Below are 57,671 nucleotides of genomic sequence, written 5' to 3'. Positions count from 1 at the left end.
CGCGCTGCTTCGGAAAAGCTACCAGCTTCGGCCACGGCGACAAACACAGCCACGCCTTCGAGGATATTTTTCTGTCGCAAGTGATCCACCTTGAAGTTTTGCTTCATACTTCATGTGTGATTTCAGGCCTAATCGCAAGCATCTGCTCGGCGTACGGTTGCGCATGCCTATGATCCAACACCATCCCGTCGAAGGTCCGATCCTGATCGGGCATCCCGACCAACGGTCCATCCCCCTCGTGACCGACGCGGCCGTCCTGGCGGGCGCAGCGGGGGGAATGCTCTCATCAACGCTGGTTTCCCGCACCTTCAGCACGCCCCGTCAGACAACGCATTACATCGAATGCGGGCCGGCCGACGGACCGCTGATGATCTTCCTCCACGGCTGGCCGAGCATAGGTCTGATGTGGTGCGCCCAGATGAACGCCTTCGCCGCCGACGGGTGGCGCTGCATCGCTCCTGATCTTCGCGGCTTTGGCAGCTCTTTCGCACCTGCAGCCAACGATGCCTATACCATCGAGGAAATCGTGGCGGACATGGCGGAGCTCCATGACCACCTTGGCCGCGAGGCTGCAATCTGGGTTGGCCACGACTGGGGCAGCATCGTAGCCGGTGCCTTGGCCGCGCATGAGCCGAAACGCTGCCGTGGCGTCGTACTGATCTCGTGGGCGTATTTTCCCGACGGGAACGCCCTGCCTACGCTCGTTGCGCTGGTCGATCGAACGATTTACCCCGCCGACCAATATCCGGACGGCCAATGGGATTACTATCGGTACTACACGACGCATTTCGATACGGCGGTGGCTGACCTCGACGCGGACGCGGAAGCATCGTTGGCATCGATCTTTCGATCGGGCAGCCCTGCCGCCGTCGGCGAGGTTTCGCCATCCGCGAAAGTCACGCGCAACGGTGGGCGCTTCGGCGCCGCACACCGAGCCCCGCCCACCCGGCCCGACCTGGCACTGTGGCCGCCGGCGGACTTCGAAGAGCTGGTGCACGCGTTCAAGCTTCGCGGCTTCCTCCCTACCTGCGCGTTGTATCTGAACGGTGATGCCAACACCGTCTACGCGCGCGAGGCGCCCAATGGGGGCCGACTGTCGCAGCCGGTGCTGTTCGTTAACGGCGACTTCGATCAGATCTGCAGCATCAACGGAAATCGTCAGGGCGACCCGATGCGTGCAGCCTGCCGAGACCTTACCGTGGCGAGTATGCCCTGCGGGCATTGGCTGCCGTTGGAGCGCAAGGAAGAACTCATTCAGGCCATCCGACACTGGCTCCAGAGCAAAAAACTTTAATGGCGGTATACGAAGCAGCTTGAACGAAGACTCAAGCGAGCAACGGTGCTGTATTCGACAGCCCCGTGGCGGTGCTCCACTTTCTCGCCAATCAAGAATACGACGCCCCAGCTAAACTGAGCGAATCCCGCAGACGATCGCGGTGCGCAAACGGGCCATTACCGCTCCGCTCTTCTTTACGGACTTCAGCCAGGGCAGCATCTCACTCATATGTCGTCGCTCAGGCGCATCTGGGGCCGACCATGCCCAAGGAGCTGTCCCTTCATCGCACTCAAGGCGGCGGCGCGACTGAAGCGCGAAGGATCAACTGGCACTCCATCTTCAGCCTCACTGGTGGCTTCTTCGGCTGCATTACTTTTTCCAAAAGCTCGGAGACCGCCCAACGACCCATATCCTCGTGCGGCAGCTTCAATGTTGTAAGCGGCGGCAGGATTTTTCGGGCAAGACTTTCATCGTCGAAACCGACGACCGAAATGTCGTCGGGAATCCTCAACCCACGCATCCTGATCGCATCATAAGCGCCCATCGCGACCCGGTCGGAAAAGCAGAAAACCGCCGTCGGCGGCAATGGCAGATCGAGGAGCTGCAGCATCTTTTCCCGCCCGAGATCGAGGGACCAGGCTTCTGAAAGGATCAGTTCCGGATCGACGGCGATATCGTAGGTGGTCAGCGCCTGGCGATAGCCGCTCAGGCGATCGCGCGCCGCTTCAAGCCGCTGCCTGCCGGCATCGATCATGGCGATGCGGCGATGGCCGGCCTTGATCAAGACTTCCGTCGCCGCATAACCGCCGGCATGATCGCCTGGAATGATCGAAGAGAACTCGGCCCGCTGCTGGTGGCAATTCAAAAGGACGGCTGGATAGTTGCCAAGGTTGGAAGGCAGGATCGGCGCTAGCTGGGTGATGAGCGTGGCGTAGATTACGCCGACGATCTGGCGCCGTCCGAGATAGTCGAGAATGGATTCGGCGAATTCGACCTGTCCGCCCGTCACGACGGTGAACGCCGCCAAGCCCTGCTCTTCCGCCGCGCTCCGAACACCTTCTATCAGCGGCGCAGCATGCTGCGAGGCCATGAGATCGTCTATCAGCAAAACGATGATGCCGCCGATCGGGTCATTGGCCGGCGCTGTCTTCTGGTAGCCAAGTTCCGCGGCGACAGCCAGCACGCGTTCGCGCACTTTCTCCGAGACCCTCTTGCCGGGAGCCTCGTTCAGCACCAGTGAAACCGTCGCATGCGAAACGCCGACCTGCGAGGCGATATCGGACATGGTCGGTCGTTTCGTCGTCTTGTCGTTCACTCGGTTTCTTTCTCGGACTCAAGGGCAGTCTGCGCGCACGTTAGGAAATCTGACGGACAATGTGAAGCTACGGCCCTTGCGGAAGTTAAGTTTATAAGTTACGAAACTTTCGTGTAACTTATTTTGTGACTTAATCCAACCGAAAAGCTCGTGGCCATGACCATCGCCTCCCGCCGTTTCGCCGATACCCGTTCCGGGCCGCGTGCGCGCCTGTCTCTCGACGGAACCTGGGACTTTCAGCTGGAAGGGCGGACGCCGACTACGATCGCCGTGCCCGCGCCCTGGCAGGCTCATTTTCCGGTTCTGCGTGCCGCGGCCGGCGTGGCAACCTATTCCCGCGCCTTCACCGTGCCGCAGGAATGGCTTGGCCGTCAGGTCATCGTGCATTTCGGCGCCGTGAACTATTTCGCCGAAGTATCGGTCAACGGCCGCGCGCTCGGTTCTCACGAAGGAGGCTATCTGCCCTTCGAATTCGTCATCCCTTTCGATCTGTTGACCGGCGAGTTGCGTCTGGATGTGAAGGTTACGCTGCCAAGCGCCGATGCCCGAGCCTTCCCGGATTTCCCGTTCGACGAGATCCCGCACGGCAAGCAAAGCTGGTACGGAATGCTGGGTGGCATCTGGCAATCGGTCTGGCTGGAATGCCGCAGCGAGGCGCATATCACCCACCAGGCCATTCGCGCCGATCTCGCAACGGGCGATGTCGCTATCGATGTCGAGCTGGCAGCGGCTTTTACCGGCGCCTTGAAGATCACCATTCTGGATCGCAAGGGAGCGGTCGCAGCTTCGAGCGAATTTGGGCTCAACGACAAGGCCCGGATTTCGGCTGCGCTCAAGGTCGCCGATGTCGAAGCGTGGTCGCTCGACGATCCCGCTCTTTATCGGGCCGTTGCCGAGCTATCCGAGGGGGGCAACGTTATCGATGCCGCCGAGGAGAATTTCGGTTTTCGCACCTTCGAGGCAAGGGATGGAAAGTTCTTTCTGAACGGGCACCCCTTCTACATGCGCGGCGCGCTGGATCAGGATTATTATCCCGAGGGCATCTATACGCCGCCGTCGCTGGAATTTCTGGAGGATCAGGCACGCAAGTCGAAGGAACTCGGCCTCAACCTCCTGCGCTGTCATATCAAGGCTCCCGATCCACGCTACTACGATGTGGCGGACCGGTTTGGCCTGCTGGTCTGGACGGAAATTCCAAACATTCAGACCTTCACCGAGAAATCAGCGAAGCGCCTGCTCGATACGATGGAAGGAATCCTGCGACGCGACGGCAATCACCCTTCCATCGTGATCTGGACCATCATCAACGAGGATTGGGGAACACGCCTCGTCGAAAGCGCCGATCAGCGAGCCTGGTTGGAAGGCGCCTATCACTGGCTGAAGAGGATGGACCCGACACGGCTGGTCGTTGACAATTCCGCCTGCATTCCGAACTTCCATGTCGTCTCCGACATAGACGACTATCACTATTACGCCTCGGTTCCGGAAATGGCACGCGAATGGACCGACTGGGTATCGGCTTTCGCCGCGCGGCCCGCGTGGTCCTATTCGCCGAACGGCGATGCGAGACGGCGCGGCGACGAGCCGCTCGTCGTCTCCGAGTTCGGCGTGTGGGGTCTGCCGCATCCCGACAAGCTCAAGCAGGACGGCAAGGAACCTTTCTGGTTCATCAATGGCCTGGAGTGGGACAGCGACGGCGCGACCTATCCGCATGGCGTCGAACAGCGCTTCCGCACCTATCAGTTCGACAAGGTCTTTCCGTCCTTCAGCTCCTTCATCGAAGACACGCAGTGGCATCAGTTCAATGCGCTCAAATTCGAAATCGAGGAGATGCGCCGCCATGCCTCCATTCAGGGCTATGTCATCACCGAGCTGACCGATTTGCACTGGGAAGCCAATGGCCTGATGGACATGCAGCGCAATACGCGCGCCTACCACAATCGCTTCCACGAGATTAACACCGATGTCGTCATCATCCCGCGCATGCAGCATTATGCCGTGTGGGCAGGCGATACGGCGAGCGTGGAGCTCGAAATCTCGACCGGTGGCAAGGCAATCCACGCGGCCGAACTGAGCTGGAGCATCGATGGGACGGACGCTGGAAAAATGGCGATCCCGGCTATTAGCGCGACCTCGGTGCATCATCTACCGGCAATTTCTCTGCCCTTCACCGCCACCATGGCCGGCGGTCAGGTCAGCGTCCAGTTTACGATCACCGCCAGCGGCAAGGAGATTGCGCGCAACAGCTTGGACGTCAGCGTCTATGGCAGCCGCTCCGAGCCGGCTCTTTCCGTCTTCTCGGCCGAACCCGAGATCGCGCACTATCTAGCAGCGCTTGGCTATGCGGTTGTCGAGGCCGGCAAGGCGGACGTGCGGGTTGCGTCTTCTCTCAGTCAGGCCGATATCGACGCCATGGAGCACGGCGCCCATTTTGTGTCGCTTGCCGATGTGCCGCCGCTGCCGTTCGGCAATTTGCGCAACGACCAGCCCAACTGGAATTACCCGGCCGGGGGCGATCGCGGGCAATCCATGCCGCAGATGCGCGTCACCGAACGCAACGGCACCATCTGGAAGGGCAATTGGGTCACCGGCTTCAGCTGGGTGAAGCGTTCGGGAAAATTCGAGCGCCTGCCGGGCGGCCCGTTGACCGATCTCTCCTTCGTCGGCGTCAACCCGAACCGCGTCATCACCGGCTTTCGGCCGATCCATTTCGACGGCTTGGTGCACGCGGGCACGATGGTGGGCTGGATCCACAAGCCATGTGCAACCATCGCCGAGAGGAAGGTTGGTGCCGGCCGTATCGTCGCCACGACCTTCGGCCTGATGCGCGAAGCGGCCGGTGTCGATCCGGTGGCGGCAACCTTGCTTGATTGCATTATCGAGACGGCAGCCGGATAGGTGGCCAAAAGATTGAACCGCCGCATATGACCGGGAGGAGGTCGAGGCGGTCCAGATAGTTGCAAGGGGATATAACGCGGCTCGTTGGCCGCCGCGCGAGGCATAAGGGCCGCTTAGTGAAGAGCGGCCCGGGAGGAAAACAGAAGCAGCCTGGAGGAGAGAGAATGCGTAACCTGTTGAGAACATCGATCGCGGCGTTAGCCCTCATGACTGCCTTTCCGGCATTCGCGGTCGAAAACGTCGTCTGGTGGGACTTTCTGTCCGGAGGCGACGGCGTACGGATGAAGGCGCTGATCCAGCGTTTCAACCAGGAGCACAAGGACAAGATCCAGATCACGGGCACGACGCTCGAATGGGGTATTCCCTACTATACCAAGCTGCAGACATCCGCCGCCGTCGGCCAGGGGCCTGACATCGCCACATACCACCTGTCACGCCTGGCGGCCGCGGTTGCGGCCAAGACCATCTCGCCGATCGATCCGAAAGAGCTCGAGGCCGTCGGCCTGAAGGACAGCGACTATCCACCGAACGCGATCGCCGCCTCGACGGTCGACAATCTGCGCTACGCCGTCCCCTTCGACGTGCATGGGGAAGTGCTCTACTATAACAAGACCATACTGAAAGAGCTGGGCGCATTGGGCAACGACGGCAAGCCTACCGGCATCGACACGCTGGAAGGCTGGCGCGCAGTGCTGGCCAAGGCAAAGGACGCCGGCAAGAACGGCGTCGTCATTTCTTCGTCCAACGGCGATCTGCGCGATATCTACACCCTATTTGGCCAGCAAGGCGGCCAACTGACCGCGGACGGCAAGTTCCTGCAGGGCGACAATTTCGACAAGATGGAAAAAGCCTACAATGAAGTCGCCGATTGGGTGAAACAGGGCTGGGCGCAGCCCTATATCGACACCGAAACCATCACTCCCACCTTCATCGCCGGACAATCCGCCTTCTTCCTGAACGGCAACTGGGAACTGCCGACCATGGAAACCGAAGTCGCCAAGGGCAACGGTTTCGAATACGGCATGGTCAACATCCCGGCCTGGATGGGCAAACCCGCCAATTGGTCGGACTCGCACTCCTTCGTGATCCCCAACAATGTCGGCGTCACCATGACGCCGGAAAAACGCGCCGCGGTTCTCGAGGTCATCCGATGGATGAATGTCAACTCGCTGGAATGGGCTGCCGCCGGCCATATACCGGCCTATCTGCCGGTTAGCACCTCGGCCGCCTACAAGGCGCTCAAGCCGCAGGCGGATTATGCCGCCATGGCGCTCAACGCCTTCTACATGCCAAAGACGCCGCTGACGGGCGCGGCTTCGAAATTCGACGACGATTGGCAAAACATGGCGTCGGGACCGCTCAATGGCGAGGGCGATGTGAAGGAAACGCTCGAGAAGTTTCGCGATCACATGAACTCTCAGTGACGTTTTCTTCCACGGCCCCGGGACGCCTCCCTGCCCCGGGGCTGCATTAGCGAGAGAGGTGGCGGATGGCCGCGGTCAGCAACAGGAAACAGGATCATGTGGTTGCCGCGCTGCTTGTCGCACCGGCGGTCGTCGCGTTTCTAGTGATATTTGCCTACCCGACATGGCGGATGGTGGCGATGAGCCTGACCAATGCACCGCTGATCGGCCCCGGCGAATGGGTTGGCCTCGACAATTATGCGCGCCAGCTCTCCTCACCCCAATTTCAAAAGGCGCTTGTGAACACGCTCTACTTCATCGTCCTGACCGTCGTCCCCGGCACGTTTCTGGCGCTGTTCATTGCCATGGGCATCAATCGCCTGAGCGGCCGCATACAGATGCTGGTTCTCGCCTGTTTTTTCCTGCCCTCGATCCTGCCGGTATCAGTGGTGACGCAGATCTGGACCTGGATTGCAAACATGCAATACGGCGTCATCCAGAATATCATCGGTCTGTTCACCGGAGGGCGGCCGCTTCCGGTGTTGCGTTCGCCAACCTATTTCATGCCGTCGGTTGCCGTGGTCACCATCTGGTGGACGATCGGCTTCAACATCCTTCTGTTTCTTGCGGCGCTGCGCAGCATCTCGCCCGAGGTCTACGAGGCGGCCGCCCTCGACAATGCCAACCGCTGGGGGGTGTTTTCGCGAATAACATGGCCATTGATCTGGCCGGTCACGGCGCTGGTTCTGACACTGCAGCTGATTGCGCAGTTCAAGATCTTCGCGCAACCTTATCTGCTCGGCTATTTCGCCCACACGCCGGCGGACGCGCAGGCCGTTGTCATGACAGTCATCTACGATCTCGCCTTCAAGCAGAACAAGGGTGGCGAAGGTGCCGCCGTCGCCACCATCCTGTTCGCCATCATTCTCATTGCCTCGGTCCTGCAATATCAGTTCCTGCGTGCGCGAGGGGAAAAATGAGCGTTCTCACGACAAGTGCGCGGACAGAGCTGGCCACGGCGAACAGTCGTGTCGCTTCGAGAGGTTGGAGCGGGCGCGCACTGACCGCGCTGACGGCATTCGGTGCCCTTATCTGGTTCTTTCCGCTCTACTGGGCGGTCATGACATCGCTCAAATCCGACACGGAGGTGGTCAGTCGGACACCCGGGCTTTTCCCGAAGGCGCCGACGCTCCAACCCTACCGTTACGTGGTCGAGCACTCCAGCATCGTGCAATGGTATATGAACTCGGTCGGCACCTCGGCGATCATCGCGGTTCTCGTGCTTGTGATGAGCGTCGGCTGCGCCTACGCGCTCAGCCAAATCCAGTTTCCCGGCCGCCGCGTGATTTATGGGGCGTTGATCGCCTCGGTGATGGTGCCGGCGGAGGCGCTCATCATCAACCATTTCGTGCTGATGAACATGTTCGGACTCATCAACAGCTGGGGCGGCATCGTGCTGCCGCAGTTGGTGGTGCCATCGGTCATCATCATCCTCAAGCAATTCTTCGACCAGATTCCAAAGGAATTCCGCGAGGCGGCGATGCTCGACAATGCCGGGCACTTGAGAACGCTCTGGAAGATCTATGTGCCGATGAACTGGGGCGTGATCACCGCGCTCGGCATCACAACCTTCATCGCGGCATGGAATAATTTCCTGTGGCCCTTCCTGGTCGCGACATCGGACGGCACGATCACCATTCCCGTTGGGATTACCCAGGTGAAGGATGTCTTCGGCGTGCGTTTTGCCAAGGACATGGCCGCCGCTGTTCTGGCCGGCCTTCCCGTCGCCATTCTCTACCTTGTCTTTCAGAAGCAGATCACGCGCGCGATCATGCTTTCGGCCGGAATAAAGGGATAGCAACCCGCGCGAAGGCAGAACGGGTTGCTGGAAATTTCTCCGATCATTCGAGGCTATGTGATCAGCGCGATAACGTCAAAACAAGACTGCGGCAGACTCGCCTGAAGTCGCGGGAAGGATCTGCAACCAAGCGTCTTGGCCATGCGCGAGAGAGAAGACGGCGCAGTCTGGCAGACTGTGTTGCGAAACGCCAGGACGCCGAAAGATTATCGACGGCATCGTGTTTGAAATGTGAAGTCGCCGCCTACATGCCGCAGGTCCAGTTCCTGAGACGAGAGCAACAACGTCGCCGAGTTTCGGGAGGGGCGCGAAAAATTGTTGTTGCCCGCGGGCGTTGGCATCACCCCTGCCTGGACATCGGTTCGCAGACTTTCGACAGAAGGTGAGCATCAGCTCACCACAGCGACGGATACCGTGCCGTTGATCGGATTCGAACCGGTGACGCCTCGCTTAGATAGGTACTGCCGCGCCATGACCGGCCTCATCAGACCGAGCCAGCCATCGCGTTCGTACCAATCGCGCGCCAACACAAGCAGTGTGTCCCTTTCTTCCAAGCATACCACCCCTTAGGCGGCACAGTTCGCTCGCCGAAGAGGGCTCGGTGAAGTGGCATGCACCAGGCGCTGCAATAGGCCCAGCAGGATCTATTCGGCGGCCACCACATGCCTGCTCTTTAGCACCGCGATCGAAAGGAGGAGCACGATGGCCGAGCAGATGGCAACGACGGCTACCATCGGTCTCGCCGTGCCATCCATGAACATACCGCTGACGCCAACCACCAGCGCCGACGTCATGAACTGGACCGTTCCCATCATCGCCGAGGCCGTGCCGGCGATACGACCATGATGTTCAAGCGCCAGTACCGCCGCATTCGGCACGATCATTCCAAGAAAAGCATAGCCCGCAAACAGGAAGGCAGCCATGATGTCTAGGCGATCGACTCCGCCGGCCATCAGGACGGCCAGCGCCACCATCGTCAGCGCATAACCAGATACCGCACCGCGAATCACCTTACGCAAACCAATCCGGCGGGCAAGCCAGCCGTTCATCTGCGACATGCCAATGAAGCCAATGGCGTTCACGGAAAAGACCACGCTGTAAAAGCTCGGAGAGAGCCCGTAATGGCCGATGAGCACGAAGGAGGAGTTGGCGACATAAATCATGTAGCTGGACATGCCAAAGGAAGCCATCAGCACCAGACCGAGATAATACGGGTCCCTAACGAGTGTTCCATAGGCCTTCAACGCCCCGCCGAGGCTGCTCTCACTGCGCGCCGCAACCGGACGGGTCTCCTCGAGGAAAAAGCGGCCCGCGACGAAGCCGACAGCGCCGGCGAAGACCATGACCCAAAAGATCAGCCGCCAGTTCCCGAACACCGTCACGATGCTGCCCGCGAGCGGCGCCAGGATGGGTGAGATACTGAAGACCAGCATAAGCCGCGACATCAGTTGCGCGGCGGCCGCTCCCGTATGCAGGTCGCGCACGATGGCGCGGGCAATCACGACGCCGGCACAGGCGCCGGTGCCCTGAATGAAACGGAAGGCGACCAGCCAGCCAATATCGGTGGAGAGCGCGCAGCCGATCGCGCCGAGGATGTAGAGCGCCAGACCGACATAGAGAGGCTGTTTACGGCCAAACATGTCCGACAGCGGACCGTAGATAATCTGCGACACGGCCATGGCGGCGAAGAAGGAGATCAGGCTTGCCTGGACTGCATGGCTGTCGGCGTGAAGATCCAGACTGATCGTCGGCAACGCGGGTAGATACATGTCGAGGGCGAAGAGACCGACGGCTGAAAGAAGGCCCAGGACGATCGCATGGTGGGAGCCGCTAGCCCTGGGGGATGAAACGTAATCCTTGCTCTGCACGGAAAGACCTTTCCCGCACACGACATTCCCCGGACGAAGCAAGGCCTCATACAAAAAGCATGTGACGGGGATTGAGTGGGCGATTATAGATAGGACGGTGGAACGACGGAAATGGTTCAATGCGGAGCCCGTCATTCCTGTAAAATATTTTGGACAGTATTGTCCAATTAGTCAAGTCCTATATGGTGGTGTCATGAAAACTTCGCCCGCAGCGGTTTCTTCCGAGATAGAGAGTCCGCCCGCCACCAGCAAACGTCAGGCAATCCTGAAGGCGGCCGCAGACGTTTTTGCCGAGGAGGGGTTCGCGGCGGCGAGCATCGATGCCATCGCGGCAAGGGCCGGCGTGTCGCGTCAGACGGTGTACAATCAACTCGGCGACAAGGATAATCTGTTCAAGGTTGTAGTCGCGGAGATCACCGAGAAGTCGAGCGCCGACTTCTTTCGAGTGTTGGACACATTTCCCGTGGCGCCTGTCGATCTCGAAAAGGAACTGACCGAATTTTCATCGCTTCTCCTACGCAAGGCGGTCTGTGATCCGAATGGTCGCTGGCTACGCAAGCTCCTGGAGACCGAAGGTAGCAGATTTCCCGAACTGTTCGAGACCTGGAAGGAATACGGACCGGGCAAGAAATACCCCGCCATCGCTGCCCGGCTTGCGCAGCTCGCGCTGGCTGGCCATCTCGACATAGAGGATCCGGCACTTGCCGCGCGGCAGTACATGGCGCTACTCGCGACAGATCTACGGATTAACCAACAGATCGGCCGTCCAACTGCAGAGGAAGAAATCCATCGTATGGCAAGAGAGGCGACAAAGACCTTTCTGCGCGCATTCGGCAAGCGCTAACGGCATCGCGTCGGGAGACCGAACGTCATTCCGTTGAGGCGCGCGCCCGCGGCATTGCCTCGACAATCGCGGTGCAAGATTCTGTTCTCTATCTCTTCGATATTTTGATCATTGCATCATGCTCGGGAACAAGGCAGCATATTCTTTCGTGGCGCAGCAGACCGATAGATTTTTGTAGTTCCTCGAACCGTTACTTATTGCCGGGGATGCACGGCAAAAGGGCTGACACCATAATGGTGACGCGTGCGCAGCAAATTGGCGTCGTGATCGGCCTGGCCTTCGTCACGGCATTGACGACCCTACGGGCAAGTGATCCTCCCTTGCTAAGGCTCGCGCGCGATTTGACATTCGACCAGTATCAGCGCCTGGTGCCCCGGACGTTCGAGAACCAGCCCGTCCGGGTCGTCGACATAGACGAGGCGTCGCTGCGGGAGTTCGGTCAATGGCCCTGGCCAAGAAACCGGATTGCCGCCCTTGTCGACAGGCTTTCCGATCTGGGCGCGGCCGCTATCGCTTTCGATATCCTCTTCGCCGAGCCGGACCGTCTGTCGCCGCGCAACGTCGTTCGCGATGTCATTGGCATCGATCCGTCACTGCTTGGCAAACTACCGGATAATGATGAGATTTTTTCCCAATCGCTGTCGGGAAGGCCGGTGGTTCTGGGTTTCGGCCTCTCCAACGAGGGAAATTATCTGCCGCCGGTCAAGGCAGGGTTTGCCTATACCGGCGAAGATCCCTCCGGTGCGCCGCCGGCGATCAAGGCCGCCACGCCTGTGCTGCCGCAATTGGAAACCAATGCCGCGGAGCTCGGTCATATCAGCCTCAATCCGGGCGCTTCATCGGCAGTGGTGCGCGCGGTTCCGCTTTTTCTCAGCGACGGCAAGCAGCTTTATCCCAATCTCGCGCTTGAGGCGCTTCGCGTGGCACAGGGAGCCTCCACCTACGTGCTTGACGCCGCGCCGCGCACACCCAATACCCTCACCCGGGTCAAGATCGGCAATTTCGTCGCGCCGGTAACGGCAGCCGGCGAGCTTTGGCTCTATGTCAGCCGCGACACCGCGAAGCGATATATTTCGGCAAGCAAGATACTCGCGACCGAAGGCGCCTCCGCCGATATCAGAACCGCTATTGAAGGCAGTATCGTTTTCGTCGGAACCTCCGCTTCCGGCCTCCAAGATGTCCGCACGACGGCCCTTGACGAGAATGTGCCGGGTGTCTCCATCCACGCGCAGATCGTCGAGCAGATCCTTTCAGGCCGCTTCCTTTCCCGGCCGGACTGGGCGGATGGGCTGGAAATCCTATCCATCGCCCTCTTGGGCAGCCTTCTGGTGATCGTCACCACCTTCGTCAATCCGGCCGCGGCCCTCGCCTGCGGCCTGCTAATTACCTTTTTTGCCCTTGTGGCCTCCTGGGCCGCCTTTCTTTATGGAGGGCTTCTCTTCGACCCGCTGGCACCGATCGTCTCTGGATCGATCACGCACTTCGCTGCGACGGCATTCCGCTTTCTCGTGACGGATCGGGAGCGGCGCGACGTGCGGCGGGCTTTCGGCCACTACCTCTCGCCATCGCTGCTCCATCGCATCGAGCATACGCGCGACGCACTACGCCTCGGGGGAGATGAACGCGAACTGACGGTCATGTTCGTCGACGTGCGAAACTTTACCCAGATCAGCGAGGAGATGAGCCCAAGCGCCGTCGTTGCGTTTCTGAACACGCTGCTCGATGCGCTGAGCCACCATGTCATCGCCAATGACGGCACGCTCGACAAGTTCATCGGAGACTCGATCATGGCCTTCTGGAATGCCCCTGTCGATGTCTACGATCATGCCGGCAAGGCCGTGCGCGCGGCTCTCGGCATGCGGGAAACACTCGCCCACCTCAATGGCGACGATGCCTTCGGTTTCGGAGACGCGCGGCGGGTCGGAATAGGCATCGGCATCCACACAGGGCTTGCATGCGTCGGCAATATGGGGGCCGAGACCCGTTTCAATTACACGGCGGTCGGCGATGCCGTAAACATTGCCGCGCGTATCGAATCCGCCTGCAAGGACGTCAATTTCGATATTCTGGTATCCGAATCGACGGCAGGATTGCTGCCCGATTGCGCTCTGCTCGAAGCGGGAGCGCTGACGCTGAAGGGTAAGAGCATGCGAACCAAACTCTTTGCGGTGGTCGGCGACGAACGCGTGGCGAGATCCGCCGGATTTGTGGAACTACAGGCTGCTCACAGGCAGCTTGTCGATGCCCTTCGGGTACGCTCGACAGGCAGCCGCAAACTTATCAGCGCCGCCAAATTTAAGGCGCGAGCGGCGGCAACAGGACTACTGCAGGATTTTTACGCCCAGATTTCTCGACGAGGCGGACACTTCGTCGACGAGACCGCGCACAAGGCAGCCGATATCTAGCTGATTTTGCGATTCAGCCTTTTCAGGCTCGGAGACGCCCTAACTCGCTATTCTCTCGCAATTCAGGACCTCAGCGATGGTGATGCCCGCCATCGTGATCACCTTGATCATTATGATCGCCGTCATCGCCTTCATTGTCCTCGTCGCCGCGATGATGATCGCCCCATCCGTGCTCGCCCCTGCCATGATGACCGTCGTGATGCTTGCCATCATCATCGTCATGGTTATGCGGTTTGTCGGGTGTACTTGGTGTATTTGGTGTATTTGGGACATTCGGTGTGGTGGGAGTTTCGGTCGGTGCAGTCGGCGACTCCGTATGTGTCGGCTCCCGCGTGTTAGGTACGCTCGGCGTATCAGGCTGTGTCGGGCCGGGATTGTTCGCCGGAGCGCTGCGTGGAGAGATCCCGTTTGGCTGGCTCTTCATCGCCGTCGACAGACCGCAGCCACCGCCACTGACAAAACCCATTCGCCCTGAAAGCTGCTGATCCCCGGACAGAAACGGCAGAGCCCGCTGGTTGCCTAGCGTTTTGAGAACGTCGCGATTGACCCGGCGAGGTTCGCTGATCTGACCGTTGCGCTTCGCAACGACGCAATCACATTGCTGCTTCAGCTGCCTGCAGCCGCCAGCGCCGCAGAATTGCGCAGCGCCGTTCAACAGGACGACTGCCGTCGTGCCGTTGGCTCCGACATAAAAATCAAACGCTGTTCCGCGCACGCCGATCGTTCCCGCCGGCGTCACGATCTGATAGGCTGAGTGGTTCGAATTTCCGCTCATCCAGCGAAAGCTGCCCTTTGCCGCATTCACGGTCAGCTTTTTCACCTCGCCCGAGTCATCGAACACGAATTTGTCGATGGTAACGGACGATCCGGCTCCGACGGCCAGTCTGGTGCCGTCCCGAAATGTGAACTGTCCGAGACCCGAAATCGAGGTGCGAATTTGCTCGTCCCGATGAACGGGATCATCGACCGCGATCGGGCCGCCAGCACCCGTGACCTCGGTTTTGATCAACACCGCCTGACCGACCTTCTCGGCGGCTTTCAAAGACAGTGGCGCGAGCAGCGTGGCACTCAACACAACGGCCACGGCGTGACGAAGATAAAACACCCTCCCCTCCCCAAGCTTATTTATATCTTACCATAATATATTTCTTATTACAAATCACGATCTACGGTTATATTCTCGAATATTTTTCAATTCTGGGGTTAAATATTGGGTTAAACTAGCGTATATTTGCAATAATATTGCATGCATATCTTCTCAGCGGGAGCCCATAGAATAATTTCAATAATATTATCCGGATCAATTCTTCCAGAGCGCTAAAAAAGGTGAGCCTTTTCGAGGTTGCCGAGCTCGAAGGATTTGCGTCAGACCCCTTCTCGACGCAACATTCATCACACGATTGCAGTCCATTGAAGAACCGATCGGCAACGATGGCTCGTTGGCCATGGTCGGTCATCGATTAGTCACCGCTACAGGTCAGTTCCGCATGTCTACAATTCGCTGAAGCAGCGCAGTGCGGGTCGCTGCTGTGTTGATTATTTGAAAGGGACCGATTGCGCCTTTCGCAATGATTCATACGGATACTTTTAATTGTCGGGATATTTTGATTTTCTTCGCTCGCGCGGAAATAGAGACGCAAGCATACGGCTGGCACTGTTTGATCCGCAAATCAGAAAACCTTAATTAAGTAGGCAGCTTAGTTGCTTCCGATGCTGCGGTTCGGTCCATCTCAGGGGTCTTCCATAGCCAGGCGACCGTTCCGATCAGCGGCGGCCGTATGGACAGTACAGGTTGTCAGCACTTGAAAGGCAATAGAGACCCTATCGTTGCCTATTGCCCGCGCAATGCTCCCGTTTGGTGAAGCAGGAAGCTAGCCTGCCGGAGATGGTCCATCTAGAGCTAGTTGTCTGCTTTCCGCTTCTAACCCAACTGGGAATGTGAAAAGATCCCCCAAAAGCCCCTTGGCCATTACGCCCCATGGCTTGCTTAAAACTCTTTCCAATCGGAAACGACTCGACCGCTAACGGCAGCCGATCTACGGGCCGTTTGCGCGACCGGCTCGGCGGAAGCGCGACGCGATGGCTCAGCCATGGCGCGCGCGGTTTGTCGCAAGACTGCCGAGCTGGCGGAGGCCGCGGCGTCGAGGCGGAATTGAGATACGAGTTCACGCAGCTTGCTGGCCTCTGCGGCAAGTGCGGCGGAGGCTGCCGTCGACTGCTCGACCATCGCCGCATTCTGCTGCGTCGTCTGATCCATCGTATTGACTGCCGCATTGACCTCGGCAAGGCCTGTCGACTGCTCCTTGGCGGATGCGGCGATGGCGTTCATGTGCTGGTTTATGCCCGAGATGCGCTCACCGATTTCCTTCAATGCGACACCCGTTTCACGCACCAGCTTCACTCCACCATCGACCTCGGACGAAGAAGCATTGATCAGCGCCTTGATCTCTTTTGCCGCGGCCGCGGAGCGCTGCGCCAATTCCCGCACTTCCTGCGCCACGACGGCAAATCCTTTACCAGCTTCGCCGGCGCGCGCCGCTTCCACACCGGCATTGAGCGCCAATAGGTTAGTCTGGAAGGCAATGTCATCGATCACGCCGATGATATTGGAAATCTGCTGGGAGGAACTCTCTATGCGCTGCATGGCTTCCTCGGCCCTGCTGACGACATCAGCCGACCGGGTTGCGCTATGATCGGCGGCAGTCGCTGCCGCTCGCGCTTCTTCCGTCCGATTGCTCGAGTTGCTTACATTGACCGTGATCTGATCGAGAGCGGCGGCCGTCTCTTCAAGCGATGCCGCCTGCTGCTCGGTGCGGCGGGAAAGATCGTTGGCTCCGGAAGAGATCTCCTGCGTGCCGCTGTCAATCGATATAATACTCTCGGCAATCGCGTGCAATGTGCTGCTCAATTGCTGCAATGACGTATTGAAATCGTGTCGAAGAGCTTCGAAATCCGGAGCGAATGGCTCATCGAGCTGGAAGGAAAGATCCCCGGAAGCCAACCTCTTAAGTCCCATGGCAAGACCGGATGTCGCGACTCGCAAACGGTCCGCGGCATCGGTTTCCGCCTGCCGCTGAGTGGCGATCCTGTCGGCTTCCGCCTGCTGACGGTCCTTTGCCGCGTCCGCTTCGAGCTGGCCCTTGGCGATCGCTGCTTTTCGGAATACTTCAACAGCCTGCGCCATCGTCCCTACTTCGTCGCTTCGACCGATGCCGGTACAAACGATATTGGTGTCACCGCCCGCGAGCTTGGCCATATCGGCGCAAAGCGCCAGGATGGGTTTGGACACGGTCCTGCGGAACAACACGAAGAGCATGATGGAGAACAGCACCGTCAGCCCTAGGAGCCCCTGCATGATGCTGCGTATGGAACCTGCTGTGCGCGCACTTTCTGTCGAGATCGACTCCGATACGTTTTGTATCTGATCGCCCGCCTTCTCCATCGCGGTTTCCAAAGCGGAGAATTGCTTCATGAAATCGGGCAATGCCTTTAACGCGCCTGCCGGATCCTTCTCAGCCGTCGCGACCATTTTGGTTGCGTTGTCGATATAGCTCAGCAACGGAGATTCCACGCCGGCGAGCACCCTTTGAGTTTCCGGATCTGTCGCGAGCGCCTTGTTGGCCTTGATCATCTCGCGAAACGACGTGACATGTTCCGAAAGATCCGAGTTGACCGTTTTAAAGCCGATGCCGGATGCGGGATCGGATGCGAGCAACGCAGCCAGCACATCCGCTCTCAAAGCGTCATGCATCATATCTGCCTGCATGTGATTACGCAGCACCTGAGCCGACCCTGCTATTTTCTCGGCATTCTGCGTCAGGGTCGAGGCGGACCATATGCCAACACCAGTCGCGCCGCCCGCAATTACAAAGATTGCCACGCTTGCAAGGATGATTTTCTGCTGGATCGATGCCATGGAACATATCCCAAGATTTCCTCAAGAGAAGGATGTGGGATTGTGCTTAATTATCCGTCAAAATATGTCGATCCATGGAAATCTATTTCCAAATTATCAAAAAATACAACTACTATTATATTGTCTATCTTGATACACACCGGTAGGCGTTGATCTTCAACGTCAGTGAGAAAGTATACATCAAGCTAGTCCTGATAAGTACTAATATATCGCTCAGCGGATCTTTTAAAGTAACCTTTTGAGAAGTTCGCCACGGAGCGGACCGCTGGATAGGAACTTCGTACTCCTGATAATATGGCGGCAAGGAAGCGATGAGCCGGTCGAAAGGAGCCTTATCGACAAAAAGGATCGTCGTCAGATTCCGGAAGCCAAAGATTGAATGAAGTGGCTGGTCCGTTGCTGCGTGGATTTTCGCGGCAAGGTTCGTCATATCGGCTCGTGATGAAGTGTGAATGCTCTCCGGCCCGATGAGCAGGCAGTTAATTGTTGCTCAAACCCTGAACGTCTCGCTCTTGAAAGGAACCTGACAAGCGCCCATTGCGGGATTCGGTCAGCATGGCGCCTCAAGAGACCGATGTCATTCGCACCGCTGAAGAGCAAGGTCTTGCTCGGACGTCAAGACGGTGGATGGTGTCAAACCATTCGATCATCCCTGCTTCCTTTTCCTGCACCGCGTGGCGCGAGTAGTCGACTGCTCCGTTATTCACCTTGGGCGTTAAGCTTCGCGGCGCGTTGACCGAAATTTGCGTTAAGCTGATCCAATAAGTGGCTGAGAACCCATTGATGAGTTAGAGATATCGGCATCCGCAGAGGTCACGGTGCAATGCAGAGATGGGTGAATCTCGGCACACATGAACACTGAATTGGCCAAACGAAAATGCCCCGTACAAAACGTCCGGGGCAATCCTTGCTTCTTGAACCGCGCTAGAGCCGCGGTGCCTCTCCTCACATCAAACCGATCAGAACTCCGACCATTCCTGCTGAAGATGTTTAAGCGCAGCATTGCCTTGCGTGACAGGAGCGGTGCGCACAGCAAGCCGGCCTGCTGTCGGGGCTGAGGCAGGCCGGGCCGGGGGCCTCGCCCGCGGCTCCATGCGCTCGGTTTCGCCTGTGCGGAATGCGCTCAGAAGCTCGCCAAGACGCTTGCTCTCTTCGGCCAAGCCTGCGCCGGCGGCATTCATCTCTTCGACCATGGCGGCATTCTGCTGCGTCGCCTGGTCCATATGATTGACGGCGCTGTTGATCTCCGACAGGCCCATGGACTGCTCCTGAGCGGCGGTGGCAATGGCATCCATGTGCTGATTGATCTGCAGGACCAAGTCGGCGATAGCTGCGAGGCCCTCGCCAGTGTCGTTGACGAGTTTCACGCCCTCGCCGACGGCAGCTTCGGAATTGCCGATCAGGGCCTTGATCTCTTTGGCGGCATTGGCAGAACGCTGGGCCAGTTCGCGAACTTCCTGGGCTACAACAGCGAAGCCCTTTCCGGCTTCGCCCGCGCGCGCGGCCTCGACACCGGCGTTGAGCGCAAGCAGGTTGGTCTGGAAAGCGATCTCGTCGATCACGCTGATGATCTGGCTGATCTGCTTGGACGAATGCTCAATTCTGCCCATGGCGCTGACGGCATTGCTGACGACCTGGCTGGAGTTTTCCGCTCGCGATCGAGCACCGCGCACCAAGTCACGTGCATCGCCAGCCCGCTTGGAGGTCGATTGAACATTGGCCGTAACCTCTTCCAGCGCAGCTGCCGTCTCTTCCAGCGAGGCGGCCTGCTGCTCCGTGCGCTTGGAAAGATTATCGGAAGCCTGCGAAATCTCGTAACTGCCGCTGTTAACGAGTGATGCAGCCTGGCCGACCTGGGACATGGCAGCGCGCAGCTGGCTGACCGATGAATTAAAGTCGTGACGCAGAGCTTCGAATTGCGCAGCCAACGGCGTTTCGATCTCGCACCGCAGGTCGCCAGATGCCAGATGACGAAGTCCCGTCGCAAGCGAACCCGTAGCCTGCAGCAGCCTCTCTTCCGCTTCTTCTTCGGCTCGGCGCTGCACTTCGAGGCGTTCATTCTCCGATGTAATGCGTGCTTCGGCGGCTTCGGCCTCGAGCGCCTTGTTGCGCAGGGCTGCCTGCTGGAAAACCTGTACGGAACGCGCCATGGCACCAATCTCATCACGCCGTTCAACGCCGCTGATCGAGACCAAGAGGTTGCCTTGGGCAAGTTCGGTCATGGAACGAGTTAGCGCGCCGACGGGCCTCGTGACGCGAAGGAGGATGACGCATATGCCCGTGGCGCTCAGCACCACGGCAACAAGGAAGGTGAGTCCATAGGCGATCAAGCTGACGAATGCATCATTCTGGCTGGCGGATGCCTTGGCGACCATGCCATCCGCGGCTGCCGCCGTGGTGTTCGTGATGGTGAGAAGGGTGGCGTTGCCAAGCGGACGCCAGTCGTCGAGGGGCATGGCCTTCTTCTCACCGGCCGCGAATCTTGCAAGCAATGCATTATGTTTTGCTGCGAAGTCACCGCTGAAATAGGTCGCGCTGCTGACTTTATAGGCGTCCTTGACGACCTGTGGTGTCGACGGATGATTGACCAGAGTGCCGATTTGTCCCCAGGTGAAACTCGCAGCGTAATCGAATTGCTGGATCTTGCTGACGTCCTCGGGCTTCATTGCCTCTCCAGAGGCCAGCGTGTTGACGAACAACAGGTTTGCGGCACCGGCCGTCGCGCGCGTGTACCATGTCAGTGCACGGATCTGAATGAGTGCCGTCATTGAGGGATCACTCGTGCGGATCCGGCTTTCGATGGCGGTCGAACCTGCCTCCAACGCGGTCAAGAGCTGCTGACCGAGGTCCAGCGTCGTAGCCTGCAGTGTCGGATCGCGATCAGCAAGCTTCTTGGCGACTTCGCTGTCGAGCTTTGAGCGGAATTCGACAACCCGATCATAGGCATTCATGACATCGGCAATCGGAGCTTTGAGCGTCTGGTCGTCAATGTTCGCAAAGACTGATTTCGCGTCAGCCATATATTTGTCGACGATGCCCCTATCCGTTCTTAACAAGGCAAGCGTTGCATCTTGCCCGCCAAGCTCAAGTTTGGCGAGCGACGACCCATCGCCTCGCTCGTTGCGGAAGTTCGCAAGCGTTTGGAAGAGAGCCCGATCTAGCATGGTTAACTTCGAGATGTCGGCATACTTACCTGCATCGCGATAGGCATCAAGCGTCGAAGATCCCGTTAGCACGCACAGAGCGACGCTGAGAAAAAGGAAAATTCCAACAAGTATATTGCGAAGAGAAAAAATCATAATTGCTCACCTACGTTCGGGGTGCCGTAACGCTAACCCGCTTCGCCGAAACCCGTATTTCTGGAGCTCTCGAGGTGAAATTTCTAAAAGAAAAGCAGTCCGTGAGCCATCGAGACGCCGCTCGATCACAGGCGCATCATGCCCTGCCCAATCAGGAGAAAAGTTAGCCCGGCTTTGTTGAAACAGGATTAACGCTTTCCCCTAAAAACACAGGGGTTTTTGATCAGCCCTGTTAATGTTGTCCATGGTCTCGATTTAACGCGTTTTGCTTCATCTTTCCTGCGTTAGGAAAGAAAGACAAAGTATTCCGAAAAGTTGAAAGTATCTCTGTGAGTTGACGCAAATGCGCGATTGGTCTTTTTCAGATAGAAATCGGCAATAGCGGCCTAATCGCCAAACGCCAGCCGCTTAACCACATCGGAGGATCAGCCAAATCACGCCCTAAGCATGTTTCAGTGCATGACTACCTGGCGGTCTCGCGGCTGCCTAGACCATCAGCGGGAGTGCTATCGCGGGGAGCGAGACGATGTCCCGCCGAGTCCCAAGCAACGTTTGATGAGATGCCTGGCGACGACCAAGCGGGAAGATTTGTCGCTCAGAGGCAAGCGTCGCCAACCATCATGAAAGAACCGCCGCGGTCAGGTGTTCAAACCGCCATCGACGTTAAGGATCACACCCGTGACCTGCCTTGCCGCGGGACTAGCCAGGAACGCGACGGCCGCCGCGATGTCCGAAAGCACCCCATATCGGCCCAATGGGATGAGGTTACGCTGGAATTCAGAATAGTCTCCATTCGCCGGGTTCATCTCGGTATCCGTCGAACCTGGCTGGATCAGATAGGCCGTGATATCGCGCGGTCCCAGTTCCTGCGCTAAGCCCCGGGTGAAAGACTGCAGCGCCGATTTCGTCATGAAGTAGACCGTGCCCGTCGCGCCGACGATCCGATCCGCACCGGCTGAGCCGATCGTGATCACTCCCCCCGGGCCGAGATGCGGAAGGGCAGCCTGCGTCGAAAGGATCATGCCGCGGATGAGTTGTCATTCCGTTTCGCGACAAGACCCGAGTGGTGAGTGCTTTGCGAAGCGACTGCCCTTTCTCCAGAAGGCAAAATGGCATGGTCGTCGTATTTGCCGCCGAACAATGCGCACAAGGTGCCGCCTTCGAAATTGTCGGCCATGACGATGCCCTTTCCCGCTCGTTGAGAGACGCGAACATGGTTGTCCATGCCGCCCTGAAGGAGGTATTTTCGGGACGCATCGATGATACGCGCCCCGCCTTCAAGGTTTTGACCGATCTGAATGATCTTTCCGCCTTTTCAACATCGTAGACATCAGAGGCCGTTGCCGCCCTGGCGTTCTTGATGACGAGATCAAGCGCGTTCATCGACCACTTCCTATCCTGATTTCATTTGCGGCGCGCGCGGCATCCACTACGGCGGCTCCGGTTTTACGGCTATGATCCAGCATCAAAAGCCCCGCCTGCGACACGTCTCCCCTTATGATGGCATCGAAGATGGCCTGGTGCTCGGCCACGGACTCCTTCCATCGCTGCTCCGAAATCAGTGTTTGGTGTCTGTTGTGCACCGATTGCTTGGTCAGGGTCGTATGCGTAGCTGTCAGCGCCGGGTTGGCCGCCAACTCGACAATCAGCGCATGGAGCTTTTGGTTCGCCTTGAAGTACGCTTTCTGATTACGCTTCGCATAGGCCTCGCCCATCTGATGATGCAAGCGCTCGATCTCCGCGAGCGCCCTTGGCGTCATCCTGGAGACCGCGATCTCGATCGCATGTCGCTCGAGCGCGCCAAGGACGTCAAACATATCCAACAGCTCCTCGGCCGAATACTGCCGGACCCGGGCACCGCGCCCTGGCAGAAGCTCAAGCAGCCCCTCGGACGCGAGCAATTTCACGGCCTCGCGCATGGGAGTTCGAGAAACACCAATCGCCTGAGCAAGAGCGACTTCATTCAATCTCTCGCCGGCAGGCAGGTCGCCACGGCTGACCATCTCACGCAACTTGTCGACTACGTGATGATGCAGCGAGGCGCGCTTTATGGCCACCGCATATGGTGCTTTCGTCGCCGGATCGTCGTCTTCGTCCATGGCCGCTTCCTTGGGCATGATTGTCGCGCCTGCCTCACTGATATCCAACTGAGCAGCAATTAAGCAAGTCACTTTGATGACTAAAATTAAAGCATCCTGACCACATTGAGGGCATGCAGATAATTACATAAATAATGCACTTTGTAAATATATATAATATTTTCAATAATTTATGATTTGGCATATTGCTTGCAAGTCATGTTTGTCCGTCACACCAGCAGAAGGTTTCGCCAACATGGCCAAAAGCAAATCCGCGATCGCTCGCATGCAAGCCTGCCGCTCCCGCACATCCCTTCTGATCGCAGCGACCTTGTCGCTTGGTCTGCTTAATAGCTCCGCCCACGCAGAAACCCCGAAAGACGTCCTGATCGAAGTCGCGGAGCATGGCCCGAACTCGCTCGACGCCATGGCGCCTGCTGCGAATGAATTCAGTCAGATGGCCTCGTGGCAACTCTACGATCGGCTGATAACGCATGGAACGAAGACCCTGCCGGATGGCAAGGTCATGTACGACGCGACCAAGATCGAGCCCGAGCTGGCAAAGAGCTGGGAAATCCAGGACGGTGGCAAAACTCTGATCTTCCATCTGCGTGAAGACGCCACCTTCCACGATGGCTCGCCGGTGACCGCGGAGGACGTCAAATGGTCATTTGACCGCGCCGTCTCTGTCGGCGGCTTTCCGACGGTGCAGATGGCGGCCGGCTCGCTGACCGATCCCAAGCAGTTCTCCGTTATCGACCCCCATACCTTTAAGATCACCCTCGCTGTGGCCGACAAGCTCACACTGCCAGACCTTGCGGTCCCGGTTCCGTATGTCGTCAACAAGAAGCTCGCCCTCCAGCATGCAACGGCTGACGACCCGTGGGCGCTCAAATGGACCTCACTTAACGATGCTGGTGGCGGCCCGTTCAAGATCGGCAGCTGGAAGAGCGGCGACCGCATCGTCTTCGAACGCTTCGACAACTGGAAATCCGGCGCCCTGCCGGCGCTGAAGCGCGTCGTCCTTCGGGAGATCGCCTCGCCAGGAACCCGTCGTGCCCTACTGGAAAAGGGCGATGTCGACGTCTCCGTCGGACTGCCGCCGAAGGACTATGCCGAGCTTGCAGCCGCCGGCAAGGTCAACGTCATCGGCACGCTGATGCAGAACGAGCAGTTCAACGTCGACCTCAATGTCTCGATGAAGCCTTTCGACGACAAGCGCGTCCGCCAGGCGATCGCCTATGCCCTTCCCTATGACAGCATCATGAAGCAGGCGCTCTACGAGCGCGGCGAACCTCTCTTCGGCGCCGATACGGCAACACCCTTCCCACCGAAGTGGCCGGTTGCTTCCAAGTACAATACCGATCTTGACAAGGCCAAGGCGCTTCTGAAGGACGCCGGCTATGCCGACGGTTTCAAGTCCGACCTCTATATCGACATGAGCCAGACGACCGTTCAGGAGCCGATGGCGCTGCTGATCCAGGAACAGCTGAAGAAGATCGGCATCACCATCGAGATCCACAAGGTGCCCGGCTCCGAATGGTTCGCCAAGATGGGTTCGAAGAGCATGCCGATGGACATCAACTATTTCTACGGCTGGCTGGACTATCCGGAATACTTCTATTTCTGGACCTATGACGGCAAGAACAACAGCGTGTTCAACACGGCCAACTACTCGAATCCCGAACTGGACAAGCTGATTGAACAGGCCCGCTTCGAAAGCGATCCCGCGGCCTACGACGCGATCATCACCAGGATGAACACCATCGCCATGGACGACGTGCCGCGCGTGCCCGTTGCCCATTTGTATTCGGACATCGCAATGCAGAAGAACGTCAAAGGCTACGTTTACTGGTTTCACACGCACCTCGACCTGAAGTCGATCTCGAAAGAATAGCGCGGAGGCCGGGGCGTCCTCGACGGCACCTCCCCGGCATCTAACCCGTATCGGCCAATTGCTTAGGAACGTGATGCGCGGAGATTGAGTTCATGAAGATTGCCCTGAATTTTGCAAAGCGGATCGCGACGGCGATCCCCAGCATCATCGGCGTTGTCGTCGTCACGTTTCTGCTGGCGCGGGCGCTGCCCGGCGATGCGGCTGTCTATTATGCCGGATCCTCCGCAACGCCCGAAAGCATTGCCCAGATTCGCAAGGCTCTCGGGCTCGACAAACCACTCTGGTATCAATTCGGCGATTACACCTCGCGCCTTCTTCATGGAGATCTCGGCACTTCGCTCTCCAGCGGCCAGCCGGTGTTTCAGGATCTTGTCACGCGACTGCCGGCATCGATCGAACTAACGCTCTGCGCGCTTATGTTCGCCATGCTGATCGGACTGCCGCTCGGCATCGCGGCCGCGACACGCCCGGGAAAGGCGATCGACCATCTCTGCCGCGTCATCGTCTCTGTCGGAGCAGCCTTCCCTACTTTCTTCGTCGCCCTGGGACTGGTTTATGTCTTCTATTTCAGGCTTGGCATCGCGCCGGAACCGCTCGGTCGCCTGAACGACACATATTTTTCGATACCGCCGACGATTACCGGGCTCTATCTCGTCGACACGTTGCTGGCGGGCGACATCCAGGCATTCTGGGCCTCCCTCTCTCAGCTCTTGCTTCCATCCATTTCGTTAGGGCTGTTCGCGCTAGCACCGATCGCCCGCATCGCCCGCGCCTCCATGCTGGCTTCGCTTTCCAGCGATTTCTGTCGCACCGCGCGCGCCATGGGCCTCTCTCGAACCAGGATCGTCTACGGATACGGCCTACGCAACGCGATGCTGCCCGTCATCAATATTCTCGGCATGGTCTTTTCCTTCCTGCTCGGCGCCAATGTCTTGGTCGAGCAGGTCTTCGCCTGGCCCGGGATCGGCGCCTATGCCGTCAATGCCGTCATCACGTCGGATTATGCCGCCGTCCAGGGTTTCGTGCTGATGATGGCAATCCTCTACATCCTCCTCAACCTCATGGTCGACCTCGCCGCGGCCGTGATCGATCCGAGGGTTCGCTACGATGGCTGAAACCACCTCATCAAACATGCAGGCCAGCACCTTCTGGCGAGATATCAGGCATATGGCCGGCGAAAACAAGCTAACGCTGGCCGCAGCTCTGATCCTGCTGTTCTTCGTCTTCGTTTCGGTATCGGCGCCCTGGCTCGTACCCTATGATCCGCTGGCGGTGGAGCCGGCCGCGGCCCTGAAGGCGCCGAGCCTGGCGCATCCTTTCGGAACCGATGCGCTAGGCCGCGACATCCTCAGCCGGGTTGCCATCGCCACGCGGCTCGACATCGGCATGGCGATCGGCGCCGTCGCGTTGTCGTTCGTCTTCGGGACGGCGACCGGCGCGATCGCCGGCTATTTCGGTGGCTGGACGGATGCCATCATCGGCCGCTTCATGGATACGATCATGGCGTTTCCGCTCTTCGTCCTGGCGATGGGCATCGTTGCCGCCCTTGGCAACAGCGTCGAGAACATCGTGCTGGCGACGGCCATCATCAATCTGCCGTTCTATAGCCGTTTCGCTCGAAGCGAGGTCAATGTCCGCCGCGACATGACCTTCGTCGAGGCGGCGAGAATGGGCGGCAATCGTCCGTTCAGGCTGCTGGCGTTTCACATCGTGCCCAATATCCTGCCGGCCATGATGGTCCAGGGATCCCTTAATCTCGGCTGGGCGATCCTCAACGCGGCCGGTCTTTCCTTCATCGGTCTCGGCGTGCGGCCTCCAACGCCGGAATGGGGCATCATGGTCTCGGAGGGCGCCTCCTACATCTTCTCCGGCGAGTGGTGGACCTTCGTCTTTCCCGGCGCGGCACTGGTCATCACAGTCTTCTGCTTCAACCTGATCGGCGACGGCCTGAGAGACATTATCGACCCAAGGAGGCGCACGTGAGCGTACCTCTGCTTTCAGTAAAAAACCTGAACGTCGATTTCCTGACACGATCGGGCACCGTGAAGGTTCTCAACGATGTCAGCTTCTCCCTTCCAAAGGGAGAGATCCTCGGGATCGTAGGCGAAAGCGGATCGGGCAAATCCGTGCTTTCCTATGCCCTGATGGGGCTGCTCGACGACAATGCCGCGATCAAGGCGGATAGGATAGAATTCGGGGGGATCGATCTGGCCGGCCCGACCTCGCCGCTCGCATCCATTCGTGGTCGCGAGCTGTCGATGATCTTCCAGAGCCCACGCACCGCCCTCAACCCGATCATGCGGGTTGGGCGGCAGATCGAGGATGTGTTGCGGCGGCATGGCCCGGTCTCCCGGGCAAACGCCAAGGCCGCGGCCATTGCCGCCCTTGCCCGCGTCCGCATCCCGGATCCCGAGCGACGCTATGAAGCCTACCCCTTCGAGCTCTCAGGCGGAATGTGCCAGCGCGTGATGATCGCCATGGCGCTGTCTTGCTCTCCGTCATTGCTGATCGCCGATGAGCCGACGACAGGGCTCGACGTCACGACCCAGGCGGTCGTCATGGATCTGATCCGCGACCTTGTCCGGGAGACCAGAATGTCGGCCATCCTGATCACTCATGACCTCGCCCTTGCCGGGGAATATTGCGACCGTATCGTCGTGATGCATGCCGGCCATATAGTGGAAGTCGCACCGGCCGGTGAACTGCAATCACATCTCGCACACCCCTATACGAAAGGGCTTTTCGCCGCGACGCCCACGGCGGAGACGGAGCTTGAGCACCTGGCCTCTATCCCAGGCAGCCTGCCCGATCTGCGAGGCGAGCTTCCGTCGTGCAGATTCCTGCATCGCTGCGACCGGCGACAGCCGGACTGCCAAACCGCACTGATCCCGCTTCGCCCGATCGGTGGTGATCACTCCGTCCGCTGCAGGCACCCGCTATGAGCGCTTTCTCCTCGCCACTCATTGAAATCCACGGTCTGTCGAAACGCTATCCCGTCGGCACCTTCCGCCGGAAAATGCTTCACGCCGTCGACCAGGTCGACCTGACAATAGCTGAGAGCGAATGCATTGGTCTCGTCGGCGAATCCGGTTGCGGAAAATCGACGCTCGCCCGGGTGCTCGCCCGCCTGATCGATCTGACGGAAGGCGGGATAAGGCTCTCCGGCGTCGAAGTCGGAAAGATTCCGGCAAAGGCGTTCGGCGGATCGCCTCTGCGACGGGACATCCAGGTCGTGTTTCAGGATCCGACGGAAAGCCTCAATCCGGGCTTCACTGTGTTTCAGGCGATCGCCGATCCACTGAAGCGTCTCGTTGGCGGCACCGGCAGGGAGATCGCCGACCGGGTGCTTGCAGCGCTGGACGATGTCGGGCTGCCGCGGGAATATGGCAGCCGCTATCCGCACCAGCTGTCGGGCGGCCAGAAAGCCCGCGTCGGCATCGCGCGGGCAATCGCCGTCAATCCGAAGCTTCTCGTTCTCGACGAACCGACATCAGCACTCGATGTCTCCGTTCAGTCGCTCATCCTCAATCTCTTGTCGAAACTGCAGAAGCAGCGAAACATGAGCTATCTCTTCGTATCTCATGATCTCAACGTCGTCCGGCTTCTCTGCGACAAGATCGCGGTTATGTATCTCGGACGAATCGTCGAATTCGGACCCTCAAAGTCCGTCTACTTCAATCCGCGCCATCCCTACACCCGGGCGCTGATCGACGCCATTCCTGATCCAGAACGGAGGAATTCCGAGCGCACGAAGCTCGAAGGTTCAGCCTCCAGTCCGATCGATCCGAACCCGAACGCATGTCGCTTCGCCGGCCGCTGCCCGGTGGAACTCCCGGCCTGCACGCAGTCCATGCCGCCCCTGACACCATGCGGCGACGGCAATCTGGTGGCTTGTCATCGCGCGGCTGAAGGCGATCCATCATGACCCGAATTCTGCTCTTCAACCCCAACATATCGACTGACGTAACGGACCTTCTGGTCCAGGCAGCAAACCCCTTCCTCTCGGCCGGATCGACGCTCATTCCCGTGACCGCGCCCCGCGGCGTTCCCTATATCGCCACACGGGCGGAAGCCGTGATCGCATCGGGCATCGTCCTGGATGTCCTGGCGGAACGGGAAGGCACTTTCGATGTCGCCATCGTCGCCGCATTCGGCGATCCGGGCCTCGCCGGCGCACGGGAATTGATGCCGGTCCCGGTGATCGGCCTTGCCGAAGCCGCCATGCTCAGCGCCTGCATGCTCGGCCAGCGCTTCTCGATCGTGTCCTTTTCGCGCGCGCTCGGACCGTGGTTTCGCGAATGCGTGGCAATGCATGGCCTTCTCGACAGGCTGGCAAGCATCCGGCTTCTGGATGGACCATTCGCATCGCTGGCCAATATACAAGACGAAAAGGAAGGGCTGCTGATCGAACTGGCGCTCAGGGCCATTGAAGACGATGGCGCCGACGCCATCATCCTTGCCGGTGCGCCGCTTGCGGGCCTCGCGGCACGCGTTCGCGACCGAATTCCGGTGCCGGTGGTGGAATCCGTCGTCGCCGCCGTCAAACAGGCCGAGCTTCTCCTTGCCCTCAATCCGAAAAAGGCATCCGCCGGCAGCTTTCGCCGACCGGACCCGAAACCGTCCATCGGCCTTTCGGCAGCGCTCGAACGTTCGCTGCTGGCAAGCGCACGCCCGGCATCGCCACGGCACGAAACGTTCTCATAGCAGGAGGATCCCATGCCTATCGAAGAATACCCGACCCTGTCAGCCCGCACGATCGCGCAGCGCGTGTCGTCCGGCGCGGTTTCGGCCCGCGAGATACTGGAAGCCGCATTCATGGCTCTCGACAGGGTCGAGCCGATCATCCATGCCTTCGCGACACTTGCGCGCGAAGAAGCCTATGCGACCGCCGACGCGCTTGATGGCAGGATCGCCCGTGGCGAACCGGTTGGCCCTCTCGCCGGTGTTCCGGTCGCAATCAAGGATCTGGTTCTGACGAAGGGCATACGAACCACCTTCGGATCCAACCTTTATGCCGACTATGTCCCCGATGCCGATGACATCGTCGTCGAACGGCTGAGAGCGGCCGATGCCATTATTCTCGGAAAGACGAATGTCTCGGAGTTCGGCTTTGGCGCGCATGGCAACAATCTGCTGTTTCCGGCCACCGGCAATCCATGGAACACCGAACGATCTCCAGGCGGCTCCAGCGCGGGCTCGGCGGCAGCCGTGGCGGCCGGTATCTGCCCCATCGCCATCGGCAGCGATGGCGGAGGCTCGGTGCGTCTGCCAGCGGCTCTGTCCGGCCTGGTCGGCATAAAGGCGGCGATGGGCCGCGTACCGCTTTGGCCGGGATGCCGCGACATTTCGCTTCCAGGCGTCTCGGGCTGGGAATCGATCGAACATATCGGCCCCATCGCCCGTGACGTTGCAGACGCAGCGCTCATGCTCTCCGTTATCGCCGGCCCCGATCCTCGCGACCGCTGGTCCATACCCTGTGCCGATCTCGACTGGACCAGCATCGCCCCACTGCCCCCCGGCACGAAGGTGCTCTACTGGCCGACCTGGCATGACCAGGCGATCGAACAGGCACTGAAGGATGCGACGGACAAGGCAGTAGCGCTGGTTGCCGAGGCCTGCGGACTGGAGTTGGTGGTCGGCGTTCCGCCTGAAATCGCCGTGCACGCGACCTTCAAGGCCATGGTCGCTCTCGAAACCGACCTGACCGGCATGCGCAAGCTTCTTACAGAAAAGTCGCTTCCCGTCTCCAAGGCGGTGACAGATCTGCTTGCCGAGTCACGGCCTTTCGAGGATGCCACGAATGCCATCACCGCCCGTAAGGCCTTCGTCGATGAAATAGCAAAGGTGATGAGCGGCTGCGATTTCATCTTGACGCCCACTCTCTCGGTCACTGCCTTCCCCAAGGACCAGGATGGCCCGTCGACAATCGACGGCAAGCCCATTGTCCCTTACGAATGGTGCCCCTTCACCTCGCCCTTCAATCTGACCGGTCAGCCGGCCGCCAGCGTACCGTGCGGCCTCGTCGATGGCCTACCGATCGGCCTGCAGATCATTGGTCCCCATCTCGGTGACGCGCCGGTGCTTTCAGCGGCCGCGGCCTTTGAGACGGTTCTGCCGAAAATTGGCCGCCCGCCCATCCATGCATAATCAACCCTACCATCAGGAAACACCCGTGAAACCGCTTCGCATCGGGATGCTGACTCCATCCTCCAATACCGTCCTTGAACCCGTGACCATGCACATGCTCCGGAAGCTGCCCGACGTGACGGCGCATTTCTCCCGATTCCGGGTCACTGCGATCGGGCTCGACGCCGCACTACTGAGCCAGTTCGACGATCGTCCGATGATGGCGGCTGCCGAATTGCTGGCCGACGCCAAGGTCGATGTCATCGTCTGGAACGGCACCAGTGCCGGCTGGCTCGGCCTCGACAGCGATCGTCATCTATGCGAGCGCATCACCAAGGCAACGGGCGTGAAGGCGTCTACATCGGTGCTTGCCCTCTTTGACGTGATGCGTAAGCGAAATGAGAAAAGGATCGGCTTGGTTTCCCCGTATACCGACGACGTCCAGGTCGCGATCGTGAAGTCCTTCGCCAATGAAGGGGTCGATATCATCTGCGAACGGCATTTAGGCATTCGAGACAATTTTAGCTTCAGTCAGGTGACAGGCGAAAAGATTTCCAAGATGGTCGACGAGCTCGCACCGTCAAAACCTGATTCAATTGCTGTATTTTGTACCAATCTCGCCGGCGCCTCGCTCGTTGATCAACTGGAAGCGGCACATGGGATACCCGTACACGACAGCGTCGCGACGGCAATTTACGGCGGACTATCGGCGGTGGGGTATGATCTGAGCCGTGTGTCCGGCTTCGGAAGGATGTTTTCGTAGACCGGTACATCGGAACACGAAAGTGAGCTCGCGCTATCGCGAGCTCACTTGGTCGGACCAGAGAGCATATCAGACGCGCCGTAACGTCCGACCATCGACTCTATCTATGTGCCGTCGTGTTTAGGAACGATCGGGAAGTTGAGAGCCGGCGCTCACCCGATCGACGGCTTTCAGGAAATCGCCAAGGTGACTGGAATGGCTAAAGGGAAGGCGCGATACTGCCATGACGGAGGTCCGCCGGAAGGCGACGTTCCCACGCCTATTCGCCTCTTGAGCATCGATCACGGCGTTTGCTAGGCGCTGCTTGACACCTGCTTCACTTCGTCGGCGCAGTCCGCGCGGTCAATTTATTTCCGTCCGGGTCGCGAAGATATGCGACGAATGACCCGTTTGGACGCTCCGTGGGCGGGCTCTCGATCGCCATGCCCCCATGTGCCGTACCGGCGGCATGCCACGCAAGGACATGTTCGGGGGTCGCGGCGGCTATGCCGATAGTCCCGCCATTGGCCGCGGTCGCCGGCTTGCCATCGATGGGCTTCGTGATCATGAGCCGGCCGCCCTCATGGGTATAGATCAGCCTGCCTCTCGCGTCCATCTCGCCGGGATTGCCTCCCAGTGCAGCGAATGTGGCGTCGTAGAAGCTTCTCGCTCGCTCCAAATCGTTGCTTCCAATCATGACGTGAGTGAACATCGTTTCATCTCCACTAAGGTGTCCAATCGCCCTATCCTACGCTAGCCTAGCCATGCTGAACGCGCAAACCTCCCAATTGGACAGCCTCTCCCGTTCATTCTGCCCGTATCGGCGATGAAATCCAGATCATTGTCGCTGGCGTATTGCGGCCGCTGATCACGATGCGGGGATAATTTGCAGCTGAATGATGAGCAATTGTTCAAATAGCCGGTTATACCGTCGAGCGGTCTTGTCATCGATCCCGACCTGGCCGATCAATTGGGTAAAATCGGGCAACAGCATTTACGTCGCCGCAGCTTCAAGGCACTACCGCTGCTCGGCGAAAACAACGCTGGCATCGCTGACGATGGCGACATGTGAATAAGCCGCCTGTCTAGCCGCCTGAGCGTCTGCGCGCATGATCGCGGTGACGATGATGTCGTGCTCATCGAAGGACTTGGCGAGACGTCCGGGAAGGCGGAATTGCGCGCGACGGAACGGAGCGAGCCGGGCGCGCGTTTGCGTCACCAGCTCAAGGATATGGTCGTTATGAGCGCCGCGATAGAGCTGGTTGTGAAACTCGACATTGTATGTGGCATAATCCTCCTCGGCCCCGGCGCGCACCAGCCGGGCGGAAGCGCGATGTTGACGCTCGAGGGCGCGACGTTCGTCGATGGTCATTCGCTCCGCCGATAAGCGCGCGCAAATAGCTTCGAGCTCCGCCATTGCCTCAAACATCGAATGCAGATAGGCACCACTAACATTCGTCACGACGGCGCTGCGGTTCGGTTCACGACCAACGAGACCCATCGCGCCAAGTTCGCGCAGCGCTTCGCGAACCGGGGTTCGTGATACCTCGAAACGAGCCGCGAGTGTGATTTCGTCAAGCTTCTCGCCCGGCAGGAGCGCCCCGGTTACGATCATATCGGCCAGAGCCCGCACCATCTGCTCGACGGTCGTTCCTGGCCTCACAACGTCCTTACGCTTGATCTGCTTCAAAGAAATAGGCGAATCCCTCAGTTCGTGCATACAGATGTACGCACGAACAAACTAAAGTCAATCATCAATTTAATATATTGTCTTTAAATGATATTTTTTCAAAAGAAGAACTCGATCCTATTGATTATCGCGGCGCGGCTTTCAAAATAAAGATCAAAAAAAGTGCATTGCTTATTTAAGGGCATTATTCCAAGAAAATCTGCATCCACTTTCGGCGATCAGAACTTCGATGGAATTTTATTACAGTAATATCATTAACTTAATATCTGGCATAGCGATTGCATACACTTTGATGTGATCTTTTTTACGAACCGGGCTCCCGCCCCAAGGAGCATTCCATGACGACACTCCTTCACATGAATCGCCGCAACTTTCTCCGGGCTTCGGCCGCAGGTGCGCTTGCCAGTGTCGCGCCGGGCCTTCTGTCATCTCGCGCCCATGCCCAGACCGCCCTCACCGTCGGCTTCATCTATGTCGGCCCAAAAGATGATTATGGCTACAACCAGGCCCATGCCGAAGGCGCTGCCGTCGTCAAGGCGCTCCCTGGCGTCACCGTGGTCGAGGAAGAAAACGTCCCTGAAACCGTCGATGTTCAAAAGACGATGGAATCGATGATTAATCTTGACGGCGCAACGCTGATCTTCCCGACGTCATTCGGTTATTTCGATCCGCATATGCTGGCCATGGCCGCCAAATATCCCAACATCCAGTTCCGCCATTGCGGCGGCCTCTGGCAGGCCGGCAAGAACCCGGTCAATACGGGCTCCTATTTCGGTTATATCTTCCAGGGCCAATATCTGAACGGCGTGACCGCCGGCTATGCCACGAAGAGCAAGAAGATCGGCTTTGTTGCTGCCAAGCCGATCCCGCAGGTTTTGCAAAACATCAACGCCTTTCTGCTCGGTGCGCGCTCCGTCGATCCGGCCATCACCTGCCAGGTGATCTTCACGGGTGAATGGTCACTGGCCGTAAAGGAAGCCGAAGCGACCAACGCGCTGATCGACCAAGGGGCGGACGTCATCACCTGCCATGTCGACAGCCCGAAGGTCGTCGTCGAAACCGCCGCCGGCCGCGGTGCCTTCGTCTGTGGCTATCACGCCAATCAGAGCCCCCTTGCTCCCGCGAAGTATCTGACTGGCGCGGAGTGGGCCTGGGGGAATGTGTACTCCGACTTCGTCAAGAAGGCACAAGCTGGCGGAACGCTCGGCAATTTCGTTCGCGGTGGACTGAAGGATGGCTTCGTCAAGATGAGCCCGCTCGGCCCTGGCGTTTCGGATGAATCCCGCAAGAAATTCGAGGCGACACTTGCCGAGATGATGGCCGGAAAATTCTCGGTCTTCAAAGGGCCCATCAAGGACAACAAGGGCAATGCCGTCATCACTGCGGACAAGAGCTTCGCCGAGGACGCGATCGAACTCGAAAGCATGAATTATCTCGTCGAAGGCGTCGTTGGCTCCACGGCTTGATTACCGAGGGAGCACCGTCATGACGGTTGAAATCAATGAGCCCGCATTGTCCATCGTTCAGCAGCGGCGGACGCAGCTGCGCCCGGCCATCGAATGGCTCGCGCGGCGGGCCGAGCCTGTGGTGATCACGCTTGGCGCGATCCTGGCAGGCCTCGCGCTGTTCTCCCTATTCATCCTGTCGGTCGGCAAATCGCCGGCCGACCTCTTTCGCTTCATGTACGCCGGCGGCTTCGGCAGCTGGTTTTCCATCCAGAACAGCTTGAGCCGCGCCTCCCCGCTGTTACTCACCGCGCTTTGCGTCGCGCTGCCAGCAAGGCTTGGCCTCGTCATCATTGGCGGCGAAGGCGCCGTCGTTCTCGGCGGCGTGGCGGCCGCGGCGATCGCACTGCCGATCATAGGCCTGTTGCCGCCGATTATCGTTCTTGTCCTCATGGCGCTTGCCGCCATGACAATCGGCGGCATCTGGATCGGTCTTGCCGGCTTCCTTCGCCACTATCGCGGCGTCAACGAAACCATCTCCTCACTGCTGCTCGCCTATATAGCCATCGCATTGATGAACCAGTTCGTTGAAGGCGCGCTGCGCGATCCGGCAAGCCTCAACAAGCCCTCCACCAAGCCGCTGCCTCACGACTATATGCTCGGCAATATTCCAGCCATGGAGGTGCATTGGGGCCTCGTCATCGGCGTTGTCGCCTGTGTAGGCTCGTGGATATTGCTCGAGATGACCAGTTATGGCTTCGCCGCCCGCATCGCCGGCGGCAATGTTCGCGCCGCGCAGATCCAGGGTTTGCCCGTGGGACGGCTGATTGCCGGTTTCACGGCGATTGCCGGCAGCTTCGCCGGCCTTGCCGGCATGATCGAGGTCGCCGCGGTCCAGGGCAGCGCCAATGCCTCGCTTGCCGCCGGGTATGGTTATACCGGCATCCTCGTCGCTTTCCTGGCGCGTCACAATCCGCTTGCGATCATCCCGGTCGCCATCTTTCTCGGCGGCATCGATGCGTCCGGCGGCCTGATCCAGCGCCGCATGGGCCTGCCCGACGCGACCGTGCTCGTTCTGCAGGGCACGCTCTTCATCGTCATCCTCTTTGGCGAAACCTTCTATGGCCGCTTCAAGATCTTCAATCCCGATCTCTGGAAAAGGAGCGCATGATGGACGATGCCGCAATCGGTCTCTGGGGCGTGCCCCTTGCCATTCTGGCCGGCGCGATCCGCGTCTCGACGCCCTTCATATTCGTCAGCCTCGGCGAGACGATCACCGAACGCTCAGGCCGCATCAATCTCGGCCTTGAAGGCACGCTCGTTTTCGGCGCCATGACCGCCTATGCCTTCGCCGTCATGAGCGGCTCCCCCTGGCTCGGCGTGCTCGCCGCGATGGCGAGCGGGGCGATCTTCGGCGCTGTGCACGGCTGGATCTGCAAATGGCCGAAGGTCAACGACATCGCCATCGGCATCGCCATGATGCAGTTCGGTCTTGGCCTTGCCTTCTTTCTCGGCAAGTCCTTCATACAGCCTGTCGCGCCGCGCCTACCGGCGATCCCCTTCGGTTTCTGGTCAAACCTGCAGCCTGTACGGGCAGCCCTGAACATCAATACCCTTTTCATTCTCGGTGCAGTCCTCGCCCTCGTCCTCTGGTGGGCATTCAGGAACACCAAGATCGGGCTCATGCTGCGCGTCGTGGGCGACAGCACGGACGCGGCGCGCGCCATGGGCATAGACCCCGATCGTGTCCGGCTGCTGGCAACCGCTGTCGGCGGTTCGCTGGCTGCGATCGGCGGCGCCTATCTATCGCTCTACTATCCAGGCTCCTGGAACGAGCGCATCTCCTCCGGACAGGGCCTGATGGCCGTGGCGCTGGTGATCTTCGCCCGCTGGAACCCGATCGGCTGCTTCGTCGCCGCGCTTCTCTTCGGCGGCGCCGGCGCGCTTGGCCCAGCTCTGCAGTCCGTCGGCGTGACGCAGGGATATTATCTTTTCTATGCCGCTCCGTACGTGCTGACGCTCGTCATCATGATCATCACATCCTCGCCCACCCGTGCGCTTTGCGGCGCTCCCGGCGCGCTTTCGCTCACCAAATAGGAAGATCAGCCATGAATAGTCTCGCAGCCGCGGCCAACGGGCAGAAACTGACTTATATCGACGCCGATCCCTATCCTTGGCCCTATAACGGCGCCCTCGGACCGGACAACACAGCGCTCATCATTATCGACATGCAGACGGATTTCTGCGGTAGGGGCGGCTATGTCGATCACATGGGCTACGACCTTTCGCTGGTCCAGGCGCCGATCGAGCCGATCAAGGCCGTCCTGGCTGCCATGCGTACAAAGGGCTATCACATAATCCACACGCGGGAGGGTCATCGGCCTGACCTCGCCGACTTGCCGGCTAACAAGCGATGGCGCTCGCAACGCATCGGCGCCGGCATCGGCGACAGCGGCCCCTGCGGCCGTATCCTCGTGCGTGGAGAAGCCGGTTGGGACATCATTCCCGAGCTTTATCCGATCGAAGGCGAGGCAATCATCGACAAGCCGGGCAAAGGCTCCTTCTGCGCGACCGACCTTGAGCTGATTCTCAACCAGAAGCGCATCGAAAACATCATCCTGACCGGGATTACGACCGACGTCTGCGTCTCAACCACCATGCGCGAGGCGAATGACCGGGGCTTCGAATGCCTGTTGCTCGAGGATTGCTGCGGCGCGACCGATTACGGAAATCACCTTGCCGCCATCAAGATGGTGAAGATGCAGGGCGGCGTTTTCGGTTCGGTCTCCAATTCCCAGGCCTTGATCGAGGCATTGCCCTGATGCCTTCACTACGCGCCCATGTCTATCGCGTCGCCGCCCAAGGGCCGGACGATACCTCCGGCGTCGAATCGCTTCTTGCTGACGGCCTGGCGGCCAAGAATGTCGTGGCTATACTCGGCAAGACCGAGGGCAATGGCTGCGTTAACGACTTCAGCCGCGGCTTTGCTACCCGCAGCTTCGAAACACTCTTTCGACATCACGGCGCCGATGGCGTCTCGTTCGTCATGTCCGGAGGGACGGAGGGGGCGCTCTCGCCGCACTGGACGGTGTTCACCCGAGAAGTGGTCGATGCGCCGGCCGAACGCGCGCTGGCGATCGGGGTCGCGCGCACGCCTTCGCTGCCATCCCAACATCTCGGGCGGCGCGAACAGGTTCTGCTTGTGGCTGAAGCTGTGCGCGTAGCGATGCGTGACGCCGGCATCGACGACCCAAGCGACGTCCATTTCGTGCAGATCAAATGCCCGCTCCTCACGCTCAGCCGAATCAGCGCGGCTGAGGCCGAGGGAAAGACACTCGCCACCCGGGACACATTGAAATCGATGAGCCTGTCGCGCGGCGCGTCGGCGCTCGGCGTGGCGGCCGCGCTCGGCGAGGTCGACGAAGGAGCGCTCCGAGACACCGACATCTGTCACAGCCATGAGCTCTTCTCGCGCCGCGCCTCCGCCTCGGCCGGCGTTGAATTGACGGATCACGAAATCATCGTGCTCGGCATGAGCGATCGATGGTCGGGGCCGCTGGCGATCGACCACGCGGTGATGCGTGATGCCATCGATGTAGCCGCGGTGCGCGAGGCATACGAGCGCCTGCCGGCCAAAAGCCGCCTTGCTGCCGTTCTCGCCAAGGCCGAACCGGATCCCACCGGAAAGGTTCGTGGCAAGCGCCATACGATGCTGGACGATTCCGATATCTCAGGCACGCGCCATGCGCGCGCCTTCGTCGGCGGCGTGCTCGCCGGCTTCTTCGGCATCACGGATCTCTACGTCTCCGGCGGCGCCGAACATCAAGGGCCTCCCGGCGGCGGTCCCGTCGCCATCATTGTCGAAAAGGAGCACTGAGGTGAGCATAATTCGCGATACCCCTCTTCCCCAAGCCGGCAAGGCGGTCGGCATCGAGACGCACGACATGACCATGCGTTTCGGTAGCTTCACAGCACTGGACCAGGTATCCGTGAGTATTCCCGCAGGTAGCTTCCACGCGCTGCTCGGTGAAAACGGCGCGGGGAAATCGACGCTCGTCAAATGCATCATGGGTTTCTATCACCAGACCTCAGGTTCCCTGTCCGTGGACGGCCACGAGGTGGCGGTCGCCTCGCCCAAGGATGCCGCCACCTACGGCCTCGGCATGGTTTACCAGCATTTTACGCTGGTGCCGTCGCTGACAGGCGCGGAAAATCTCGTTGTCAGCCGTGCCAAGATACCCCCTATTATCAACTGGGCCAAAGAGCGTAAGGCGCTCGCCGCCTTCATGGAGCGGATGCCCTTCAGGATCCCGCTCGACCGGCAGGTCAGCGAGCTTGCCGCCGGCGAAAAGCAGAAGCTCGAAATCGTCAAGCAGCTTTATCTCGGCCGCAGCTTCCTCGTGCTTGACGAACCAACCTCCGTGCTGACGCCGGCGGAGGCAGATGAGATGCTCGGCCTGGTGAGGGGCATGACCGAACGCGGCGAGCTGACCGTTTTGATGATCAGCCACAAATTCCATGAGGTGACGAAATTCGCCGATGCGGTCTCGATCCTGCGGCGTGGCAAGCTTGTCGGTGGCGGCAAGGTCGGCGAACTCTCAACGGCGGACATGGCGGCGATGATGATCGGCGACATCAAGCTTGCCGAACTCGACACGCGCGTTCCTGTCACTGATACGGCCAAGCCGGTATTGCAGGTGGACCAGGTCAGGGCGCCCGACCGCTCCGGCCTGAAGACGATCGAGATCGACAAGCTGACGGTGCGTTCCGGCGAGATTGTCGGCATCGCTGGCATTTCCGGCAATGGCCAGAAAGAACTCACGGAAATTCTCGCCGGGCAGCGGCCAACCGAGACCGGGGCGATCAGCGTCAACGGCGAGATCTATGGTGCGACGCGGCCCGAGACACGAAAGAACAACGTCCGCTTCATTCCGGAAGAGCCGCTGCAGAATGCCTGTGCGCCGCGCATGACCGTCAGCGAGAATCTCGCTTTCCGCACCTTTGACCTGACGGAGACCGGCGCCGAGGCGATCTGGCTAAACAGAAGCCGGATGAAGAAGCGTGCAACATCGCTGATTGCCGACTTCAAGGTGAAGACGGCATCATCGGCCTCGCCGATTGCGGCGCTTTCCGGCGGCAATGTTCAGCGTGCCGTGCTGGCGCGGGAGCTGACGGGCGACGTCGATCTGTTGATCGTCTCCAATCCCTGCTTCGGCCTCGATTTTTCCGCCGTCGCCGAAATCCGTGCCCGTATCATGCGTGCCCGCAACGCCGGGGCGGCGGTACTGCTTTTGTCGGAGGATCTCGACGAACTTCTGGAAATGTCGGATCGCATCATGGTGATCTCCGAAGGCAGGCTCGTCTACGAAACACCGGCGCCGACCGCCGATATCTCGGTGATTGGCGCTCATATGGCGGGACATCACGGATGACCGACATCAGGGCTCAACCGTTTCCCTTCGCGCTGCGACGCGAGGCCGTGGCATTGATCGTCATCGACATGCAGCGCGATTTTGCCGAGCCCGGCGGCTTCGGCGCCAGTCTCGGCAACGATGTCAGCCGCATCACGAAGATCATCCCCGACGTGAAGCGGCTGATTGCGGGCTTCCGCTCAGCGGGCCTGCCCGTCATCCACACGATGGAGTGCCACAGACCTGACCTTTCCGACCTGCCACCCGCCAAGCGCGACCGCGGCAATCCCTCGCTCAGGATCGGCGATCTAGGACCGATGGGCCGCATCCTGATTGCCGGCGAGCCTGGCACGGCAATTCTTCCCGAACTCGCCCCCATCGACGGCGAGATCGTCATCGAAAAACCTGGCAAGGGCGCCTTTTACGCCACCGGACTCGGCGACATCCTGAAGCGTAAGGGTATCAAGCAGCTCGTCTTCGCCGGCGTCACCACGGAGGTCTGTGTCCAGACCACCATGCGTGAGGCCAACGACCGCGGCTATGAATGCCTGCTAGCCGAAGAAGCAACCGAAAGCTATTTCCCCGAATTCAAGTCTGCCGCGATCGCGATGATCCAGGCGCAGGGTGCCATCGTTGGCTGGACGGCGCATGTCGACGACATTCTGGAGACCATCAACAATGCCTGAAACGACACGCGAACTGCTGACGACGGGTGGCTGGAATGAACTGACTTTCGGTCCGTTTCGGGATGGCGTCACGATCCATTGGATTCAGCATTTCGAGGGCGACCAGCCAGGCGTCGCCCTACTGAAATACGAGGTCGGCGCGTTCGTGCCCCGCCACCGGCATGAGGGGCTGGAGACCATTCTGGTGCTCGAAGGCGTGCAATCGGATGAGGCCGGCGACTATGCCAAGGGCTCCTACGTTGTCAATGCCGCCGGGACGGAGCATTCGGTGTGGAGCGATACAGGCTGCGTCGTCCTGATCCAGTGGGATCGGCCCGTGACAATATTGGAAGAGAAAACGGCGTGACACACCTAAGATCTACCCGCCACTATCGAAGCTAGAGATTATTCACTTTCAATCCAGCCGCCTCGAATGGGTTTGTATCGCGAGTAGATCATCGGTTCCGCAGGTGCCTTCTCGCGACCTTTCCGCGGTGTTTCAACGTCTCGGTCGGAAAGCGCAGCGTCGCGGCCGATAGCCGCTGGTAAAGAGGCAAGCGTAAAGCGTTCAAGGGGACGAACAGCTGCCTCAATAACATCACGGATCCCGGTCTCGGTGCTTCGGCCATGACGAGCACGATGAGATGTCCGTTCTGGACCGCGTCGCTGGAAAGGATCCCAACCAAAGACCCTTTATCGCTCCGTTCTCGCGCCATTGATCTTATTGGCATTACGCGTGCATGCAGGAGTTAGCGGCCGATATCTTGAAGACTTCGCGCGGTATGTAGGTGTCAAGGCGTCGCTATCTTGCGTCGGAAAAGGTTACGAGGGTCATGACATCGGAATGTCTCAACCCTCGCTGGGAGACGCTTAGCTGCCCTTGCGATCCGCAAGCTGCGGAACGAACATATCACTCCACTTGGTAGGCATGGTCTTGATCAAGCCGGCACGGTGCATAAAATCGGCGAAATTCATGATCCCGTTTGGGGTCGTATCGAACTTCGCGTCCTTGTCCTCGATCATCTCCTGCGCATCCGCGGGCTCCACCTTAACCTTGGAGCTCTTGGCGAAGATTTCCGCTGCCCGCTTCTTGTCCTTGGCGATCAGTCCGTTGGCTTCATCGAGTGCATCGATGAAGGCCTGCGTCATCTTGGGGTTGGCATCGACGAACTTCTTCGGTGCGAAGGTGACGTCAAGAGTGATGTTGCCGAGATAATCGGTCGAACTCAGCACCCGGTGAACATTGGGCGATTTGGCTTCGACGTACTGGAACGGCGGGGACGTGAAATGGGCGTTGATTTCGGTTTTTCCGCTCACGAGCGCCGCCAAAGCTTCGGGATGAGGAAGGCTGACCGTGAGGGGGTCAAGTTTCGCGTAGTTCTCTTCGCCGAACTCCTTCGCGACAATCATCTGCAGCACGACGGCGGAAAGCGATGTTTTGATCCCGGGAAGTGCAATCTTGTCGCTGCTCTTGAAGTCTTTGAGCGACTTAATCTCGGGATTGTTCGTGTTGAGCCATAGCGAAGTGGAGCTCATGCCCGAGACGCCAACGACTTCAACGTTGGGGATTCCCTTTGCCTTGGACCACAGAGTCACGAAGCCCGGAGCACCCGTTCCGGCAAAATCCAAGGTACCGGCCATCATTGCGTCGTTGATGACGTTGCCGCCATCAAGCGACAGCCAGGAAACCTTGACGTCGCCAAGACCGGCTTCCCTGGCATGCTTCTCAAGAAGCTTCTGATCTTCCATGACGATCAAGGGCAGATAGAGAATGCCGAAGCCCTTGGAAATCCTGACTTCGTTGACCTCTGCATGCGCGGCGGTCGCAAGCATGCCAGCTGCAAAAAGACCTAAGAATGCCTGTTTCAGTTTCACGTATTCCTCCTCCTTGTGAACATGAACTCTTTGCTTGAAGGTTAGTGTTGCATGCCCCAGCGGCGAACCGTCTTGCGCTCGATGGCTGCAAAAATGATGTTTTCCACGAAAAGGCCGATCAGGATGACGGTGAACAAGCCAGCGAACACATTCGCCGTTTCAAGCTGATTGCGGTTTTCATAAATGAACCAGCCAAGCCCACCCGAGCCGGACGACACACCAAAAACCAGTTCTGCTGCGATCAAGGTGCGCCAGGCAAACGCCCAACCGACCTTCAAGCCCGTCAAAATGGCGGGAAAGGCCGCGGGAATAAGGATGAGTCTTACAAGACTGAGGCGCTTGAGGTGGTAGTTCTGACCAACCATCTTGAGTGTGGGAGAGACCGAGCGGAAGCCGGCATGGGTGTTGAGTGCGATTGCCCACAGAACCGAGTGAACCAGAACGAAGATGACACTGCCAGAACCAAGGCCGAACCAGATAAGTGCCAGTGGTAGAAGTGCAATCGCCGGAAGCGGATTGAACATCGAGGTCAATGTCTCGAGCAGGTCCGCACCCAGCCGTGATCCAATCGCAAGCGTGGTCAGCAGCGAGGCGAGAACGATACCGATCCCGTAACCGATGACCAGCGTCTTGAGCGATACGATCATACGATCGGGAATAACGCCATTGAGGATATTGGCAACAAAGGCTTCAACCGTCTGCCCGAATGTCGGGAAAAGCAGAGGGTTGGCTAGCCAACGGCCATAAATCTCCCATATGAGGGCCAGAACCAAGAGAATGGAGGCTTTCCGCAGAAAACCGACGCGATAGACGCGTTCGAACGCACTCACAGATTTTGCGACAATCGGAGCGTTGCCGGAATTCACGTCGTTTATGACTTCGGATCTGAAGGTAAAAAGATCGGTCATTTTGGTCACCCCGTCAGTGTGATGCGAACAGCATGTCGTTGATGCGGCTCTCGAGCTCCGCCTGTCTGGCAGTCCCGAGTTGATCCGGCGCGATGCTATTGAGCTCGGCCTTGACTTCGCCAGGATGGGGCGACAGCAACAGAATGCGTGTGCCGACGCGGATTGCTTCTTCAATCGAGTGCGTGACAAAAAGAACGGTGAATTTGGTATCGTCCCACAGACGCAGTAGCTCGTCCTGCATCTTGCGGCGCGTCAGCGCATCGAGAGCCGCGAAAGGCTCGTCCATGAGAAGGACATCGGGCTCCATGGCCATTCCGCGTGCAATTGCCACGCGTCGAACGCGGGAAACGTCTTCCTTCTGACCGGCATGCAGTACATATGGCAGATGGTATTCGTCTTCATCGGACTGCCTGGCATCGCTGTCGCCCTTTGGGCTGCAAGCCTCAAGGAACCCCGCAGGCATTCCGGAACCGTTCCAGCCGCTGTACCGGGCATGGTCGAGATCCGCGCCTATTTCTTGAATAATCGGGTGGAACTCGCGAGCCTTTATTTCTGCCTGGCCTTCGCAGCGACCCAAGCCTATAGCTACAGTGCATGGATCCCCACCATGTTGATCCGCACCTTTCATATGCCGCCAGTCGCCGTCGGCTTTAGCCTCGGACCGCTCTTGATCGCGTCAAGTGTATCGGGGTTGATCCTTGGCGCAGTACTCGGCGATAGCCTGGTTCGACGTGGTATTGCGGCCGCTCGCCCCATCCTTATGTGCGGCGCTGCCCTGGTTGCATCGCTGTTCACCGCGGCAGTACCTTTTGCTTCGACCCTCAACGTCGCGCTTGCCTTGATAGCTACCGCAACATTTCTTTCCACAATCATCGTTGCGAACGGTCCTGCCGCACTTCAGGACATCACACCATCACGCATGCGTGGCATCTCAAGCGCAGTCGGCGTCCTGATTGTGACACTCATCGGCATGGGCGTCGGCCCCACGTTGGTCGGCATCGTCAGTCAGGACATTATCGGCGATCCAAGCAAGATTGGCCTCGCGCTGAGCTTCGTATCGACAATCGCTCTTATCGTCTCGTCGGCATTGGCGTTGGTGGCCATCGTCAACTACAAGTTCGAGCCGGACAACACAGCGGCACGCGCGGTATGAAAATCGAGCCTATGGAGACAAAGCCACGTTTGAAGATCAGGATTGTCAGACTGCTCTCCCGGTTCGCGCCACGACAACTTTGCATGGCTATCAACAATCCTCAAAGGGACCGCCAGCCGCGTACCGAATGCTCGCTGTTCTTGCTCCATGGTCACACCGCATCTTATAGATTGACCTGAAAGATTCGTTGAAAGCGCGTTGCATGTCGGCCTATGAAGTCCTGGTTTCCAATATTACCCAGAGTTTTCTCGATCATGGCTATGAAGCCATGACGATGAGCAAACTGGCAAAATATTGCAATATCACGCGCCGAGGCCTCTATCATCACTTCAGCAGCAAGGAAGAAGCTTTCCAGGCAATGGTTCGCCAAAACAATGAGCGTACTCGGCAAGGCAGTCTTAGCGAAGGCAGCAGGCTGTTTTCGGCTGGCGCCGATGTCCTTGATATCGTCACAGCTGTGCTCGACGTTCGGTATGGCGATACGAGAAGAAAATTGGTGCTTTCACCTTTCGCGTTTGAAGTCAACGACTACGCGTTTCGCCTATGCCGCCCGGAGATGGTAAAAGCTGCAACAGTTTTCCAGGCCGATTTCGCCGCACTACTCGAGCAAATCATGGCAAACGGCCAACTGACTCTTCGGCCGACGATATCGGTCGAGACCTTGGTGCAGTTGCTCTGCGACGGCGCTCGTGGGACCAATCAGAGCTTTTTCGCACCGTCACCAGAGGAAATCACCGCACGCTACCGGCAGATGAGCCAAGCAATCCTGTTCGGCTGTGCCGAGCCGGCTGGGCTGTAACGGGCTCATGGAAATTCTCAGGGAATATGCTCCGAGCATGTTTGCTCTTGAGAGGAGCCGAACCAGCGCCTTTTACCGAGAATGAGCGGAGTTCCGCAACAAGGCCGTCCTCGTCTCCGCTGTCCCTCCCTGATGTTGAAGACGGAAGCCAATCCCTAAGGTCTCACAAATGAGGTGTTCGACGGCTTCCACTCGGCGCTCGATGCCAACCGGGCGCAATTCTTCCATAAGCTTCCCGTCGGTCCAGGGTCGCAAGCTTGAGTCCGCCTCGCACCACCTTCCGAATGCAATGAAAAGGGCCTCTCTCGGAGGCCCTTTCGGCATTATTCAAGGATGCGAACGACCTTGCGCGTCTTCGGTTGAACGATGACGCGTTTGTGGTTGACGACGGCGTACGCATAAGTCGGGTTATCCGGCACCGGCGTGACGACAACCGTCTCTGGAAGCGCGCGGCCCACAACGATCTGATCCTGCACGACGGCCTCGGATGGAGGCAGGGGCTGTTCCTGAACGTAGGTGACCACTTTCTCCGGCGGCGGATCGATCGCTGTACCGGCAATCGCACCGGCCACACCTCCCACGGCAGCCCCCACAGGGCCGCCGACAACCGCTCCCGTCACCGCGCCGCCCGCAGCGCCGGTTACCGTGGAAGATTGCGCGAACGCCGAACCGGCCAGAAGGCCAAGGGCAGCAACTGAAACTACAAGTCTCGTTTTCATGGCATTCTCCTTTCGATTTTCAGCTCCTATGAGCTGAAAGGAAAATTACTCAGTAAAGAGAATGTTCCTCTTCGGTTACCATCAAGAGCAATCACGAGTTAGCTGCTTGTGACAAGGTTCGTGATCAGTAACGGATTGCGAAACACCCGCCGGCTAAGCCCCCGAAAAGGCCTGTGAAAGTGCGCGTATGGGAAGAGTTCGTGGGTGGACACGGTCTGAAGCCTCGTGCCCGCGAACCATGCACCCCTCGGCGAACAGAGCCTTGCTTATGATCTTAGATGTGCCAAGGGAATACCAAGCAAAGCCGACAAGCCCGACGGTTGCTAGACACGGCGGATTTCAGCCGCCAGGGCATTGACGAGCCCGCTTTCGAACCGACCGAAGACCGCTCCTCTGTCGACGAGCGATCGTCAGCGTCTTGGGTCATGGTTGCGGTTTGGTGTGCCGAAACAGCTCCAGCCTTTCCGCGAGTTCGATCTCGGCCACCGGTTTCCCAATAATTGCAAGCGCCGCTTGGGAATATTCCGCCGCGATCGCCTCCTGGCCTGTGACGAAGATACTTGGAATCCCCTGCTGGGAAAGCCAGATAGCCGCATTAGGGCCAGTGCGTCCATCTGCGAGATCGATATCCACTAGCACTCCGTCTATACTGCCAAGATCCTGTCTTTTGACGAGGTCGGTGAAGCTCATGGCGGACCCCGCAAAGATATGCCCCAAATCCTCAATCATGGCCTCAAGCTGAAAGATGATTAGCGAGTTGTCTTCAAGACAGAATATGCGCAGTGGATATGCCGAAGATGACATGGCTAAAAGGCCTCCTGGAGGTCAAAGGTCCTTCGGTGACACGCGTGCAAGGGGACCGACTTGAGTACAGCGTAGCCCCTGTGGATGAAATAGGATGGTGGGCGGCGTGCCAAAGAGGTTGTATAACGCCGAGCGGATGTAGCGTGTTCCATATCCACTCCTTTTGGGTTCCGATACTGGCGGACCTCCTCTCTCAAGCCATTCGAGATCCAGGTTCCCATCTTGTGAGACGGACCATTTCAGACTGATCCGGCCCTCTGGTTTTAAGAGGGCACCGTATTTAAGCGCATTTGTCGCGAGCTCATGGAAGCACAAGGCCAACGTCGTCGCGGCTTCGGCATTCAGCAAAATTTCCGGTCCCGCGAAACTAATGCGATCGGCGCCTTTCGCCCGATATGGGCTGAAGGTCAATTCGGCGATGTGAGAGAACTCGGCTGCATCGCCATTCGCCTGGAATACCGCGGAATGTACGTTGGCAAGAGCGGCAAGCCGACCGGCGAAATCGTCGGCGAACTCATCCAGCGAAACCGCACGCCGACGCGTCATCTGGAAGATTGAGGAAATGCTGGAAAGAATGTTCTTTACCCGATGGTTGAGCTCACGCCGAAGCTCGCGCTCGCGCTCGATGTGATCCCGAACGTCTCGTTGGCGCAGGCGGGCCAAAAGGCTCGATTGAACGCCACTCAGCAATTCGAGCGCCGTTACGGGACGCTGATAGTAGAGCTGCCGCGAGCGGGGCCAAACGGTTGACAGCTCAGCCTGAACGCGGGTCGCAGGAACCATCCGATCCAATAGGATAAGGATAGGCATCTCGGACCATTCTGGCTGCTCGACAAGGTGGCGACCGATCGCCTTCTGCACCTCCGGATCGAGTGCTTCCTGGGTCGCAACCACGACACCGGGCGTTTGTGCCAACAGCGCCCTCAATTGTTCCAAGCCCTCCGCTCGCCGCGCAATGACGTCCTCCTGAGCTAAGAGTATCTCCAAATGTTCGGCGTCGCGCCGATAAGGCGCGATTACCAATACCCAGTCGAGATGGCTGTCATTCGCGGCCACGGGCGATTAGGTCTCCGGAATGGGGTTATAAGGGATCACCGCGACACCGGAGCTTTGAATGAACAATTCCCGTACGTCGAGATCGTGTGGACCGTGCCGTTTCTTCACGACGGTAATGCTCCGTCGCAGCCTACCCTCATGCTCGGTAATTCGCAGCAAAAGCACCGTGTCGCCCAGAAAGCTTACATCGACATCAATAGCGACCCCTTGTCCGAGCAGACCATGCTGCGCCACTATAAGGATGGTAAGCACGCCAGCTCGCGCCAGAAATTTCAGGAGCGATTGGATGTCTCGGACCGCCTTTTCGCGATGCGGCAATGAATTCAGATATCCCGTGAAGCTATCGATGACGACGACTTTTACCCTTTCACTGCTCACCGCTTGCTGCACGATCTGACCGAACTCACCTGGCGATATCTCATTCGGGTTGAAATCCCGGATGATCAACTGACCATCTTCGTGGAATTGACGCAGATCCATTCCCAATCCCTCCGAACGCCGGAAGAAAGTCTCTATTCGTTCCTCAAACAGGAACAGGCCTACGCTCTCGCCTCGTTTGAGGGCCGCAGTTGCATAAAGCGAGGCCATGGTTGATTTACCAGTACCCGCCTGACCGATGACGAGCGTGGTTGTTCCCGCTTCCTGCCCACCGCCGAACATGTCATCGAGGGTATCCACACCTGACTTGATCAACTGAGGCTCGATCGCTCTCGCCACGGCGCCCGGTATGATCCGCGGGAACACGACCACGCCCTCGCCTTCTCGGATCGCCATGTCGTGATAGCCGTCCGCGACAGGCACGCCGCGCATCTTACTGACCTCGATGCGGCGGCGAACCGCGCCATATTCCTCAAGCGATTTGTCGAGACGAATGACGCCGTGAGCGATGCCATCGACCTCTTCGCCTGTTCGATCGGTCTCTGGTGTTTGGGTATCAAGCAGCAGAGCCACGATGTCGCGTTTGGCAAGAAACGCCTTGAAGGCGATCAACTCACGACGAAAGCGGGGTGAATCGCCGGTGATCAACCGAATTTCCAGCAGTGAGTCATAGACCAATCGGCTCGGTTTGTGTTCCTCAATCGCGGTTTCGATCATCTTCCGTGTCTCGTCGAGACGGAGTTCGGCCGTCTGAAAAATGGACTGGTCGGTCGCTCCCTTGATCGAATCGGAGGCCGCGAGCTCTTCCACCCGGATGCCCTCAAGCGTCCAGCCGTGGGACAGGGCGATCGCTTCCAGCTCCGCCCTCGTCTGAGACAGGCTGACATAAATGCAGCGCTCTCCGTTCGCGGCACCGGCGCGGAGGAATTGTAAAGCTGCGGTCGTCTTGCCCGACCCCGGCGCACCTTGAACGATATAGAGATTTGATGCGGGCAAACCGCCACGGAGAATTTCGTCCAGCCCGGGAATGCCGGAACTGACCACTGCCGGCTTCTTGCTCTCAACCACGTTCACCTCTCGCGTACACCAAATTGACGACGTACAACGCCCGATCACGAGATCGAGTTCCTGGATCGCGGAACAACTATGAGCAAACCACCCGCGTTTCGAAGTGTGGTTAAACGCAAATCAGTGTTTTTGAAGAGGCCAGACGCCCTGCTTTCTTTTTGAGGTGCGTGGAGGCCGCCACCTAAACGGTTTTGGCGCGCATGAAGGGCAGGCATTGCTTGCCAGAAGTCTCAATCCGGGAACAAAGCGATTACACGGTCGTTGGTCTTCATGTTGATCGAGGAGACGATGTCGCGGTTTGTGACGTCAGCTCCCAGCACACGGATAAACACGAACGCAACACCATCACGTCGCTGGTCAATAGGCGTTCGGAAGCAAAAGGAGGAAACGCTCATGGATCATAGCAACCACATACGACTGACCGAAGAAGAACTCACACAAGCTAATCTGGAAGGCGCATCCATTTATGGCGCCGATGATCATAAGATCGGTACGGTTGACCACGTGCATGGAGCCGGCAGCAGCAGCAGCGTCGTAATTGATGTCGGCGGCTTCCTTGGCATCGGTGCGAAGCCGGTATCCGTTCGAGTGACCGATCTCGATTTCATGCGTGACGAAAGCGGCGATGTCCATGGCGTGACATCTTGGACAAAGGACCAGCTGAAGGCAATGCCGGAGCATCGCGATTAAACGCTGGAGGGAGCTTCCGCATGCGGAGCCTCCCTTTCGAACCTACATCTTGGACACAGTCGCCGTCGCCGCACCCAGCGGAATTCAGATGGCGCCCGATTATATCAGGTCTCTTTTTTCATCACACGGCCACGTGATTTAAACGCCGACCGCGAGGGCCGCGCCCGAGCGCGCGCCTCAATCTCCGTTTTCCTCCGCCCGGAGCTGATCGATGGCATCCAACGCCTCGTCTGCCGACCATCCCGCACGTAGAGCCGCGGCGACGAGGCGGACGTCCACTTCTTGCTCCAGCTTGAGAAAAGAAACTTCAAGCGCTTCCTTTGCCGTGAGGACGTGATCGTCGGGTGAGATAACGTCAGGAATTCTTGCGGCCTTTGGCACGGCGTTCTCCGTCAAATCGAGGGACAGTTTTCAACAGTTTCAATTCCGCGCGGGGCGGAATTGTTCCGTTTCCGCGTTTGTCCGTGGGTTAAAGATGTCTGGCTTGAACAAACTACTCAGAAGCTCCCAAAATGTTCCACTCGATAGACAACTCGCCGGGGAATATGAGGTCGGCGATTGACGAAGTCCCTGGGCGGACGGCGAAATGGCCAACGGCGACCATGCGCTAAGCTGGCGAGGAAATAGAGGAACACACCTCTTTCAATGGTCATCAGGAACTTTCCGCATGGTGCCTCGTTCTGGCACTGGAAGGGCTCCCCGCCTTCCTTTCGGTTCTCCTGACCGACGCCGATAGCTGCTCGCTCGCGGCTATCGGCATTCCCTCAATACAAGGATGCGGCATCACAGATACCCTGAAGACCAATGATCCCCAGTTCGCCTGCGCTCCTCGGCCCTCCCCTGCCCTTGTCTTCGGAGAACTAGCGGCCGATGCGTTTTTTTGGATGGCACGGCCGGGCATGAACCAGGCTTTGAGGTCGCTCCATCGCGCGCGGGAAACGGAACTTACGATGACGTCCCGGCTCGATCTCCGCCAAAGCCGTCCGAGCTCGCGCTGCAGGCGTGCCTCAGCCAATCCGAAAAGGCGCGCACTTTCTGGCGCGCTTCGGCGCGGGCCGGCCAGAGTGCGTAGTAGCCGTAGCCGCTGTCGATAATCCGCTCGAATGGAGCGACCAGCTCGCCGCTTTGGAGATCCTGGCGCGAAAAGGCAAGATCGCCCATCGTCACGCCATAGCCGCTCGCAGCAGCGGTCATCGCGAAATCCTGCGTGTCGAAGACTTGATGACGGGCCGCCTGGAACGAATAGACGCCTTCGGCCTGCAGCCAAAGGGTCCAGTCGCTATGGCGCGGATTGGAATGCAGCAGAACGCAGTTCTGCAGGTTTTTGACCGCGGGCGGATCGCCCAGTTTCGATAGAAACTGTGGCGAGCACATCGGCGTCAACTGCTCCCGCAATAGCGGCAGCACGTCCATTCCGGGCCAGTTACCATTGCCGTAGGTGATCAGCATGTCGATATCGCCGACCGAAAATGTCGGCCTCAGGAACCAGGCGGTATCGATATTGATGTTCAGGTCCTCGTGATGCCTGTGGAGATCCGGCAGGCGCGGCAGGAACCATTTGCGCGCGAAGGTCGGCGGCATGCGGATGGTCAGCGAGCGCACTGTCGTTCGCGTCGCCTCGAACGAGGTCTTCAGCGACGCCAGCAATCCGTCGACGATCGGAATCAGCGCCATGCCGCGCTCCGTCAGCGCCACCTTGCGGGTGTGGCGTTCGAACAGGCTGCAGCCGAAATAATGCTCGAGCTGCTGCACCTGCCGGCTGATCGCGCTCTGACTGAGGTTGAGCTCCGCCGCCGCCGCTGTGAAACTGCCCGTTTCCGCGACAACGGAAAAGGTCTGCAGGGTCTGCAGCGGCGGCAACCTGTTGTGATCGAACCTTGGCTCCATTCCCTACCCGGCTTCTTTGCTGTCTCGAACGGCAAGCATTAAAGCATGTGGATGGAATGGCAACCGATCCGCTCAGGCGATCGCCCGACGCACGGTCTCGATGGCTTGCCGGACCCTTCGCGGCGCCGTGCCGCCCCTGTGATCGCGGCTAGCAACCGATCCCTCGACCGTCAGCACCTCGAAGACATCCTCGCGAATACCAGGCGCAAAGGCCTGCATCTCGGCAAGGGAAAGCTCCGAGAGCGTCGGAAGGGCCTTGTCGCGGGCCGCACCGACGATCGCGGCGACCGCATGGTGCGCATCGCGGAACGGAACGCCGGCGCGGACGAGGTAATCGGCAAGGTCGGTTGCGGTCGAATAGCCTTGAGTAGCGGCCGCGAGCATCCTTGCGTGCTTGACCGTGATGGTCGGGATCATTTGCGCCGTGACGCTGACGGCGGCGCGGACGGTCTCAAGCGTATCGGTCAGCGGCGGCTTCGATTCCTGCTGGTCCTTGTTGAAGGCAAGCGGCTGGCTTTTCATGAGCGCGGCCGAAAAGGCGAGATTGCCCATGACGCGGGCGGCCTTGCCGCGCACCAGCTCGGCCAGATCCGGATTGCGCTTCTGGGGCATGATCGAGGAACCGGTGCAGAACTGATCGCCGACCTCGATGAAACCGAACATCGGCGTGCACCAGAGAATGACTTCCTCGCTGAAACGCGACAGGTGCCCCATGATGATCGAGCCGGCGCTGCAGACATCGACGACATAATCGCGATCGGAAACGGCGTCGAGCGAGTTGGCGAAGGAGGTAGAAAAGCCAAGCTTGGAGGCGCTGTATTCAGGATCAATCGGATAACCGGTGCCCGCAAGCGCCGCCGCGCCAAGCGGCGAAATGTTGAGCCGTTCGCGTGCCGCGCCAACCCGGTCGAGATCGCGCAGGAACATTTCGACATAGGCCATCAGGTGATGGCCGAAGGTGACGGGCTGCGCCACCTGCAAATGCGTGAAGCCGGGCATGATCGCATCGGCATGTTTCTCAGCGAGATCGACAAAGGCGCCGATCAGCGTCTTGAGATCGCCGCCGAGAAGATCCAGTTGCTCGCGGGTATAGAGACGAATGTCGGTCGCCACCTGGTCGTTGCGCGATCTTGCCGTGTGCAGCTTCTTGCCCGCATCGCCGATAAGCGCGATCAGCCGATCCTCGACATTGGTGTGGACGTCTTCGAGTTCGGTCTTCCATTCGAAGGCACCTGAACGCATCTCTTCGGCCACCTTGTCGAGACCGGCCTGAATCTGCGCGTTGTCCTCCGCGGTCAGAATGCCCGCGCGCGCAAGCATCTCGGCGTGGACCTTCGATCCGGCGACGTCGTGCAAGGCGATGCGCTTGTCTTGATCAAGGCACTCATGAAAGCTCTCGAAATCCCTGGAGACGGCCTCCTTGAACAGCGGCGACCATGTGACTTCTTTCTGATTCCTCATCGCGGTCTTCCCTTTTGAACGAATGCCGCCCTCCTCCGGGCGCACTCCCTATTGAAGCAGCGCCAGCAGGCTGCTGGCGTCGGTCTGATTTTCGAGATCGAGAACGAAGTCGCTGAGGGCGTCGACCCTTGATGCCGGCAGCACCATGGCGGCAAGCGCGGCATATTTGCCGATCAGTCGCTCATCACTCAGCGGGTTCTGCGGGCCTCCAAGAGGAAATTCGACGACGAGCTGATGCCGTTCGCCGGATGTCGTGACGATGGTGATCGCCGGCTCGTCCTCGTCCTTCATGGAGGGATCAATTCGCACCGTGATGCGATCCATCAACAGGCCGATCTCCACGGCCGACCACGCGGCCTCCTCAAGCTCGGCCAGAAAGACCTTGCCGTAGCGCAGCCGGGCCGCCAGGGCATAGGGCAAGCTCATCTGGGCCTGTGCGCGCGACTCGATGATCTTGCCGCCGCACATGCCATACTGGAAGCCGCTGATATCGACCTCGATGGCGGCGATATCGTCGGGCTTGAGACCATGACGTTGTAGCATGATATCAAGCGCATCGATGCCCGCATGCGTGCCACGGCAGGTGGCATGCGGCTTGATCGAGCATCGGTTCAGGCGCCAGTTGTGTCCGAAGTCGCGGATCAGCGCGTGCGGATCGCCCTTGCCGGCGCCGAAAGTCGCAAAAAAGCTGCCCCAGCGCTCCACCTCGAAGACGCTATCAGGCCCCTCGAATCCCTGCCGTGCGAGATAGGCGGCCATAAGCCCGCCTTCGGCGGCGCGGCCGGCATGAAGCTTCTTGGTCGAGCTGCCATTGCGGATGAAGGCCCAGGTTCCACCAGCAAAGGAGCAAGCGGAGCCGAGAGCGGAGGCCATTGCATTGACATCGAGGTTCACGATGCTGCCGACGGCAGCGGCAGCGCCGAATGAACCGCAAGTGCCTGTCGAATGCCAGCCAAGACCGTTGTGCTCTTCATATCCGCCGACCGCCTCCAGCACGCGACGGCCGACTTCATAGCCGAGCAGGACGCTGCGCAGCAGCACGCTGCCGCTCACTGGCTGGCTTCGATCGCCAAGCGCGGCGACCACAGCTGGAAGGACGACGGCGCCGGAATGATCGCAACCGCCGCTGTCATCAAGCTCGTAGGCATGGGCCGATACGCCGTTGACGAAGGCGGCTGTCCTTGCGTCCGACGCGATCGGTCGTCCCCAGATCGCGGCATGACCGGTCTGGGCCTTGATATCAAGCATCGCCACGACCGCATTGGTTTCGCGAGAGGCCGAGCCGGCGATGGCCGCTCCCAGCGTATCGAGAATATGGAGCTTCGCCTTGTGAATGGTCTCGGGCGGAAAAGCTTCATAGCTCGTCGAGCACACAAGCTCCGCCAGTGCCTGTGTCAGATTATCGCTCACGGGGCCGTTCCTCATCGACATAGGCTTCGTAGACATTGATCGGGTGATCGCCCGGTGCGGCAAGGCCCTTATTGGCATGCCAGCGCGCGACATCCGCCGCCGTCGCCAGCCACACGTCACCGAAGCTTGTGATATGGGCGAGCAAGGCTTCGACGAGCGCGATCCGGCCCGGCGTGCCGGTCCATTCCGGGCGAAGCTGGATGACATAGCAAAGGCCGTATTTGCGATAGGCATCGAACTCGGCGATCCAGTTGCCAAGAACCGCCTCATAAGACGGAATGCGGCTTTGCCCTTTTGGAAAGGCCGGGGTGAAATTGAACTGGAAATAGGGCCGATCTTCCAGCTCGATGTGAACCGGGATCTCCACCAGCGACGAGGAATGGCTGTAGGGCACATCGTCTCCGTTCAGCGATGCCGACCAGGTATATCCCGCCTCAACCAGTAGCCGGTCGAAGTGATGCGGCCAGTTGCCGGCAGGCAACCGGAAGCCGGAAACCTCATTCGATGCGATCCCGCTCAACCTGTCACGGCTGCGCTTGAGTAGGTCCGCGGCGGCAGGCGCATCCATCGCGTCATAGCGCTCGAAATCCCAGCCGTGGCTCTCGATCTGATGGTGTGGCGCCACGATATCGCGCAGCAACCGTTCGTGTTTCTCCGCAACGATGCCGGGCACGAACCAGCTGGTGGATATGCCAGCATCGGCAAAGACGTTGCAGAGACGCTCGACGCCGCGCGCGGCGCCATATTGCCAGACCGAAAAGCTCTTGCTGCGCCCTTTGAGATCCGGCGCCTGCACGACGGCATCGAGCCCATCGTCGAAGATCACCGAGACGATCGCCGCGCATGTCTTGCCCCGTGGCCAGAAACCTTCAAATGCCGTGCTGCTCATGCGGCCTTCTCCGGATGTTGTGCGATCCACCACTTCGCGATTTCCGCGCAGTGTGTCGCCCAGACGCTGTCGCCATGGCTGGTGATCGCCTTGAACAGACCCTCGAGGATCGCAAGCCGACCAGGTTTGGCGCAGACTTTCGGATGCAGGATCGTCGTCCAGCAGAGCCCTTCGCGGTGATAGCCTTCGAATTCGGCGCACCAGTTCCTTTGAACATCGGCGTAACCGAAGATGCGGTCGAGGCCGATGGGAAAATCAGGCTCTTCGCTGTAGGCGAGCGCGGTATAATCATCGATATCCCAGCGGCCCGGAATCTCGACCAGCCCACGACCGAGCGATGCCGTGTGAAAATAAGGCCTGTCGTCGCCGCGCATAGAGCTCGAATAGATGACGCCGAACTCGTGCAGCAATTGCGCGGTCTCGTCACTCCAGTCGCCGGAGGGCGTGCGGAAGCCGACCGGCGTCACACCCATGCGGCTTTGAAAGATGTCGCGGGAGCGCCCCATGATGTCGAGCTGCTGCTGCCGGCTGCAGTCGATGAAAACCTCGTGATAGTGGCCGTGATAAGCGATCTCATGCGCATCCCGAAGGATCCGTTCGCATTGCGACGGCCAATGTTCGACCACCCAGGTCGGCACGAAGAAGGTCGCTTTGAGCCCATGAGCCGCGAGCAGATCGAGAAGCCGCGGCAATGCCCGCCACGGACCATAGGCGCCTTGCGTGAAATAGCGGGGATTGGAGAGCAGCGAGCCGTCAAGCATCGCATCGCCCGTCGGGCCATCGACATCGAAGGCAAGCGCCACAGCCGATTGCCGGCCTGCCGGCCACAGGCTTGGTCTTGCCGATTTGATTGCACTCTTCGCAGTCATGGGACTCTGCATGCGCTTCAAGGTGTTTGGGACGCAGCCATCCATCCGCGGGCGCTGAGACACCCCGGCCGATGACTGCCTACGATGGAAAGGGAAGCGCCGCTCTTATCGCGGCGCTTCTTCAAGCTTTACTTGACGCCGTTGATCACGGCTTTCGGAACGGCATTGTGGATGAGGCCCCACTTCTTGAGGATCTCGTCATAGGTGCCGTCCTTGATCAGCCCATCGAGAGCACCGGCAACCGCATCGCGAAGCGCGGTGTGGTCCTTCTTGAAACCAATGCCAAATGTGTCGTTGCTGAGCAGCGGCTCGCCGACGAGCGTGTAGGTGTTCGGCTCGATACGCATCTGGTAGGCGATCGTTTCGATGCCCTGCACGACCGCGTCATAACGGCCCTGCTTCATGCCGAGACGGGCGGCGTTCGAATCCGCTGTTCCCTCGAACTTGATGGCGGGCTTGCCCTTGCCTTCGCAATTCAGAGTTGGCTCGGGAAATTTGAACAGCGGGGATAAGTGGAATTTCTGCCTGGCTTCGGCTTAAATGCCGGGAACAGGAGATACCATGACGAG

50 protein-coding genes and 3 pseudogenes (1 of these 53 running past the window's edge) are annotated in these 57,671 nt (G+C 59.1%); 28 read left to right on the top strand and 25 right to left on the bottom strand.

Going from position 1 to position 57,671, the window contains the following annotated elements; all coding sequences use genetic code 11:
- Positions 1-80: the beginning of a LysR family transcriptional regulator gene (locus FBZ99_RS30860; RefSeq protein WP_173002553.1), read on the bottom strand. Its footprint begins 832 nt before the window's first position; 80 of the gene's 912 nt are visible here — the first part of the coding sequence; the start codon lies at positions 78-80; its stop codon lies off the left edge, out of view.
- Positions 81-277: 197 nt separating this feature from the next.
- Between FBZ99_RS30860 and FBZ99_RS30855 the strand changes: the two genes are divergently transcribed.
- Positions 278-1,294 (top strand): alpha/beta hydrolase, encoded by a 1,017-nt coding sequence (locus FBZ99_RS30855; protein WP_145636732.1) that lies wholly within the window; start codon positions 278-280, stop codon positions 1,292-1,294.
- 271 nt (positions 1,295-1,565) lie between these two features.
- Here FBZ99_RS30855 and FBZ99_RS30850 read toward each other — a convergent pair whose 3' ends face one another.
- Positions 1,566-2,591 carry a LacI family DNA-binding transcriptional regulator gene (locus FBZ99_RS30850; protein WP_233790079.1) on the bottom strand — a complete coding sequence of 342 codons (1,026 nt, stop codon included), beginning with the start codon at positions 2,589-2,591 and terminating at the stop codon, positions 1,566-1,568.
- 156 nt (positions 2,592-2,747) lie between these two features.
- Between FBZ99_RS30850 and FBZ99_RS30845 the strand changes: the two genes are divergently transcribed.
- The 4 genes from FBZ99_RS30845 to FBZ99_RS30830 all read left to right on the top strand — a co-directional run bounded on the left by FBZ99_RS30845 (position 2,748) and on the right by FBZ99_RS30830 (position 8,750).
- Complete coding sequence (locus FBZ99_RS30845; protein ID WP_145636673.1) at positions 2,748-5,489, top strand: glycoside hydrolase family 2 protein; 2,742 nt, start codon at positions 2,748-2,750, stop codon at positions 5,487-5,489.
- Between the two features lie 164 nt (positions 5,490-5,653).
- Positions 5,654-6,913: an extracellular solute-binding protein gene (locus tag FBZ99_RS30840; protein WP_113331632.1), complete on the top strand. Its 1,260-nt coding sequence runs from the start codon at positions 5,654-5,656 to the stop codon at positions 6,911-6,913.
- Positions 6,914-6,978: 65 nt separating this feature from the next.
- On the top strand, positions 6,979-7,872 hold the full coding sequence (locus tag FBZ99_RS30835) for a carbohydrate ABC transporter permease (protein WP_145636671.1): 894 nt from the start codon (positions 6,979-6,981) through the stop codon (positions 7,870-7,872).
- A 140-nt stretch (positions 7,873-8,012) separates the two neighbouring features.
- The gene (locus FBZ99_RS30830) at positions 8,013-8,750 is read left to right on the top strand and encodes a carbohydrate ABC transporter permease (protein WP_233790093.1); all 738 of its coding nucleotides are present in this window, start codon (positions 8,013-8,015) and stop codon (positions 8,748-8,750) included.
- Between the two features lie 389 nt (positions 8,751-9,139).
- Here the strand turns inward: FBZ99_RS30830 and FBZ99_RS33300 are convergent, their stop codons facing one another.
- Together FBZ99_RS33300 and FBZ99_RS30825 are read right to left on the bottom strand one after the other, a co-directional pair.
- Positions 9,140-9,304 carry a hypothetical protein gene (locus FBZ99_RS33300; protein ID WP_186450370.1) on the bottom strand — a complete coding sequence of 55 codons (165 nt, stop codon included), beginning with the start codon at positions 9,302-9,304 and terminating at the stop codon, positions 9,140-9,142.
- 90 nt (positions 9,305-9,394) lie between these two features.
- Positions 9,395-10,618 (bottom strand): multidrug effflux MFS transporter, encoded by a 1,224-nt coding sequence (locus FBZ99_RS30825; protein WP_145636667.1) that lies wholly within the window; start codon positions 10,616-10,618, stop codon positions 9,395-9,397.
- Between the two features lie 193 nt (positions 10,619-10,811).
- On the opposite strand from FBZ99_RS30825, the gene FBZ99_RS30820 reads away from it, so the two are divergent.
- Both FBZ99_RS30820 and FBZ99_RS30815 read left to right on the top strand, forming a co-directional pair.
- Positions 10,812-11,462, top strand: a complete 651-nt coding sequence (locus FBZ99_RS30820; RefSeq protein ID WP_145323004.1) for a TetR/AcrR family transcriptional regulator — start codon at positions 10,812-10,814, stop codon at positions 11,460-11,462.
- A gap of 233 nt (positions 11,463-11,695) precedes the next feature.
- Positions 11,696-13,867 (top strand): CHASE2 domain-containing protein, encoded by a 2,172-nt coding sequence (locus FBZ99_RS30815; protein ID WP_281408416.1) that lies wholly within the window; start codon positions 11,696-11,698, stop codon positions 13,865-13,867.
- A 70-nt stretch (positions 13,868-13,937) separates the two neighbouring features.
- Here the strand turns inward: FBZ99_RS30815 and FBZ99_RS30810 are convergent, their stop codons facing one another.
- The 4 genes and pseudogenes from FBZ99_RS30810 to FBZ99_RS30795 all read right to left on the bottom strand — a co-directional run.
- Positions 13,938-14,972, bottom strand: coding sequence for a FecR family protein (locus FBZ99_RS30810; protein ID WP_145636664.1), 1,035 nt, complete (start codon positions 14,970-14,972; stop codon positions 13,938-13,940).
- Between the two features lie 882 nt (positions 14,973-15,854).
- A complete protein-coding gene (locus FBZ99_RS30805) occupies positions 15,855-17,783 on the bottom strand; it encodes a methyl-accepting chemotaxis protein (protein WP_145636662.1) in 1,929 nt (642 codons plus the stop codon).
- 959 nt (positions 17,784-18,742) lie between these two features.
- Positions 18,743-21,082, bottom strand: coding sequence for a methyl-accepting chemotaxis protein (locus FBZ99_RS30800; RefSeq protein WP_145636660.1), 2,340 nt, complete (start codon positions 21,080-21,082; stop codon positions 18,743-18,745).
- Positions 21,083-21,720: 638 nt separating this feature from the next.
- A pseudogene (locus tag FBZ99_RS30795) lies at positions 21,721-22,110 on the bottom strand (SDR family NAD(P)-dependent oxidoreductase); the annotation flags it as partial.
- Positions 22,111-22,196: 86 nt separating this feature from the next.
- Here FBZ99_RS30795 and FBZ99_RS30790 point away from each other — a divergent pair.
- Positions 22,197-22,409: a hypothetical protein gene (locus FBZ99_RS30790; RefSeq protein WP_113352136.1), complete on the top strand. Its 213-nt coding sequence runs from the start codon at positions 22,197-22,199 to the stop codon at positions 22,407-22,409.
- Positions 22,410-22,461: 52 nt separating this feature from the next.
- Here FBZ99_RS30790 and FBZ99_RS30785 read toward each other — a convergent pair whose 3' ends face one another.
- Entirely contained in the window at positions 22,462-23,181 is a 720-nt protein-coding gene (locus FBZ99_RS30785; RefSeq protein WP_233788530.1) for a GntR family transcriptional regulator, read from the bottom strand.
- Positions 23,182-23,416: 235 nt separating this feature from the next.
- Between FBZ99_RS30785 and FBZ99_RS30780 the strand changes: the two genes are divergently transcribed.
- The 8 genes from FBZ99_RS30780 to FBZ99_RS30745 all read left to right on the top strand — a co-directional run bounded on the left by FBZ99_RS30780 (position 23,417) and on the right by FBZ99_RS30745 (position 31,946).
- Positions 23,417-25,057 (top strand): ABC transporter substrate-binding protein, encoded by a 1,641-nt coding sequence (locus tag FBZ99_RS30780; protein ID WP_145636658.1) that lies wholly within the window; start codon positions 23,417-23,419, stop codon positions 25,055-25,057.
- Positions 25,058-25,149: 92 nt separating this feature from the next.
- On the top strand, positions 25,150-26,172 hold the full coding sequence (locus tag FBZ99_RS30775; protein WP_113352139.1) for an ABC transporter permease: 1,023 nt from the start codon (positions 25,150-25,152) through the stop codon (positions 26,170-26,172).
- Positions 26,165-27,040 (top strand): ABC transporter permease, encoded by an 876-nt coding sequence (locus FBZ99_RS30770; RefSeq protein WP_246661233.1) that lies wholly within the window; start codon positions 26,165-26,167, stop codon positions 27,038-27,040. Before FBZ99_RS30775 ends, FBZ99_RS30770 begins: the two co-directional genes overlap by 8 nt.
- Entirely contained in the window at positions 27,037-27,999 is a 963-nt protein-coding gene (locus tag FBZ99_RS30765; RefSeq protein WP_113331795.1) for an ABC transporter ATP-binding protein, read from the top strand. Before FBZ99_RS30770 ends, FBZ99_RS30765 begins: the two co-directional genes overlap by 4 nt.
- Positions 27,996-28,982, top strand: a complete 987-nt coding sequence (locus tag FBZ99_RS30760; protein WP_145636656.1) for an ABC transporter ATP-binding protein — start codon at positions 27,996-27,998, stop codon at positions 28,980-28,982. Before FBZ99_RS30765 ends, FBZ99_RS30760 begins: the two co-directional genes overlap by 4 nt.
- A complete protein-coding gene (locus tag FBZ99_RS30755) occupies positions 28,979-29,761 on the top strand; it encodes an aspartate/glutamate racemase family protein (RefSeq protein WP_113421552.1) in 783 nt (260 codons plus the stop codon). The genes FBZ99_RS30760 and FBZ99_RS30755 overlap by 4 nt, the downstream gene beginning before the upstream one ends.
- 12 nt (positions 29,762-29,773) lie before the next feature.
- On the top strand, positions 29,774-31,204 hold the full coding sequence (locus FBZ99_RS30750) for an amidase (protein ID WP_145636654.1): 1,431 nt from the start codon (positions 29,774-29,776) through the stop codon (positions 31,202-31,204).
- A 46-nt stretch (positions 31,205-31,250) separates the two neighbouring features.
- Positions 31,251-31,946, top strand: coding sequence for a maleate cis-trans isomerase family protein (locus FBZ99_RS30745; protein ID WP_113421557.1), 696 nt, complete (start codon positions 31,251-31,253; stop codon positions 31,944-31,946).
- A gap of 316 nt (positions 31,947-32,262) precedes the next feature.
- On the opposite strand, the gene FBZ99_RS30740 is transcribed toward FBZ99_RS30745, so the two are convergent.
- A complete protein-coding gene (locus tag FBZ99_RS30740) occupies positions 32,263-32,637 on the bottom strand; it encodes a VOC family protein (RefSeq protein ID WP_113331866.1) in 375 nt (124 codons plus the stop codon).
- A 306-nt stretch (positions 32,638-32,943) separates the two neighbouring features.
- On the bottom strand, positions 32,944-33,645 hold the full coding sequence (locus tag FBZ99_RS30735; protein WP_145636652.1) for a GntR family transcriptional regulator: 702 nt from the start codon (positions 33,643-33,645) through the stop codon (positions 32,944-32,946).
- Positions 33,646-33,953: 308 nt separating this feature from the next.
- On the opposite strand from FBZ99_RS30735, the gene FBZ99_RS30730 reads away from it, so the two are divergent.
- From FBZ99_RS30730 to FBZ99_RS30695, 8 genes are read left to right on the top strand one after another with little or no spacing between them, the layout of a single operon-like run.
- Positions 33,954-35,081 (top strand): BMP family ABC transporter substrate-binding protein, encoded by a 1,128-nt coding sequence (locus FBZ99_RS30730; protein ID WP_145636650.1) that lies wholly within the window; start codon positions 33,954-33,956, stop codon positions 35,079-35,081.
- Between the two features lie 19 nt (positions 35,082-35,100).
- Entirely contained in the window at positions 35,101-36,231 is a 1,131-nt protein-coding gene (locus tag FBZ99_RS30725) for an ABC transporter permease (protein ID WP_145636647.1), read from the top strand.
- Positions 36,231-37,157, top strand: coding sequence for an ABC transporter permease (locus FBZ99_RS30720; RefSeq protein WP_145636718.1), 927 nt, complete (start codon positions 36,231-36,233; stop codon positions 37,155-37,157). The genes FBZ99_RS30725 and FBZ99_RS30720 overlap by 1 nt, the downstream gene beginning before the upstream one ends.
- An 11-nt stretch (positions 37,158-37,168) precedes the next feature.
- Positions 37,169-37,882, top strand: coding sequence for a biuret amidohydrolase (biuH, locus tag FBZ99_RS30715; RefSeq protein WP_145636645.1), 714 nt, complete (start codon positions 37,169-37,171; stop codon positions 37,880-37,882).
- On the top strand, positions 37,882-38,937 hold the full coding sequence (locus FBZ99_RS30710) for a ring-opening amidohydrolase (RefSeq protein WP_145636643.1): 1,056 nt from the start codon (positions 37,882-37,884) through the stop codon (positions 38,935-38,937). The genes biuH and FBZ99_RS30710 overlap by 1 nt, the downstream gene beginning before the upstream one ends.
- Position 38,938: 1 nt before the next feature.
- A complete protein-coding gene (locus FBZ99_RS30705; protein ID WP_145636641.1) occupies positions 38,939-40,492 on the top strand; it encodes an ABC transporter ATP-binding protein in 1,554 nt (517 codons plus the stop codon).
- The gene (locus FBZ99_RS30700; RefSeq protein ID WP_145322972.1) at positions 40,489-41,157 is read left to right on the top strand and encodes a cysteine hydrolase family protein; all 669 of its coding nucleotides are present in this window, start codon (positions 40,489-40,491) and stop codon (positions 41,155-41,157) included. The genes FBZ99_RS30705 and FBZ99_RS30700 overlap by 4 nt, the downstream gene beginning before the upstream one ends.
- Positions 41,150-41,503: a cupin domain-containing protein gene (locus tag FBZ99_RS30695; protein WP_145322970.1), complete on the top strand. Its 354-nt coding sequence runs from the start codon at positions 41,150-41,152 to the stop codon at positions 41,501-41,503. Before FBZ99_RS30700 ends, FBZ99_RS30695 begins: the two co-directional genes overlap by 8 nt.
- Before the next feature lie 503 nt (positions 41,504-42,006).
- Here FBZ99_RS30695 and FBZ99_RS30690 read toward each other — a convergent pair.
- The 3 genes and pseudogenes from FBZ99_RS30690 to FBZ99_RS30680 all read right to left on the bottom strand — a co-directional run.
- A complete protein-coding gene (locus FBZ99_RS30690; RefSeq protein WP_145636715.1) occupies positions 42,007-42,969 on the bottom strand; it encodes an ABC transporter substrate-binding protein in 963 nt (320 codons plus the stop codon).
- A gap of 83 nt (positions 42,970-43,052) precedes the next feature.
- Positions 43,053-43,919, bottom strand: coding sequence for an ABC transporter permease (locus FBZ99_RS30685; RefSeq protein ID WP_145636639.1), 867 nt, complete (start codon positions 43,917-43,919; stop codon positions 43,053-43,055).
- Positions 43,920-43,932: 13 nt separating this feature from the next.
- Positions 43,933-44,253: pseudogene (locus FBZ99_RS30680) on the bottom strand (ABC transporter ATP-binding protein); the annotation flags it as partial.
- 33 nt (positions 44,254-44,286) lie between these two features.
- Between FBZ99_RS30680 and FBZ99_RS30675 the strand changes: the two are divergent.
- The 3 genes and pseudogenes from FBZ99_RS30675 to FBZ99_RS33685 all read left to right on the top strand — a co-directional run.
- Positions 44,287-45,072 (top strand): MFS transporter, encoded by a 786-nt coding sequence (locus FBZ99_RS30675; protein WP_333783692.1) that lies wholly within the window; start codon positions 44,287-44,289, stop codon positions 45,070-45,072.
- 202 nt (positions 45,073-45,274) lie between these two features.
- A complete protein-coding gene (locus tag FBZ99_RS30670) occupies positions 45,275-45,871 on the top strand; it encodes a TetR/AcrR family transcriptional regulator (protein WP_145636637.1) in 597 nt (198 codons plus the stop codon).
- A gap of 100 nt (positions 45,872-45,971) precedes the next feature.
- Positions 45,972-46,117: pseudogene (locus FBZ99_RS33685) on the top strand (alpha/beta fold hydrolase); the annotation flags it as partial.
- 77 nt (positions 46,118-46,194) lie between these two features.
- Here the strand turns inward: FBZ99_RS33685 and FBZ99_RS30660 are convergent.
- The 4 genes from FBZ99_RS30660 to FBZ99_RS30645 all read right to left on the bottom strand — a co-directional run bounded on the left by FBZ99_RS30660 (position 46,195) and on the right by FBZ99_RS30645 (position 49,896).
- A complete protein-coding gene (locus tag FBZ99_RS30660; protein WP_113352146.1) occupies positions 46,195-46,590 on the bottom strand; it encodes a DUF1236 domain-containing protein in 396 nt (131 codons plus the stop codon).
- A gap of 423 nt (positions 46,591-47,013) precedes the next feature.
- Positions 47,014-47,394, bottom strand: coding sequence for a response regulator (locus tag FBZ99_RS30655; protein WP_145636634.1), 381 nt, complete (start codon positions 47,392-47,394; stop codon positions 47,014-47,016).
- Between the two features lie 21 nt (positions 47,395-47,415).
- On the bottom strand, positions 47,416-48,450 hold the full coding sequence (locus FBZ99_RS30650) for a sensor histidine kinase (RefSeq protein WP_113395635.1): 1,035 nt from the start codon (positions 48,448-48,450) through the stop codon (positions 47,416-47,418).
- Between the two features lie 6 nt (positions 48,451-48,456).
- The gene (locus FBZ99_RS30645; protein ID WP_162748798.1) at positions 48,457-49,896 is read right to left on the bottom strand and encodes an ATPase domain-containing protein; all 1,440 of its coding nucleotides are present in this window, start codon (positions 49,894-49,896) and stop codon (positions 48,457-48,459) included.
- A gap of 393 nt (positions 49,897-50,289) precedes the next feature.
- Between FBZ99_RS30645 and FBZ99_RS30640 the strand changes: the two genes are divergently transcribed.
- Positions 50,290-50,586 carry a PRC-barrel domain-containing protein gene (locus tag FBZ99_RS30640; protein ID WP_113420254.1) on the top strand — a complete coding sequence of 99 codons (297 nt, stop codon included), beginning with the start codon at positions 50,290-50,292 and terminating at the stop codon, positions 50,584-50,586.
- Between the two features lie 177 nt (positions 50,587-50,763).
- Here FBZ99_RS30640 and FBZ99_RS30635 read toward each other — a convergent pair whose 3' ends face one another.
- The 7 genes from FBZ99_RS30635 to FBZ99_RS30605 form a co-directional block, all read right to left on the bottom strand.
- Positions 50,764-50,967 (bottom strand): hypothetical protein, encoded by a 204-nt coding sequence (locus FBZ99_RS30635; protein ID WP_113420328.1) that lies wholly within the window; start codon positions 50,965-50,967, stop codon positions 50,764-50,766.
- A gap of 564 nt (positions 50,968-51,531) precedes the next feature.
- The gene (locus FBZ99_RS30630) at positions 51,532-52,473 is read right to left on the bottom strand and encodes a LysR substrate-binding domain-containing protein (protein ID WP_113352151.1); all 942 of its coding nucleotides are present in this window, start codon (positions 52,471-52,473) and stop codon (positions 51,532-51,534) included.
- Positions 52,474-52,545: 72 nt separating this feature from the next.
- Positions 52,546-53,934: an argininosuccinate lyase gene (gene argH / locus FBZ99_RS30625; RefSeq protein ID WP_145636632.1), complete on the bottom strand. Its 1,389-nt coding sequence runs from the start codon at positions 53,932-53,934 to the stop codon at positions 52,546-52,548.
- 48 nt (positions 53,935-53,982) lie between these two features.
- A complete protein-coding gene (locus tag FBZ99_RS30620; RefSeq protein WP_145636630.1) occupies positions 53,983-55,344 on the bottom strand; it encodes an MmgE/PrpD family protein in 1,362 nt (453 codons plus the stop codon).
- The gene (locus tag FBZ99_RS30615) at positions 55,334-56,233 is read right to left on the bottom strand and encodes a polysaccharide deacetylase family protein (protein ID WP_145322947.1); all 900 of its coding nucleotides are present in this window, start codon (positions 56,231-56,233) and stop codon (positions 55,334-55,336) included. The genes FBZ99_RS30620 and FBZ99_RS30615 overlap by 11 nt, the downstream gene beginning before the upstream one ends.
- The gene (locus tag FBZ99_RS30610; protein WP_233788532.1) at positions 56,230-57,102 is read right to left on the bottom strand and encodes a polysaccharide deacetylase family protein; all 873 of its coding nucleotides are present in this window, start codon (positions 57,100-57,102) and stop codon (positions 56,230-56,232) included. Before FBZ99_RS30610 ends, FBZ99_RS30615 begins: the two co-directional genes overlap by 4 nt.
- Positions 57,103-57,230: 128 nt before the next feature.
- A complete protein-coding gene (locus FBZ99_RS30605; protein WP_281408417.1) occupies positions 57,231-57,551 on the bottom strand; it encodes a transporter substrate-binding domain-containing protein in 321 nt (106 codons plus the stop codon).
- Positions 57,552-57,671: the final 120 nt, after the last annotated feature.

The organism is Rhizobium sp. ERR 1071, assembly GCF_007828675.1.
In the GTDB taxonomy this organism is placed as follows: domain Bacteria; phylum Pseudomonadota; class Alphaproteobacteria; order Rhizobiales; family Rhizobiaceae; genus Rhizobium; species Rhizobium dioscoreae.
This window is presented reverse-complemented; position numbering and strand designations above follow the sequence as displayed.

Coding starts and splice junctions, on each gene's coding strand:
- FBZ99_RS30855 (WP_145636732.1), top strand. CDS start 278: ATGCTCTCATCAACGCTGGTTTCCCGCACCTTCAGCACGCCCCGTCAG.
- FBZ99_RS30845 (WP_145636673.1), top strand. CDS start 2,748: ATGACCATCGCCTCCCGCCGTTTCGCCGATACCCGTTCCGGGCCGCGT.
- FBZ99_RS30840 (WP_113331632.1), top strand. CDS start 5,654: ATGCGTAACCTGTTGAGAACATCGATCGCGGCGTTAGCCCTCATGACT.
- FBZ99_RS30835 (WP_145636671.1), top strand. CDS start 6,979: ATGGCCGCGGTCAGCAACAGGAAACAGGATCATGTGGTTGCCGCGCTG.
- FBZ99_RS30830 (WP_233790093.1), top strand. CDS start 8,013: ATGACATCGCTCAAATCCGACACGGAGGTGGTCAGTCGGACACCCGGG.
- FBZ99_RS30820 (WP_145323004.1), top strand. CDS start 10,812: ATGAAAACTTCGCCCGCAGCGGTTTCTTCCGAGATAGAGAGTCCGCCC.
- FBZ99_RS30815 (WP_281408416.1), top strand. CDS start 11,696: ATGGTGACGCGTGCGCAGCAAATTGGCGTCGTGATCGGCCTGGCCTTC.
- FBZ99_RS30805 (WP_145636662.1), bottom strand. CDS start 17,783: ATGGCATCGATCCAGCAGAAAATCATCCTTGCAAGCGTGGCAATCTTT.
- FBZ99_RS30800 (WP_145636660.1), bottom strand. CDS start 21,082: ATGATTTTTTCTCTTCGCAATATACTTGTTGGAATTTTCCTTTTTCTC.
- FBZ99_RS30790 (WP_113352136.1), top strand. CDS start 22,197: ATGGTCGTCGTATTTGCCGCCGAACAATGCGCACAAGGTGCCGCCTTC.
- FBZ99_RS30785 (WP_233788530.1), bottom strand. CDS start 23,181: ATGGACGAAGACGACGATCCGGCGACGAAAGCACCATATGCGGTGGCC.
- FBZ99_RS30780 (WP_145636658.1), top strand. CDS start 23,417: ATGGCCAAAAGCAAATCCGCGATCGCTCGCATGCAAGCCTGCCGCTCC.
- FBZ99_RS30775 (WP_113352139.1), top strand. CDS start 25,150: ATGAAGATTGCCCTGAATTTTGCAAAGCGGATCGCGACGGCGATCCCC.
- FBZ99_RS30770 (WP_246661233.1), top strand. CDS start 26,165: ATGGCTGAAACCACCTCATCAAACATGCAGGCCAGCACCTTCTGGCGA.
- FBZ99_RS30760 (WP_145636656.1), top strand. CDS start 27,996: ATGAGCGCTTTCTCCTCGCCACTCATTGAAATCCACGGTCTGTCGAAA.
- FBZ99_RS30755 (WP_113421552.1), top strand. CDS start 28,979: ATGACCCGAATTCTGCTCTTCAACCCCAACATATCGACTGACGTAACG.
- FBZ99_RS30750 (WP_145636654.1), top strand. CDS start 29,774: ATGCCTATCGAAGAATACCCGACCCTGTCAGCCCGCACGATCGCGCAG.
- FBZ99_RS30745 (WP_113421557.1), top strand. CDS start 31,251: ATGCTGACTCCATCCTCCAATACCGTCCTTGAACCCGTGACCATGCAC.
- FBZ99_RS30740 (WP_113331866.1), bottom strand. CDS start 32,637: ATGTTCACTCACGTCATGATTGGAAGCAACGATTTGGAGCGAGCGAGA.
- FBZ99_RS30735 (WP_145636652.1), bottom strand. CDS start 33,645: ATGCACGAACTGAGGGATTCGCCTATTTCTTTGAAGCAGATCAAGCGT.
- FBZ99_RS30730 (WP_145636650.1), top strand. CDS start 33,954: ATGACGACACTCCTTCACATGAATCGCCGCAACTTTCTCCGGGCTTCG.
- FBZ99_RS30725 (WP_145636647.1), top strand. CDS start 35,101: ATGACGGTTGAAATCAATGAGCCCGCATTGTCCATCGTTCAGCAGCGG.
- FBZ99_RS30720 (WP_145636718.1), top strand. CDS start 36,231: ATGGACGATGCCGCAATCGGTCTCTGGGGCGTGCCCCTTGCCATTCTG.
- biuH (WP_145636645.1), top strand. CDS start 37,169: ATGAATAGTCTCGCAGCCGCGGCCAACGGGCAGAAACTGACTTATATC.
- FBZ99_RS30710 (WP_145636643.1), top strand. CDS start 37,882: ATGCCTTCACTACGCGCCCATGTCTATCGCGTCGCCGCCCAAGGGCCG.
- FBZ99_RS30700 (WP_145322972.1), top strand. CDS start 40,489: ATGACCGACATCAGGGCTCAACCGTTTCCCTTCGCGCTGCGACGCGAG.
- FBZ99_RS30695 (WP_145322970.1), top strand. CDS start 41,150: ATGCCTGAAACGACACGCGAACTGCTGACGACGGGTGGCTGGAATGAA.
- FBZ99_RS30690 (WP_145636715.1), bottom strand. CDS start 42,969: ATGCTTGCGACCGCCGCGCATGCAGAGGTCAACGAAGTCAGGATTTCC.
- FBZ99_RS30685 (WP_145636639.1), bottom strand. CDS start 43,919: ATGACCGATCTTTTTACCTTCAGATCCGAAGTCATAAACGACGTGAAT.
- FBZ99_RS30675 (WP_333783692.1), top strand. CDS start 44,287: ATGCAGTACATATGGCAGATGGTATTCGTCTTCATCGGACTGCCTGGC.
- FBZ99_RS30670 (WP_145636637.1), top strand. CDS start 45,275: ATGTCGGCCTATGAAGTCCTGGTTTCCAATATTACCCAGAGTTTTCTC.
- FBZ99_RS30660 (WP_113352146.1), bottom strand. CDS start 46,590: ATGAAAACGAGACTTGTAGTTTCAGTTGCTGCCCTTGGCCTTCTGGCC.
- FBZ99_RS30655 (WP_145636634.1), bottom strand. CDS start 47,394: ATGTCATCTTCGGCATATCCACTGCGCATATTCTGTCTTGAAGACAAC.
- FBZ99_RS30640 (WP_113420254.1), top strand. CDS start 50,290: ATGGATCATAGCAACCACATACGACTGACCGAAGAAGAACTCACACAA.
- FBZ99_RS30630 (WP_113352151.1), bottom strand. CDS start 52,473: ATGGAGCCAAGGTTCGATCACAACAGGTTGCCGCCGCTGCAGACCCTG.
- argH (WP_145636632.1), bottom strand. CDS start 53,934: ATGAGGAATCAGAAAGAAGTCACATGGTCGCCGCTGTTCAAGGAGGCC.
- FBZ99_RS30615 (WP_145322947.1), bottom strand. CDS start 56,233: ATGAGCAGCACGGCATTTGAAGGTTTCTGGCCACGGGGCAAGACATGC.
- FBZ99_RS30610 (WP_233788532.1), bottom strand. CDS start 57,102: ATGACTGCGAAGAGTGCAATCAAATCGGCAAGACCAAGCCTGTGGCCG.